The organism is Duganella rhizosphaerae (genome assembly GCF_040364205.1).
GTDB lineage: Bacteria > Pseudomonadota > Gammaproteobacteria > Burkholderiales > Burkholderiaceae_D > Rugamonas > Rugamonas rhizosphaerae.
Genome location: NZ_BPWK01000022.1, coordinates 1 through 57,671 on the forward strand (window position 1 = coordinate 1; position 57,671 = coordinate 57,671).

48 protein-coding genes (1 of these 48 running past the window's edge) are annotated in these 57,671 nt (G+C 65.4%); 15 read left to right on the forward strand and 33 right to left on the reverse strand.

The window, feature by feature from the left end:
* From RUGAMON1_RS30060 to rpsL, 4 genes are all read right to left on the reverse strand, one after another.
* Window positions 1-354 (reverse strand): GTP-binding protein (locus RUGAMON1_RS30060; RefSeq protein WP_445233959.1); only part of this gene is annotated, 354 nt, incomplete at its 3' end.
* Window positions 355-423: 69 nt separating this feature from the next.
* A complete protein-coding gene (gene fusA, locus RUGAMON1_RS30065; RefSeq protein WP_445233960.1) occupies window positions 424-2,529 on the reverse strand; it encodes an elongation factor G in 2,106 nt (701 codons plus the stop codon).
* Window positions 2,530-2,643: 114 nt separating this feature from the next.
* A complete protein-coding gene (gene rpsG, locus RUGAMON1_RS30070; protein WP_008444271.1) occupies window positions 2,644-3,114 on the reverse strand; it encodes a 30S ribosomal protein S7 in 471 nt (156 codons plus the stop codon).
* A 160-nt stretch (window positions 3,115-3,274) separates the two neighbouring features.
* Window positions 3,275-3,658, reverse strand: a complete 384-nt coding sequence (gene rpsL, locus RUGAMON1_RS30075; protein WP_008444270.1) for a 30S ribosomal protein S12 — start codon at window positions 3,656-3,658, stop codon at window positions 3,275-3,277.
* Between the two features lie 303 nt (window positions 3,659-3,961).
* Here rpsL and RUGAMON1_RS30080 point away from each other — a divergent pair, with 303 nt between their 5' ends.
* Window positions 3,962-5,950: a phosphoethanolamine transferase gene (locus RUGAMON1_RS30080; RefSeq protein WP_510167304.1), complete on the forward strand. Its 1,989-nt coding sequence runs from the start codon at window positions 3,962-3,964 to the stop codon at window positions 5,948-5,950.
* On the forward strand, window positions 5,950-6,714 hold the full coding sequence (locus RUGAMON1_RS30085; protein ID WP_445233962.1) for a carbon-nitrogen hydrolase family protein: 765 nt from the start codon (window positions 5,950-5,952) through the stop codon (window positions 6,712-6,714). The genes RUGAMON1_RS30080 and RUGAMON1_RS30085 overlap by 1 nt, the downstream gene beginning before the upstream one ends.
* A 15-nt stretch (window positions 6,715-6,729) precedes the next feature.
* Here the strand turns inward: RUGAMON1_RS30085 and RUGAMON1_RS30090 are convergent, their stop codons facing one another.
* From RUGAMON1_RS30090 to RUGAMON1_RS30120, 7 genes are all read right to left on the reverse strand, one after another.
* On the reverse strand, window positions 6,730-7,494 hold the full coding sequence (locus RUGAMON1_RS30090; RefSeq protein WP_445233963.1) for an LTA synthase family protein: 765 nt from the start codon (window positions 7,492-7,494) through the stop codon (window positions 6,730-6,732).
* 134 nt (window positions 7,495-7,628) lie between these two features.
* Window positions 7,629-8,183, reverse strand: coding sequence for a hypothetical protein (locus RUGAMON1_RS30095; RefSeq protein ID WP_445233964.1), 555 nt, complete (start codon window positions 8,181-8,183; stop codon window positions 7,629-7,631).
* A 142-nt stretch (window positions 8,184-8,325) separates the two neighbouring features.
* Entirely contained in the window at window positions 8,326-9,774 is a 1,449-nt protein-coding gene (locus tag RUGAMON1_RS30100) for a TIGR01777 family oxidoreductase (protein ID WP_445233965.1), read from the reverse strand.
* Window positions 9,771-10,391, reverse strand: a complete 621-nt coding sequence (locus RUGAMON1_RS30105) for a DUF4166 domain-containing protein (RefSeq protein ID WP_445233966.1) — start codon at window positions 10,389-10,391, stop codon at window positions 9,771-9,773. The genes RUGAMON1_RS30100 and RUGAMON1_RS30105 overlap by 4 nt, the downstream gene beginning before the upstream one ends.
* Window positions 10,388-10,840, reverse strand: coding sequence for a cell division protein (locus RUGAMON1_RS30110; protein ID WP_445233967.1), 453 nt, complete (start codon window positions 10,838-10,840; stop codon window positions 10,388-10,390). Before RUGAMON1_RS30110 ends, RUGAMON1_RS30105 begins: the two co-directional genes overlap by 4 nt.
* A gap of 55 nt (window positions 10,841-10,895) precedes the next feature.
* A complete protein-coding gene (locus RUGAMON1_RS30115; protein WP_445233968.1) occupies window positions 10,896-11,423 on the reverse strand; it encodes a GbsR/MarR family transcriptional regulator in 528 nt (175 codons plus the stop codon).
* Window positions 11,424-11,478: 55 nt separating this feature from the next.
* The gene (locus RUGAMON1_RS30120) at window positions 11,479-13,032 is read right to left on the reverse strand and encodes a MutS-related protein (protein WP_445233969.1); all 1,554 of its coding nucleotides are present in this window, start codon (window positions 13,030-13,032) and stop codon (window positions 11,479-11,481) included.
* Window positions 13,033-13,224: 192 nt separating this feature from the next.
* Between RUGAMON1_RS30120 and RUGAMON1_RS30125 the strand changes: the two genes are divergently transcribed.
* From RUGAMON1_RS30125 to RUGAMON1_RS30165, 9 genes are all read left to right on the forward strand, one after another.
* Entirely contained in the window at window positions 13,225-14,493 is a 1,269-nt protein-coding gene (locus tag RUGAMON1_RS30125) for an efflux RND transporter periplasmic adaptor subunit (RefSeq protein WP_445233970.1), read from the forward strand.
* 20 nt (window positions 14,494-14,513) lie between these two features.
* The gene (locus tag RUGAMON1_RS30130; protein ID WP_445233971.1) at window positions 14,514-15,248 is read left to right on the forward strand and encodes an ABC transporter ATP-binding protein; all 735 of its coding nucleotides are present in this window, start codon (window positions 14,514-14,516) and stop codon (window positions 15,246-15,248) included.
* Window positions 15,249-15,258: 10 nt separating this feature from the next.
* Window positions 15,259-16,575 carry an ABC transporter permease gene (locus RUGAMON1_RS30135; protein ID WP_445233972.1) on the forward strand — a complete coding sequence of 439 codons (1,317 nt, stop codon included), beginning with the start codon at window positions 15,259-15,261 and terminating at the stop codon, window positions 16,573-16,575.
* Window positions 16,576-16,587: 12 nt separating this feature from the next.
* The gene (locus RUGAMON1_RS30140; RefSeq protein WP_445233973.1) at window positions 16,588-17,823 is read left to right on the forward strand and encodes an FtsX-like permease family protein; all 1,236 of its coding nucleotides are present in this window, start codon (window positions 16,588-16,590) and stop codon (window positions 17,821-17,823) included.
* A 57-nt stretch (window positions 17,824-17,880) separates the two neighbouring features.
* Entirely contained in the window at window positions 17,881-19,221 is a 1,341-nt protein-coding gene (locus RUGAMON1_RS30145) for a sigma-54-dependent transcriptional regulator (RefSeq protein WP_445233974.1), read from the forward strand.
* Entirely contained in the window at window positions 19,221-20,579 is a 1,359-nt protein-coding gene (locus tag RUGAMON1_RS30150) for a sensor histidine kinase (protein WP_445233975.1), read from the forward strand. Before RUGAMON1_RS30145 ends, RUGAMON1_RS30150 begins: the two co-directional genes overlap by 1 nt.
* A gap of 247 nt (window positions 20,580-20,826) precedes the next feature.
* Window positions 20,827-21,297: an FxDxF family PEP-CTERM protein gene (locus RUGAMON1_RS30155; protein WP_445233976.1), complete on the forward strand. Its 471-nt coding sequence runs from the start codon at window positions 20,827-20,829 to the stop codon at window positions 21,295-21,297.
* A 76-nt stretch (window positions 21,298-21,373) separates the two neighbouring features.
* Window positions 21,374-22,147, forward strand: a complete 774-nt coding sequence (locus RUGAMON1_RS30160) for a spermine/spermidine synthase domain-containing protein (RefSeq protein ID WP_445233977.1) — start codon at window positions 21,374-21,376, stop codon at window positions 22,145-22,147.
* 218 nt (window positions 22,148-22,365) lie between these two features.
* The gene (locus RUGAMON1_RS30165; RefSeq protein WP_445233978.1) at window positions 22,366-24,804 is read left to right on the forward strand and encodes a TonB-dependent receptor plug domain-containing protein; all 2,439 of its coding nucleotides are present in this window, start codon (window positions 22,366-22,368) and stop codon (window positions 24,802-24,804) included.
* On the opposite strand, the gene pdxR is transcribed toward RUGAMON1_RS30165, so the two are convergent.
* Window positions 24,801-26,288: a MocR-like pyridoxine biosynthesis transcription factor PdxR gene (gene pdxR, locus RUGAMON1_RS30170; RefSeq protein WP_445233979.1), complete on the reverse strand. Its 1,488-nt coding sequence runs from the start codon at window positions 26,286-26,288 to the stop codon at window positions 24,801-24,803. The two genes, RUGAMON1_RS30165 and pdxR, sit on opposite strands and share 4 nt — an antisense overlap.
* Before the next feature lie 90 nt (window positions 26,289-26,378).
* Between pdxR and RUGAMON1_RS30175 the strand changes: the two genes are divergently transcribed.
* Complete coding sequence (locus RUGAMON1_RS30175; RefSeq protein ID WP_445233980.1) at window positions 26,379-27,035, forward strand: pyridoxamine 5'-phosphate oxidase family protein; 657 nt, start codon at window positions 26,379-26,381, stop codon at window positions 27,033-27,035.
* Between the two features lie 10 nt (window positions 27,036-27,045).
* Here RUGAMON1_RS30175 and RUGAMON1_RS30180 read toward each other — a convergent pair whose 3' ends face one another.
* Window positions 27,046-27,378 carry a hypothetical protein gene (locus RUGAMON1_RS30180; RefSeq protein WP_445233981.1) on the reverse strand — a complete coding sequence of 111 codons (333 nt, stop codon included), beginning with the start codon at window positions 27,376-27,378 and terminating at the stop codon, window positions 27,046-27,048.
* A 116-nt stretch (window positions 27,379-27,494) separates the two neighbouring features.
* Here RUGAMON1_RS30180 and RUGAMON1_RS30185 point away from each other — a divergent pair, with 116 nt between their 5' ends.
* Window positions 27,495-28,517, forward strand: coding sequence for an alpha/beta hydrolase (locus RUGAMON1_RS30185; protein ID WP_445233982.1), 1,023 nt, complete (start codon window positions 27,495-27,497; stop codon window positions 28,515-28,517).
* 213 nt (window positions 28,518-28,730) lie between these two features.
* Window positions 28,731-31,460, forward strand: coding sequence for a TonB-dependent receptor (locus RUGAMON1_RS30190; protein ID WP_445233983.1), 2,730 nt, complete (start codon window positions 28,731-28,733; stop codon window positions 31,458-31,460).
* A gap of 72 nt (window positions 31,461-31,532) precedes the next feature.
* Here RUGAMON1_RS30190 and RUGAMON1_RS30195 read toward each other — a convergent pair whose 3' ends face one another.
* The 10 genes from RUGAMON1_RS30195 to RUGAMON1_RS30240 are packed head-to-tail and all read right to left on the reverse strand — an operon-like array spanning window position 31,533 to window position 44,858.
* Window positions 31,533-33,188: a hypothetical protein gene (locus RUGAMON1_RS30195; RefSeq protein WP_445233984.1), complete on the reverse strand. Its 1,656-nt coding sequence runs from the start codon at window positions 33,186-33,188 to the stop codon at window positions 31,533-31,535.
* 5 nt (window positions 33,189-33,193) lie between these two features.
* Window positions 33,194-35,227, reverse strand: coding sequence for a DUF4175 family protein (locus RUGAMON1_RS30200; protein ID WP_445233985.1), 2,034 nt, complete (start codon window positions 35,225-35,227; stop codon window positions 33,194-33,196).
* Window positions 35,211-36,254 (reverse strand): BatA domain-containing protein, encoded by a 1,044-nt coding sequence (locus RUGAMON1_RS30205; protein WP_445233986.1) that lies wholly within the window; start codon window positions 36,252-36,254, stop codon window positions 35,211-35,213. Before RUGAMON1_RS30205 ends, RUGAMON1_RS30200 begins: the two co-directional genes overlap by 17 nt.
* A 13-nt stretch (window positions 36,255-36,267) precedes the next feature.
* Entirely contained in the window at window positions 36,268-37,182 is a 915-nt protein-coding gene (locus RUGAMON1_RS30210; protein ID WP_445233987.1) for a DUF58 domain-containing protein, read from the reverse strand.
* Window positions 37,183-37,188: 6 nt separating this feature from the next.
* Window positions 37,189-38,187 (reverse strand): AAA family ATPase, encoded by a 999-nt coding sequence (locus RUGAMON1_RS30215; protein ID WP_445233988.1) that lies wholly within the window; start codon window positions 38,185-38,187, stop codon window positions 37,189-37,191.
* A gap of 2 nt (window positions 38,188-38,189) precedes the next feature.
* Entirely contained in the window at window positions 38,190-38,810 is a 621-nt protein-coding gene (locus tag RUGAMON1_RS30220) for a DUF4159 domain-containing protein (RefSeq protein ID WP_445233989.1), read from the reverse strand.
* Window positions 38,811-38,832: 22 nt separating this feature from the next.
* Complete coding sequence (locus RUGAMON1_RS30225) at window positions 38,833-40,170, reverse strand: TldD/PmbA family protein (RefSeq protein WP_445233990.1); 1,338 nt, start codon at window positions 40,168-40,170, stop codon at window positions 38,833-38,835.
* Between the two features lie 3 nt (window positions 40,171-40,173).
* Window positions 40,174-41,811: a TldD/PmbA family protein gene (locus RUGAMON1_RS30230; protein WP_445233991.1), complete on the reverse strand. Its 1,638-nt coding sequence runs from the start codon at window positions 41,809-41,811 to the stop codon at window positions 40,174-40,176.
* Window positions 41,812-41,865: 54 nt separating this feature from the next.
* Window positions 41,866-43,203, reverse strand: a complete 1,338-nt coding sequence (locus RUGAMON1_RS30235; RefSeq protein ID WP_445233992.1) for a TldD/PmbA family protein — start codon at window positions 43,201-43,203, stop codon at window positions 41,866-41,868.
* A 17-nt stretch (window positions 43,204-43,220) separates the two neighbouring features.
* The gene (locus RUGAMON1_RS30240; RefSeq protein WP_445233993.1) at window positions 43,221-44,858 is read right to left on the reverse strand and encodes a TldD/PmbA family protein; all 1,638 of its coding nucleotides are present in this window, start codon (window positions 44,856-44,858) and stop codon (window positions 43,221-43,223) included.
* A 451-nt stretch (window positions 44,859-45,309) separates the two neighbouring features.
* On the opposite strand from RUGAMON1_RS30240, the gene RUGAMON1_RS30245 reads away from it, so the two are divergent.
* Window positions 45,310-46,122: a class I SAM-dependent methyltransferase gene (locus RUGAMON1_RS30245; protein WP_445233994.1), complete on the forward strand. Its 813-nt coding sequence runs from the start codon at window positions 45,310-45,312 to the stop codon at window positions 46,120-46,122.
* 70 nt (window positions 46,123-46,192) lie between these two features.
* Here RUGAMON1_RS30245 and RUGAMON1_RS30250 read toward each other — a convergent pair whose 3' ends face one another.
* The 10 genes from RUGAMON1_RS30250 to RUGAMON1_RS30295 form a co-directional block, all read right to left on the reverse strand.
* Window positions 46,193-47,677 (reverse strand): methyl-accepting chemotaxis protein, encoded by a 1,485-nt coding sequence (locus tag RUGAMON1_RS30250; protein WP_445233995.1) that lies wholly within the window; start codon window positions 47,675-47,677, stop codon window positions 46,193-46,195.
* A gap of 206 nt (window positions 47,678-47,883) precedes the next feature.
* Window positions 47,884-49,587, reverse strand: a complete 1,704-nt coding sequence (locus RUGAMON1_RS30255; RefSeq protein WP_445233996.1) for a methyl-accepting chemotaxis protein — start codon at window positions 49,585-49,587, stop codon at window positions 47,884-47,886.
* A gap of 22 nt (window positions 49,588-49,609) precedes the next feature.
* The gene (locus RUGAMON1_RS30260) at window positions 49,610-50,134 is read right to left on the reverse strand and encodes a chemotaxis protein CheW (RefSeq protein ID WP_445233997.1); all 525 of its coding nucleotides are present in this window, start codon (window positions 50,132-50,134) and stop codon (window positions 49,610-49,612) included.
* A gap of 11 nt (window positions 50,135-50,145) precedes the next feature.
* Complete coding sequence (locus RUGAMON1_RS30265) at window positions 50,146-51,840, reverse strand: HAMP domain-containing methyl-accepting chemotaxis protein (protein ID WP_445233998.1); 1,695 nt, start codon at window positions 51,838-51,840, stop codon at window positions 50,146-50,148.
* A 43-nt stretch (window positions 51,841-51,883) separates the two neighbouring features.
* The gene (locus tag RUGAMON1_RS30270; protein WP_445233999.1) at window positions 51,884-53,152 is read right to left on the reverse strand and encodes an EAL domain-containing response regulator; all 1,269 of its coding nucleotides are present in this window, start codon (window positions 53,150-53,152) and stop codon (window positions 51,884-51,886) included.
* A gap of 11 nt (window positions 53,153-53,163) precedes the next feature.
* Window positions 53,164-54,237: a protein-glutamate methylesterase/protein-glutamine glutaminase gene (locus RUGAMON1_RS30275; RefSeq protein ID WP_445234000.1), complete on the reverse strand. Its 1,074-nt coding sequence runs from the start codon at window positions 54,235-54,237 to the stop codon at window positions 53,164-53,166.
* Window positions 54,234-54,752 (reverse strand): chemotaxis protein CheD, encoded by a 519-nt coding sequence (locus RUGAMON1_RS30280; protein ID WP_445234001.1) that lies wholly within the window; start codon window positions 54,750-54,752, stop codon window positions 54,234-54,236. Before RUGAMON1_RS30280 ends, RUGAMON1_RS30275 begins: the two co-directional genes overlap by 4 nt.
* Before the next feature lie 14 nt (window positions 54,753-54,766).
* On the reverse strand, window positions 54,767-55,573 hold the full coding sequence (locus tag RUGAMON1_RS30285; protein WP_445234002.1) for a CheR family methyltransferase: 807 nt from the start codon (window positions 55,571-55,573) through the stop codon (window positions 54,767-54,769).
* A 13-nt stretch (window positions 55,574-55,586) separates the two neighbouring features.
* Window positions 55,587-56,159 (reverse strand): chemotaxis protein CheW, encoded by a 573-nt coding sequence (locus RUGAMON1_RS30290; protein ID WP_445234003.1) that lies wholly within the window; start codon window positions 56,157-56,159, stop codon window positions 55,587-55,589.
* Between the two features lie 28 nt (window positions 56,160-56,187).
* Window positions 56,188-57,671, reverse strand: partial view of a chemotaxis protein CheA gene (locus tag RUGAMON1_RS30295; protein ID WP_445234004.1) — the 3' portion only. It continues 700 nt past the right edge of the window; 1,484 of the gene's 2,184 nt are visible here — the last part of the coding sequence; the start codon falls outside the window, past its right edge; it ends in the stop codon at window positions 56,188-56,190.

Sequence of the window (57,671 nt, forward strand, 5' to 3'; positions counted from 1 at the left end):
CTCGCGGGTCTGTGGCATTGGGCCGTCGGCTGCGGAGCAAACCAGGATCGCGCCGTCCATCTGCGCAGCACCGGTAATCATGTTTTTGATGTAGTCGGCGTGGCCTGGGCAGTCAACGTGAGCGTAGTGACGGGTAGCGGTTTCGTACTCGACGTGCGCGGTGTTGATGGTAATGCCGCGTGCTTTTTCTTCTGGTGCTGCATCGATCTGGTCGTAGGCTTTAGCTTCGCCGCCGAATTTCTTCGACAGAACGGTAGCGATTGCTGCGGTCAGGGTGGTCTTGCCGTGGTCGACGTGGCCGATGGTGCCGACGTTGACGTGCGGCTTGGTCCGTTCGAATTTCTCTTTTGCCATTTTATTCTTCCTTAGAACAATGTTTTAAATATGCGCCCGGAGGATCTCCCCGGGCGCAAAAATTACAAATTACTTAGCTTTAGCGGTAACGATCGCGTCGATAACGTGCTTAGGCGCTTCCGAGTAGTGCTTGAATTCCATCGTGTAGGTAGCACGACCTTGCGTTGCGGAACGCAGGGTGGTCGAGTAACCGAACATTTCCGACAGAGGCACTTCAGCTTTGATGATCTTGCCACCGCCGCCTGGGATCTCGTCCATGCCCTGCACCATACCGCGGCGGGACGACAGATCGCCCATCACGGTACCGGCGTAGTCTTCCGGCGTTTCCACTTCCACAGCCATCATCGGCTCCAGAATAACTGGCGACGCTTTGCGGCAGCCTTCTTTGAACGCCATCGAAGCGGCCATCTGGAACGCGTTTTCGTTCGAGTCCACATCGTGGTACGAACCGAAGAACAGCGTGACCTTGACGTCGACCACTGGGTAGCCAGCCAGAACACCGGTGTTCAGGGTGCCGCGCACGCCTTTTTCCACCGCAGGGATGTATTCGCGAGGAACGGTACCGCCCTTGATCGCGTCAACGAATTCGAAGCCCTTGCCTGGTTCTTGCGGTTCGATCTTCAGAACCACGTGACCGTATTGACCACGACCACCGGACTGCTTGACGAACTTGCCTTCGGACTCTTCGCACACCTTGCGGATCGTTTCGCGGTAGGCAACCTGTGGCTTACCGACGGTCGCTTCCACGCCGAATTCGCGCTTCATACGGTCGACGATAATTTCCAGGTGCAGCTCGCCCATACCACCGATGATGGTCTGGCCCGACTCTTCGTCGGTCTTGACGCGGAACGAAGGATCTTCCTGAGCCAGACGGTTCAGTGCCAGACCCATTTTTTCCTGGTCAGCCTTGGTCTTTGGTTCCACAGCCTGTTGAATCACCGGCTCAGGGAAGACCATGCGCTCCAGAATGATGATCGCGGTCGGATCGCACAGGGTTTCGCCGGTGGTCACGTCTTTCAGACCAACTGCGGCGGCGATGTCGCCGGCGCGCACTTCTTTGATCTCTTCGCGCTGGTTAGCGTGCATCTGCAGAATACGACCCAGACGCTCTTTACGGCCTTTGACCGAGTTGTACACGGTGTCGCCCGAATTGATGGCGCCCGAGTACACGCGGAAGAAGGCCAGCTGGCCGACGAACGGGTCGGTCATGATCTTGAAAGCCAGCGCCGAGAACTTCTCGTCGTCCGATGCTTTACGGGTGGTCGGCTGTTCGTCCTCGTCGGTACCGCCGACGTCGTCGATGTCCAGTGGCGACGGCAGGTATTCGATGACCGCGTCCAGCATGGCCTGTACGCCCTTGTTCTTGAAGGCGGTACCGCACATCATCGGAACGATTTCGGAAGCGATGGTGCGTTCGCGCAGCGCTTTCTTGATCTCGGCTTCCGACAGGTCGCCTTCTTCCAGGTACTTGTTCATCAGGTCTTCGGACGCTTCAGCAGCGACTTCAACCATCTTCTCGCGCCACTCGGCTGCCGACTCGGCCAGCTCTGCAGGGATCTCGACGTAGTCGAACTTCATGCCCTGGGACGCTTCGTCCCACAGGATGGCTTTCATCTTGACCAGATCGATCACGCCCTTGAAGTTTTCTTCAGCGCCGATAGGGATCTGGATCAGGACCGGGTTCGCCTTCAGGCGAGCGCGCATCTGCTCGTAGACCTTGAAGAAGTTGGCGCCGGTACGGTCCATCTTGTTGACGAAGGCCAGACGTGGCACTTTGTACTTGTTAGCCTGACGCCATACGGTTTCCGACTGTGGCTGTACACCGCCGACTGCGCAGTAAACCATGCAAGCACCATCGAGCACGCGCATCGAACGTTCAACTTCAATGGTGAAGTCAACGTGGCCTGGCGTGTCGATGATGTTGATGTGGTGCTCAGGGAAGTTGTTAGCCATACCTTTCCAGAAGCAGGTCGTCGCTGCCGAGGTAATGGTAATGCCGCGCTCTTGTTCCTGTTCCATCCAGTCCATGGTGGCGGCGCCATCGTGAACTTCACCGATCTTGTGGTTCACGCCCGTGTAGAACAGGACGCGTTCGGTGGTGGTGGTCTTACCTGCATCGATGTGAGCGGAGATACCGATATTGCGGTAGCGCTCGATGGGGGTCTTGCGGGCCATAATTATTCCTAAATCTTTGAATGGACAAAACCGAGCGCCATTTTTGCTGACAAAAATGAGCCCGGCCTCGAACAACAGATAACAGCCAGATCACGCAGGATCCGGCCGATTTGATTAGAAGCGGAAGTGCGAGAACGCCTTGTTCGCTTCAGCCATGCGGTGAACTTCGTCACGCTTCTTCATAGCACCGCCGCGGCCTTCAGCCGCTTCCATCAGCTCACCGCCGAGGCGTTGTGGCATGGATTTTTCGCTGCGCTTGTTCGCAGCTTCACGCAGCCAGCGCATGGACAGAGCCATACGACGCACTGGGCGCACTTCAACCGGCACCTGGTAGTTGGCACCACCGACGCGACGGGATTTAACTTCAACCAGTGGCTTGGCGTTGTTGATCGCGGTAGCGAACACTTCCAGCGGGTCTTTGCCCGACTTGGCGGCGATGTGCTCGAAGGCACCGTAGATGATGTTTTCTGCGACCGATTTTTTACCGGACAGCATCAGAACGTTCACGAACTTGGCGACATCCGTGTTGCCGAATTTTGGATCCGGCAGAATCTCGCGCTTGGGTACTTCACGACGACGTGGCATATCAATTCCTTTCAATCTTCAGTTGAGGTGCGCAGATATGGGATTCGCACTCTCGCGGAGGCCATCATAGCCATCCACTTACTCGACCAATTGCGGTCGATTACATTCACTTAGTTAGTTGCCACTGAGCGAAAACTTTTAAAGCTATTGCAAACTGCGATTACTTCTTGGCTTGCTTGGCACGCTTGGTACCGTATTTCGAGCGAGCTTGCTTACGGTCTTTAACGCCCTGGGTATCCAGTGCACCGCGAACCATGTGGTAACGCACACCCGGCAAATCCTTTACACGACCGCCGCGCAGCAGAACAACGCTGTGCTCTTGCAGGTTGTGGCCTTCACCGCCGATGTACGAAATGACTTCGAAACCGTTGGTCAGACGAACTTTGGCCACTTTACGCAGCGCCGAGTTAGGCTTTTTAGGAGTGGTGGTGTACACACGGGTGCAAACACCGCGCTTTTGCGGGCTGTTTTCCAGCGCCGGCGATTTGCTTTTCACGGTCAGAGCGACGCGTGGATTGCGAATCAGTTGATTGATGGTTGGCATCGTTATAAACCCAACAAAATTACAACATTAATAACCCGGACGACTGTCCGGCGACTAAAACCTCGTCTCGATCTACAGGAACAACGGAGGCGCGAATAGCCACTCGCAAGGAGCGGCCTGAAACAGCGTATACGATGTGCAGAATAAATTGAGAACTCGCGAGTATAGACGTGGTTGGAATACCAGTCAATCTATTTCGCGGCGGAATGCGGGCGCGACGGGCGCGCAAACACTAGCTGAAAGGTCAAGAAACACTTGATAATAGCAGACAATTCCCAACCTTCCCTGTCTATGCGATCTTTGTTGCGCCCCGCTCCCCTGTTCGTGCTGTCCAGCTACCTGCTGCTGTCGCTGGTGCCCTGCGTGCCCATCCTGCTGGGACGGCAAGTGCCGGAGCTGACGCACATCCTGCTGGTCGAGCTGCTGGCCTGGGTCGCGGTATGGAGCGTGTTGCAGCGCCCCGCCTGGTTCCACTGGCTGCTGATCCCGGCCTTCCTGGCGCTGCCGACCGAACTCTACCTGTTCATTTACTACGGCCAGGGCATCTCCACCCACCATCTGGGCATCATCGCCGAGACCAGCCCCAGGGAGGCGCTGGAATTCCTCGGCCGCAAAGTGTGGCTGATGGGCGCGGTGATGCTGGCGGCGATCGCCTGGTGGATCGCGGTGCAGCTGGCCGCGCGCCGCAGTCCGCAGCTGGCCTGGCGCGGCAAGTCGCGCTGGAGCGCGCTGCTTATATTAGTGGCGCTGTCCGCGCTGTGGGTCTACGGCTGGGAATTCGGCATCCGCGCCAAGCCGGCGCAGAAGGCATCGGCCTTGGCCTCGGCCTCCGCCGCGGCATCTGCCGGCGCGCTCAAGCCGGCCAGCGCCAAACCTGCCGGCTCGGCACTGGGCTCGGCCATCGGCTCGGCGCTCAGTTCCGCGCTCAGCCATGTCGGCATCACCGCCTCGGTCGCCGCCAGCGACGCCGCCTCCGAGGAGGAAGAGGAAGAAGACGCCGAAGAGGACAGCTCGCCCGCGCACGCCGCCGTCGCCGGCGCCGGCCGCAGCGGCTGGCAGCTGGCGCAGCTGCCGTGGTGGATGCGCTCGCCGCTGGGCTTCGACGACTTCGCCTCGTCGTGGCCGTTCGGCCTGACCGCGCGCGGCGTCGACTTCGTCAAGGAGCGCGAATACCTGGCCGACCTGGGCCGGCGCAGCAGCAGCTTCACCTTCAAGGCACACCAGCCGGAAAAGAACGATACGCCGGAAATCGTCATCATGGTGATCGGCGAATCGTCGCGCTACGACCGCTGGGGCATCAATGGCTACCAGCGCGACACCACCCCGCTGCTCAAGCAGGAGGCCAACCTGGTCACGCTGCCGGACGTCATCACGGCGGTGTCGGCGACGCGGCTGTCGGTGCCGGTAATCATCTCGCGCAAGCCGTCGATGCAAAGCCTGAAGGACGGCTTCTCGGAAAAATCCTTCCTGACCGCCTACAAGGAGGCCGGCTTCAAGACCTGGTGGCTATCCAACCAGATCTCGTTCGGCCAGTTCGACACGCCGGTCTCCGTGTTCGCCAAGGAGGCCAACGTGATCCAGTTCATGAACCTGGGCGGCTTCACCAACAATTCCAATTTCGACCAGATCCTGCTGGAGCCCTTGCAGCACGCGATCGCCGATCCGGCGCCGAAGAAGCTGATCGTGCTGCACACGCTGGGCAACCACTGGAACTACAGCCAGCGCTATCCGAAGGAATTCGACAAATGGCAGCCGTCGCTGTTCGGCGTCGACAAGCCGGTCTACACCGACACCAAGATCAAGCCGCAACTCAACAACAGCTACGACAATTCCATCCTGTACACCGACTGGTTCCTGTCGCAGGTGATCCATCAGTTGAAGGACACGCAGCAGCTGAGCTCGATGGTCTACGTGGCCGACCACGGCCAGACGCTGTACGACAACAGCTGCAACCTCGCCTTCCACGGCCACAACACACAGTTTGAATTCCACGTGCCGGCGCTGGTGTGGTACTCGGACGAATACAAGGAACGCTATCCGGAGAAGGTGAAGCAGCTGGTACGCCACCGCAAGGCGCGGCTGGCGACGGAAAACATCTTCCACACGCTGCTGGACCTGGGCGACATCGAGTACGACGATGAGCGACTGGAGTGGAGCTTCATCAACAAGCAGTTCAAGCAGCACAAGCGCTACGTCGACAGCTACGGCTGGAGCAACTACGACAACGCCAGCTTCAAGGGCGACTGCCGCGAAGTGATCGACAAGGGCAAGCCGCTGAAGCAGGAGAAGTAATGAACATCTGCATCGCCGCCGCGCAGTCGCCGTCCATCGCCGGCGACATCGACGCCAACGTCCGCATTCACCTGCGCTTCATCGAGGCCGCGCATGCGGAGGGCGTGGAGCTGCTGCTGTTTCCCGAGCTGTCGCTGTGCGGTTATGAATTGCCGCTGCTGCGCGACTGCCTGCTGACGCCGGACGACGCCCGCCTGGCGCCGCTGCGCAAGGCCGCCATGGCGACCGGCATGCGCATCATTGCCGGCGCCCCACTAGCCGACGGCGGCGACGCCCTGCCCTGCATCGCCGCGTTCAGCTTCCTGCCCGACGGCACGACCACCGTCTACCGCAAGCAATACCTGCATCCGGGCGAAGAGCTGTACGCACGGCCGGGGCCGATGGGCGCGCACTGCCAGCGGCTGAATGGGCAGCGCTACGCGCAGGCGATCTGCGCCGACGCCACGCATTACCAGCACGCGGCGGATGCGGCGGCGGATGGCGCATCGATCTATCTGGCGGGGGTACTGATTTCCGCAGCCGGTTACGCTAACGACGCCGCCAAGCTGCAGCGCTACGCCAGCGACTTCGGCATGGGCGTGCTGATGGCGAATCACGCCGCGCCATCGGGCGGGTATGCGGCGGCGGGCCGCAGCGCGTGGTGGAGTCCGGGCGGCGTACTATCGGCAGAGGTGGCCGGGCCCGGCAGCGCCCTGCTGGTCGTCCATACGGACAATGGCGCGCGGATCATAGCGATGCATCACCCGATGCCGCATATAGAGTGACGACATCAGCCATATTCACATCCTCGAGAAATCCGGCTTGCTGGTCATGTCCACATAGACTTTCTTGCCCGTTTCCCTGAATATCCTTCCGGGATAGTAATAGAACAGCAAAATTCCCTTGGTCGCCGCACCAAGCGTGAACATATCGAAAGGAAGAGTGGCTATCCCCAGCAGAATGTGCGTGAAAGGCAACCCTGTCAATTCCACCGCCGGGCGAATAACCACCATCACCGCCAATGCCAACGCGACCGAAATGACATAGCTCCAGCCGTTCGGCGACGTCGTAAAGCGGTGCATTTTCACCAACCGCTTGTCGCTCTCCTGCATGTAGTAGACGGCGTCGCCGTCTTCACGGTAGAGGCGGTCCTGTACTTTGCGGTAGAAGGTCACCGTGCGAAAACACCAGACGATCAGCACAGCGATATACACCAGGAAAACCAGAACGCGGACCGGCATCGGCGGCAGCCCAAAGAACAGGAAGCACAGCCACGACACCACGCCCAACGAGGCAGTGCTGCCGAGATACAGCACGCAAACGCCGAAGTACCTCGCGTCCCAGCCCCAGTTAAACACTCTCGGAATCACCATCATTAACGCCGATAGCGTGCACACCACAATGCACAGCAAGGACAGAGGATTAGCCAGGACGGGCGTGTCCATGGAGGCGCCGTTGACCAACACCAGCGACATCACGCCGAACACCAGCGGCAGGAACGCTCCGTTCGCCGCCATGCGGTTCGGCCGGAACATTTCAGGATTCGCCCTGTCGAGATCTCTCACGATGCAGCCATCGGCGTCAGCGCTGACCTGTCAGTCATGAACGTCAGCGTCCCTGTTTAGATGCGTACAAATGCACTCCCAGCTGCCACCAGCGCAATCAACAGGAAGACAGTCCGCCGATGGGAGCTCGTCAGTCATGGCCCCTGCTCCAAAGCTATTTGCAGCGAGGCGCTCTGAGCGTCGGTGCGGGACAGCGTGATCACTGGATTACCGTTTCGGTTCAAGGCTTTGTCGAGGGAATATCTCCATTCCGAATAGTCACTTCCGCCTTTCTTCGGACGGCCCAGCTTCTTCTCGACCAATGCCTTCATCGCCGGGAAACTGTTGGCGGAGAAGTCCACGACGATCGACATCATGTAGTTTGGAAGCGGCTCGCCGAGTCCCTCGCGGGAGTCCATGCGGATGGCTGCGAGGCCGGACTCCGGCGAGCACGTATAGTCCCAAAGTATCATCGTCTTCCTGGCTTTGTCGCGCACCCTCGTGCAATATGGCGCGATGATGGTGGCGAGGTCCGCGCTTTTCAGATGAAACGTCTGGTAGTCGGCCAATGCGCCGATCACGATACTGAGCGGCCCCGCAGTCACGGCCACCGCAGGCGATTCCCGCCCTGCATACGCCACCTGCGCCACACCGGCTGTTAATACCAAAAGCGTAGCGGAACGCAGTGATTTGAAAAAACTGAAATTCATTTCAGGACATCTAACATGAAGGCGGCGGTTGTTTATTTGTCATGACCAAGCTCCGCATTACACCTTAGAAGTTCGTTTCAAGCAAGAGTGATTCAATTGAATCGGGGGGCTACCGCTGTGGCATCAGACCGGTCCGCCTCCGCTATGCAAGGCTGCGCAGCGCGCCCTCAAGATGCGGATAGCGGAATGCATAACCGTCCGCCACCAGCCGCGCGGGAGCAACGCGCTGCCCCTCGAGCAGCAAGTCCGCTTGTTCGCCCAGCACCAGCCGCATCGGCCAGCCCGGCGTGGGGAAGCCGAACGGACGCCGCAGCACGGACGCCGCCACCCGGCTGAACTGCGCCTGCGTCAGGCTTTCCGGCGCGGTGAAGTTGTACACGCCGGCCCCGCCCGAGCGGCACAGATGCGCGATGCCACCGATCACGTCGTCCACATGAATCCACGACAGCCATTGCGCGCCCCCGCCCAGAGGTCCGCCCAACCCCAGCTTGATGGGCAACAGCATCATCGGCAGCGCGCCCTGCGTGCCCAGCACCAGTCCGAAGCGCGTGCATGCCACGCGCACGCCGTGGGCCGCCGCGCCTTGCGCCGCCTGCTCCCATTCACGGCACAGGTCGGACATGAACATGGGCTGCGGGCCGTCAGCTTCGGTCAGCAGCGTGCTGTCGCCGCGGCGCTGTATGCCGTAGTAGCCGATCGCCGAGGCCGACACCAGCATCGCCGGCTTGTGCTCGGCCTTGGCGATCCAGGCCACCAATTTGTTGGTCAGCTCGACGCGACTGGCGCGCAGCGCCGCCCGCCGTGCCGCGGTCCAGCGCCAGCCCAGGATGCGCGCACCAGCGAGGTTGATCACCATATCGAAGCGGCGCGACGGTGGCAGTTGCGCCATGCTGTCCACGCAATCGACGCGGCCGTCGAACAGCCAGGCGGCCTGGCGCGCTTGCCGGGTCAGCACCGTCACGCGCTGCCCGTCGCGCAGCAGCGCGCGCACCAGGCGCTGGCCGATAAAGCCGGTGGCGCCGGTCACCAGGAAGCTGCGTCCCGGCGGGCCGAAGCCGACCTCGCTAGCGGCGCCGTCACGCAGCGCCAGCTTGCCGATCGCCCTGGAGGCAAACGCGTCCCGCACGCCGGACAGGCCGACGCCGACGCCGCACAGCGCCAGGAACACGCTCAGCGCACCCTGCGGCTGCCAGGCCAGCGCGGTCGGCATGGCCAGCCACTGCGGCGTGTTCAGCGCCAGCAGTGCAATGAAGGCGCCGCCGTTCATCGCCAGCACTGTGTGGGTCACGCGCTCGGTCGCCGGCAGCAGGCGGGTGCGGTCTTCGACCACGAAGTCCCACAAGGTCAGTACGATCTCAATCGAGAACACCACCAGCAGCACCCACGCCCACGCGCCGTGAAACGCCCAGCCGGCCAGGCCGATGAACAGGGCGCTGTAGATCATCGCCCGCACCGCGTGAATCGCCAGCTCGCGGCGCGCGGTGGCGCGGCCGGGCAAGGCCTCGGTCAGCTCGTGGTGGTACAACGTATCGAAGGCGCCGAGGCAGCCCTGGAAGGCCATCAGTTGCAATGCCAGCAGATGGGTATTCATGCCGCCACCTCGCGGAACACACCCGCTTGCGTGAAGGTGGTGCCGAACAGCGCGTGCCGGATCTCGATGCGGATGTCGAACTGGTTGGCGCTGTTATTGCGATGACACAGAAAGGTCTTGCCTGGAGTGAGCAGGCCCGGCAGCGGAATGCGCACGCCCAGCACCTGCCAGAAATAGCCGTCGCTCTCAAAGTGCAGATTGCCGTCGCGGACCTCCAGCACCAGTTTCATGCCCAGCCCCATGCCGACATATTCGAGCACTTCGCCCTTGCTGCTTTCGGCCATGAACGAGGTGAACATGACCGGCTTGCGGCCGTTAAGCCGGTAGATGCGCTGCTTGAAGATCGATGCGCAATCGGGCTTCGAATAGACCTGGATATCGACCGGGAAATCGGCGTCGTTGTAAGGCATCAGCGCGCCCTGGATCATCGGCATGCTCAGGTAACCCAGCAGCCGTCCGATCCGCGAGCACGTCAGCTCCGACAAGCTGCCGCTGTAGTTGAGCGGCTTGCCCGGCAGCGGATTCTTGTCGAAGCGGGCCTGGATATCGGGATGCAGCCGGCGCCATTCCGGCCCCAGGATTTTCTTGAACAGCTCACCTTCGGAGGGGATCATCATGACGTTGCCTTTCTATGTGTGAATGCCAGGTCGAGCTTGCACAGCCACAGCAGCGGCGGCAGCATGACCGCCAGCGCCAGCGTATCGATCCACAGGTTGATCCAGCAATGCGCGCGTGCCGAAATCAGCATGTCTTGCGGCGCCCACACCAGCAGGCCGAGGATCAGCATGGCCCAGGCGAAGGCGTTGCGCTGCTTGTCGCCGATGACCGCCAGGCCGGCCATCCAGATCGCCGCCGCCTGCACCGTCGGACCGAACAGCGAGAGCCACCACACCTGCAGCGCCTTGCCGGCGGCCGGCGCCTCCACGCCGAAGAAGAAATCTTCGATGCCGCGACGATAGCCATCCGTGACGGCCGCCCCTGCGCACAGCGGCAGCAGCACGCCGACCACCAGATGCGCCGCCACCGTCATGTAGATCCAGCGCACCAGCCAGGTTCTCGTCATCATGATTTTGTCCGTAATTTCTGTAATAACAGAAATATAAAGTGAAATTTTTTACGTATCAGTCACCGCCCAACAGACGCGCCACCTTGCCGCCCATCTTCAGGAAGCGCTGCATGGTGGCGGGCGGCAGGTGTTTGTAGTCGCCGTAGGTGGTGGTCAGCATTTCGAGGAAGTCCAGCACCTGGTCCATCTTGACCTTGGTGGCCGCCTCCAGCTCGGGATCGTTCTCCGCTTCCAGCGCGCATTCGCGCAGCACCGTCAGCGTGGGGTCGATCTCGCGCTTCTTGCGCTCCTCGACGATGACGCGGAAGATTTCCCATACATCTTGCAGGGCGACAAAATGGTCGCGGCGGTCGCCCGCGATGTGGGTGATGCGCACCAGCCCCCAGCCTTGCAGCTCCTTCAGGCTGTTGCTGACGTTGGAGCGCGCCACAGTCAGCGTGTCGGCGATTTCCTCGGCCGGCAGCGGGCGGTTGACCAGGAACAGCAGCGCATGGATCTGCGCCACCGTGCGGTTGACGCCCCAGCGCGTGCCCATCTCCCCCCAGTGCAGGATGTACTTCTGGATGGTCGGTGCGAGCGTCATGGCAATTCCCTTATTTCTGTCATTACAGAAATCATAGAACTGCAACCGGCAAATGTCAAAGACTATTCCGTATGCCTTCGCAGTCGGCCGGATGCGCCATGTAGTCGCTGAGCCAGTCGAACACGCGGTTGGCCTTGGCCGAGATGGCGGCGTCGAAGCCGCGCGCGGCAAGCAGGGCGATACCGTTGGTCTCGCGCAGCACGCCGGGCGCCACCTGCAAGCCGTCGCCCACGCGGCTGACGCACCACGGCGTCAAACGCTCCTCCAGCAACGGCGCCAGCACCAGGTTGTGCGAGGAGACGATCACCGTGCCGCGCTGCGACAGCGTGTGCAGCACCGCCGCCGCAGCCGAGATCGATTCCAGATGATTGGTGCCGCGGAAGATCTCGTCGATGATGAACACGGCCGGTGCGCGCTCGGCCAGCGCCAGCAGCTCGCGCGCGCGTCGCAGCTCGGCGATGTACAGGCTCTCGCCGCCTTCCAGCGCATCCTCGCTCTGCATGCTGGAATACACCGGCAGCAGCGGCGTGACCGCCCGTTCCGCATAGCAGAAGCCGAACGCGCGGGCGACGATCAGGTTCAGCCCCACCGTGCGCAGCAAGGTGCTCTTGCCGATGCCGTTCTGCCCGGAGATAAAGGCGCCCCGCTCCGCCAGCGCGAACGACAGCGGCTCGGCCCGCGCCAGCAGCGGATGCACCACCCGCTCCAGCGTGACGGCGCCGCCCTGCTCCGCCCAGCAGTAACGCTGCGTCTGCGCCAGGTGCCGCGCCAGCGCCAGGTCGGCTTCCAGCGCCGCCACGCGCTGGAAGCTGCTGCGCAGGAATTCAAGATGGCCGCGCACCGCATCGCGGCTGTCGAAATAGTGACGCACATTCATCTGCCACAACCAGTCGCGGTACTCGCGCACGCCGGGCAGGTTGCCGGCCGGCGACTGGGCGAGTTTGCGATTGAGCTTGCCCGCCCGCGCCGCGTCCTCGCGCAAGGCGGCCGTCAGCGGATCGTCCAGCGCGGCCAGCAGGCTGTGGCCGCGCAGCATTTGCTGCAGCGTGGCCAGGATGCGGCGCCATTCCTCGACCGCTTCGTGATAGCGCATCTGCACCGCCAGCAACACCATCCACAGCGCCACCACCACGCCCCACAGCGCCACCACGCCGGTGACCAGCGCCAGCACCACCGACAGCAACAAACCCAACGGCAGCCACGGCAGCAGCCCTCTCCAGCGCGGCGCCGGCGGCAAGGCGGCGCCGAACAAACTTTCGCTGACTTCGCGATCGGCGGCGCGCAAGCCGGTGCAGGCGGCGTGCAAGCGCTGGCGCAGTCCGGCGTCCTGCGCCAGTGTCCGCACGCGGACGGCGGACGCGGCCACTGCGCCGCCGTCCGCGTGCAGGCGCCGGTGCAGCTCCTGCTGGCCGAAGATGCTGGTCTCGCGCGCCAGCTGCGCGCTGTACTGCGGCAGCAGCATGTCGTCCCAGGTTTGCGCGTCCAGCGCGCTGGCGTCGGCGTGGGCGGTGCGCTGGTACAGCGCGACGTCGCTGGCGACGAAGGGGTAGTCGGCGATCGGGGGTTCGGCGGGCAGCAGCAGGCGGGTCAAACGGTCGAACAAGCTCATACGGTACTCAGGTGGAGGCGACAGCGCCACAGATGGTCACGCTTGCCACTTTATCAAGCCCGGCCGGACAGGGCGGACGACCGGACAGCACCCGGACAACGGACGGCGGCAGCCAACATCAATCAAATCAAGCACTTAAGTACTGGCACGGTTTCTGCATAACGTTGTGCATCTCTACACACTTACACGATCATGATACGCGACACCTCCAATCAAGACGCCGTCATCGCCGCCCCCAAGGGACAAGCCGCCAAGCGCCGCCTCGTTTTCGCCGTCGGAGCCATCGCCCTGGTGGCGGTGGCCTACGCCGTGCTGCACTCCTGGCGCGGCAGCGACCACTCGGTCAACATCTCGCGCCTGCGCGTCGCCGAGGTGGGCCGCGGCACGCTGATCCGCGACGCCGCCGTCAACGGCCGCATCGTCGCCGCCATCAGCCCGACGCTGTATTCGGCCTCGCCGGCCACGGTGACCTTGAAGGCGGCCGCCGGCGACACCGTCAAGAAGGGCGACGTGCTGGCGGTGCTGGAATCGCCCGACCTGACCGACGCCCTCAAGCGCGAGCAATCGAGCTTCCTGCAACTGGAGGCCGAGGTCGAGCGCCAGAAGATCCTGGCCCGCAAGCAGAAACTGCTGGCCCGCCGCGACGCCGACACCGCCGAGATCGACCGCCTGTCCGCGCTGCGCACCCTGGAGCGCTACAACGCCGTCTCCAACGAAGGCATCATCGCCAAGATCGAATACCAGAAGGCCAAGGACGCGCTGAACTCGGCCGAGATCCGTGCCAAGCACGCCGGCCAGGCGGCCGAGCTGGAAAGCGACAACGTCGCGCTGGAGCTGAAGACCAAGATCAACGAGCTGGACCGCCAACGGCTGTCGCTGGCCAACGCCCAGCGCCGCGTCGACGAGCTGACCGTGCGCGCGCCGGTGGACGGCTTCATCGGCACCCTGTCGGTGGCCAACCGCAGCGTGGTGCCGGCCAACGCGCCGCTGATGACGCTGGTCGACCTGTCGCGCCTGGAAGTGGAGCTGGAAGTGCCGGAGACCTATGTGTCCGACATCGGCCTGGGCATGAACGCCGAGGTCAACTTCGGCACCGGCACCGCCAACGCCAAGCTGTCGGCGCTGTCGCCGGAGGTGGTCAAGAACCAGGTGCTGGCGCGGGTGCGCTTCACCGCCGCCCAGCCGGCCGGCCTGCGCCAGAACCAGCGCGTCACCGCGCGCCTGCTGATCGACGAAAAACCCAACACGCTGATGCTGCAGCGCGGTCCGTTCGTGGAATCCGAAGGCGGCCGCTACGCTTATGTAGTCCGGGACGGCATCGCCATCCGCACCCCGATCAAGATGGGCGCCACCAGCGTCACCGCGGTGGAGATCCTCGGCGGTTTGAAACAGGGCGACAAGGTCGTCATCTCCGGTACCGAAACCTTCGAGAACGCCGAACGCGTCTCGATCAATCAATAACTTTTTTGAAGAGGCCCTCCATGCTGCGCATGCAAAACCTGAGCAAAGTCTATCGTACCCACATGATCGAAACCCACGCGCTGCGCGGCTTCGAGATCAACGTCAAGCAAGGCGAGTTCGTCACCGTGACCGGCCCTTCCGGCTCCGGCAAGACCAGCTTCCTCAACATCGCCGGCCTGCTGGAGGAATTCACCGACGGCGAATACATCCTCGACGGCATCAACGTCAAGGGCATGGACGACAACGCCCGCTCGCGCCTGCGCAACGAAAAGCTGGGCTTCATCTTCCAGGGCTTCAACCTGATCCCCGACCTGTCGCTGTTCGACAACGTCGACGTGCCGCTGCGCTACCGCGGCTTCAACGCCGCCGAGCGCAAGGAGCGCATCGAGGACGCGCTGTCCAAGGTCGGCCTGGCCTCGCGCATGAAGCACTACCCGGCCGAACTGTCCGGCGGCCAGCAGCAGCGCGTGGCGATCGCGCGCGCGCTGGCCGGCTCGCCCAAGCTGCTGCTGGCCGATGAACCGACCGGCAACCTGGACACCCAGATGGCGCGCGGCGTGATGGAACTGCTGGAGGAAATCAACGCCCAGGGCACCACCATCCTGATGGTGACCCACGATCCGGAACTGGCGGTGCGTTCGCAGCGCAACGTCCACATCATCGACGGCCAGGTGTCGGACCTGGTGCGCAAGGCGCCGACGCTGTTCGACGCGAATTCCCATGGCCACGCCGACGGCAAATCCCATGTCGCATAAGGAGCGCAATATGTTCCAATACTACTTCGTGCTGGGCCTGCGCAGCCTGCGCCGCAACCCGGCCCTGACCGCGCTGATGGTGCTGACGCTGGCCATCGGCGTGGCCGCCAGCGTGGCCACCTTGACCATCCTGCACGTGATGTCGGGCGACCCGATCCCGTCCAAGAGCGAGCGCCTGTTCGTGCCGCTGATCGACAACGGCCCGCTCGAAGGCTACAAGCCGGGCGACGAGCCCAACGACCGCCAGCTCAGCTACCGCGACGCCGTCAACCTGATGAACAGCAAGGCCGGCGAACGCCGCACCGCGATCTACGGCCTGGCCGTGCCGGTCGAACCGCAGCGCAAGGACGTCGGCGTGTTCACCGCGCGCGGCCTGGCGCCGTACGGCGACTTCTTCAACATGTTCGATGCGCCCTTCCTGCACGGCCAGGGCTGGAGCCCGGCCGACGACAAGGCCGGCGCCGACGTCATCGTCTTGAGCCGCAAACTGGCGGAAAAACTGTACGGCAGCACCGACCCGGTGGGCCAGCGCATGACGGTGGCCGGCCTGCAGTACCAGATCGTCGGCGTACTCGACACCTGGAACGTGGTGCCGCGCTTCCACCGCATCATCGGCAGCCAGGACGGCGCCTTCAGCGAGGAGGACGAGCTGTTCATCCCGTTCACCAGCGCCATCCGCCATGAGATGCAGCGCAACGGCAGCACCAGCTGCACCAACGACGTCGGCCCCGGCTTCCAGACCTTCCTCGACTCCGAGTGCACCTGGGTCCAGGCGTGGATCGAAACCCGCAGCGGCGCCGACCGCGCCGAGCTGCAAAGCTTCCTCGACAGCTACGCCACCGAGCAGCGCAAGCTGGGCCGCCTCAAGCGCAACGCCCCGAACAAGCTGTACGACGTGCGCGAATGGCTGGACTACATGAAGGTGGTCGGCAACGACAACAAGCTGTCGGCCTGGCTGGCGTTCGGCTTCCTGGTGCTGTGCCTGGTCAACACCATCGGCCTGCTGCTGGCCAAGTTCTCGGTGCGCGCCGCCGAAGTCGGCATCCGCCGCGCGCTGGGCGCCTCGCGCCGCGAGATCTTCCACCAGTTCCTGATCGAGACCACCGTGGTCGGCCTGGTCGGCGGCGCGCTCGGCCTGCTGCTGGCCTTCGGCGCGCTGGCGCTGATCGCCATGCAGTCGAAGGCGCTGACGGTGGTGGCGCACATGGACTGGATCATGCTGCTGACCACCTTCGCGCTGGCGGTGCTGGCGGCGGTGCTGGCCGGCCTGCTGCCGACCTGGCGCGCCTGCCAGGTGACGCCGGCGCTGCAACTCAAATCTCAATAAGGGACCCGCATCATGGAAATCCGCCCCATCCTTTCCGCGCTGTTGCGCAACAAGACCGGCCCGGTGCTGGTCGCCGTCCAGGTCGCGCTGAGCCTGGCGATCCTGGCCAACGCGCTGCACATCGTGCAGGTGCGCCAGGCCGTGTCGGCCCGCACCAGCGGCCTCGCCAACGAGCAGGACGTGTTCGCGCTGCAGATCCGCCACCTGAAGAACGGCGGCCACCAGGACCAGCTGGCGGTGCAGCACCGCGAGACGGCGCTGCTGCGCGCCGTGCCGGGCGTGCTGTCGGTGGCCAACGTGTCGCAGATGCCGCTGTCGCGCTCGGGCAACTACACCGGCATGGCCATCGACCGCAAGCAGGTCAAGTCGACCGCGCAATCGACCACTTATTACGCCCCCGACTCGCTGATCCAGACCTGGGGCCTGCGCCTGGTCGAGGGGCGCGACTTCCTGCCCGGCGAAATCCCGGAGGTCGACCAGAACACCAGCGACGAAATGCCCAAGGTGGCGATCGTCACCCGCAAGCTGGCCGAGAAGATGTGGCCGGGCCAGGCCAGCGTCATCGGCAAGACCATGTACTTCGGCACCGGCGAAAAGGCCAAGGACGTGCGCGTGGTCGGCGTGGTCGAGCAGCTGCAGACGCCAAGCGCCCAGATCGACGAGACCGGCGAGTTTTCCACGCTGGTGCCGGTGCGCCTGACCGGCGACGACGCCGACGGCTACACGCTGCGCGCCGAGCCGGGCCAGCTGGACCGCGTGATCAAGGAGGCCGAGGCGGCCGTGCGCGCGGCCTCGCCGATCCCGGTGGTGGTCAAGACCCGCACCATGAACGAGATGCGCACCAACCGCTACCGCGCCGACAACGCGCTGGCGTGGATGCTGGTGACGGTCAGCGTGCTGCTGCTGCTGATCACCGCCAGCGGCATCGTCGGCATGGCCAGCCTGTGGGTCACGCAGCGCCGCAAGCAGATCGGCGTGCGGCGCGCGCTGGGCGCGCGCCGGGTCGACATCCTGCGCTACTTCGTCACCGAGAACTTCATGATCACCAGCGTCGGCGTGGCGGCCGGCGTGCTGCTGGCGCTGGGCCTGAACCAGCTGCTGGTGAGCCAGCTGGAGATGGCGCGCCTGCCGGCCGGCTACCTGATCGCCGGCGCCGCCGTGTTCTGGGCGCTGGGCGTGGCCGCCGTGTACGGTCCGGCCTGGCGCGCGGCCTCGATTTCGCCGGCCACCGCCACCCGCAGCGCCTGAGTGGTCGAAGCGATGTTTGCCGTACCTGGCATGCCGCGACAATGTTATGCTTGCGGCATGCCTACCGTATTGATCATAGATGACAACGCCGCCGTCGCCATCGCGCTTGAAGTGCTGTTCTCGCTGCACGACATCGACGCGCTGCGCGCCGCCTCCCCCGAAGCCGGACTGGAACTGCTGGAACGCCACAGCGTCGACCTGGTGCTGCAGGACATGAACTTTTCCGCCGACACCACCTCGGGCGAGGAAGGCACGGCGCTGTTCCGCGCCATCCGCGAACGCCATCCCGAACTGCCGGTGATCCTGCTGACCGCCTGGACCCACCTGGACGCGGCGGTCGACCTGGTCAAGGCCGGCGCCGCCGACTACCTGGCCAAGCCGTGGGACGACAACCGCCTGATCGCCACGGTGCACAATCTGATCGAGCTGGGCCAGGCCAAGCGGGCCTTGCAGCAGCGCCTGCAGACCGAGCTGCGCCAGCGGCGCGAGCTCGAGCGCGGCTACGACCTGCGCGGCATGGTGTGGCAAGACCCGGCCACCGAGCGCGTGGTGCACCTGGCCTGCCAGGTGGCGCGCGCCGACGTCCCGGTCCTGATCAGCGGTCCGAACGGCACCGGCAAGGAACGCATCGCCGAGATCATCCAGGCCAACTCGGCCGTGCGCGACGGCCCCTTCGTGGTGCTGAATTGCGGCGCGCTGCCGGCCGAGCTGATCGAGGCCGAACTGTTCGGCGCCGACGCCGGCGCCTACACCGGCGCCTCCAAGGCGCGCGAGGGCAAGTTCGAGGCGGCCGACGGCGGCACCCTGTTCCTCGACGAGATCGGCAACCTGCCGCTGGCCGGGCAAATGAAACTGCTGCGGGTGCTAGAGACCGGCCGCTTCGAGCGGCTCGGTTCCAACCGCGAGCGCCAGGTCAAGGTGCGCGTGGTCAGCGCCACCAACGCCGACCTGCAGGCCATGATACGGGCCGGCAGCTTCCGCGAAGACTTGTTCTACCGCCTCAACGTGATCGAGCTGCGGCTGCCGCCGCTGGCCGGCCGTCCGGCCGACATCCTGCCGCTGGCCCAACACTTCCTCGGGGTCGGCAAGCAGCTGCACCCGTCGGCGCAGCAGGCGCTGCTGGCCCACCCGTGGCCGGGCAATGTGCGCGAGCTGAAAAACGTCATGGCGCGCGCCGGCCTGCTGGCCGCCGGCGACGTCATCAAGGCGGCCGACCTCGGCCTGCCGGCCGCCGCCAGCGCCAGCGCCGACGACGGCGCGCGCGAGCCGGACCGCGACACCATCGGCCTGGCGCTGAGCCGCGCCGGCGGCGTGGTGGCGCAGGCCGCCGCCGAGCTGGGCCTGTCGCGCCAGGCGCTGTACCGCCGCATGGAGCGGCTGGGCATCGCCCGCCCCTGATGGACGACGCCGGCCGCCGCCAGGGCACCCGTCTTTCGCTATTGACGCGCTGGACCGCGATGGTCGGCACGCTGCTGACGGTCGGCATCCTGATCGCGCTGACCCTGACCCATTTCTTCCCCGACCATCCGGGCCTGGTGCTGGCGGTGTGCCTGCTGTGCGTGCTGCCGATCTCCATCATCACCATCCGCGCCCAGCTCGAATACATGCTGTCGCTGTTCCGCGCGCTGACCGGCACCGTGACCAGCTACAAGGACGGCGATTTCTCGTTCAGCCTGCACTGGCCGCAGAACGACGAACTGAGCGACCTGGTGGCGGCCCACAACGCGCTGGGCGACGTGCTGCGCCAGCAGCGGCTGGACCTGGTGCAGCGCGAGCTGCTGCTCGACACCATGGTGCAGAACACGCCGGTGGCGATGCTGCTGGTCAGCGAGGCCGGCCCCATCGTCTACGCCAACGTGGCGGCGCGCCAGCTGCTCAACCAGGGCCGCAAGCTGGAGGGCCACCGGCTCGACGACATCCTGGCGCACGCCTCGCCGGCGCTGCTGGAGGCGCTGGCGCGCGGCGGCGACGGCCTGTTCACCACCAAGGAGGGCGGGACCGAGGTCGACGAGGAAGAGGTCTACCACCTGGCGCGCCGCAGCTTCAACCTCAACGGCCGCAAGCACGAGCTGCTGCTGCTGCGCCAGCTGACCATGGAGTTGCGCCGGCAGGAAGTGCAGACCTGGAAAAAAGTCATCCGCGTCATCAGCCACGAGCTGAACAATTCGCTCGCGCCGCTGACCTCGCTGGCCCATTCCGGCGCCGAGCTGGTGCGGCGCGGCCAGACCGAGCGCCTGCCGCAAATCCTCGCCACCATCGAGGAGCGCACCCGCCACCTGGAAAGCTTCATCCTCGGCTACGCGCGCTTCGCCAAGCTGCCGACGCCGCGGCTGGAGCTGCAGGCATGGCCGGCCTTCCTGGCGCAGCTGGCGGCCCAGGTCGATTTTACGGTCAGCGGCGCACCGCCCGACGAAGCCTGCGCCTTCGATCCCTCGCAGCTGGAGCAGGCGCTGCTGAACCTGCTCAAGAACGCCCATGAATCGGGCTCGCCGGCCAGCGAGGTCAGCCTGGAGGTGCGGCGCCTGCACGGCGCGGTGCGGATCGACGTCCAGGACCGCGGCCCCGGCATGAGCGACACCGTGCTGACCAACGCGCTGGTGCCGTTCTACTCCACCAAGCGCAGCGGCACCGGCCTGGGCCTGGCGCTGGCGCGCGAAATCGCCGAAGCCCACGGCGGCCGCATCACCCTGGCCAACCGCGACGGCGGCGGCCTGACCGTGACGCTGATCCTGCCGGTGTCGGCAGCCAGCAACTAAAACGCCATTGGTGAATTGAAATTAAGTTGATAATTTGCACAACGGAAATTGAGCAGTAGTAATTTTTTATTGTCCAGCCCGTGTAGTAGTCGTGCTCTATCAGTCTTTCCCGCGCAATAAAAAAATAGCCAATTGACATCGAAAATCCCCGGGCGTACTTTGCATGAGTGGCACGGGGGTTTCATGAGTTTGTCTGATTTTTCGCGGGGATAAAATGAAATTAAAATCAATATTAGCAACCGGACTAATGGCTTTGGCGGCAGGTGGCGCATGGGCGAACAACTATACGTCGCCCGTCATCATCATGGACGGCGGCCCGACCGACTGGACCGCCGATTTCGGCACATCGCACACCGATGGACTGCTGTTCACCGACACCTACACCTTCGTGTACTCCGGCTTGCCGGGCACGGCGCAGGGTTATTTCCTGAATCTGAAAAACTTCCTGGTGTCGCCAGCCACCTCCATCCATTTCAACTCGGCTACTCTCGACGGCACGCCGCTGCCGGTGGCCAACGGCCTTTTGTCAGGCAGTTTCTTCTTCAATGTCCCGGTCAGCGGCCCGGTCACGCTGGTTATCAAGGGCAAGGATAACGGCACCGCCAGCTATTCCGGCACGCTGGACATCACCTCGGCCGTGCCGGAGCCCGCCACCTACGGCATGCTGCTCGGCGGCCTGGCCATGCTGGGCCTGGCGACGCGACGCCGCACATCCTGAGCTGCCCCCCCCAAAGACGCTGCGGCGTCTTTTTTTTACGCCGCACGCCGGCCCGGCGGACTGGTAAACTGCCGCCATGTCCAAGATTCCCGCCTCTCCCGCCCGCTACGACGCGCCCGGCCACCCGCCGGCCACCATCACCGAATTCGAGGGCGTGCGCAGCCTGCACCTGGGCACCTCCTGGGTGCAGGGCGCGATGCGCCTGGCCAAGCCGGACCAGATCGAACTCGAATACGTGCAAATGATGATGATGTGGCTGCTCTTCAACGACCAGCCGCGCCACATCGTGCAGCTGGGCCTGGGCAGCGCCGCGCTGACCAAGTTCTGCTACCGCCGCCTGCCCGGCGCGCGCGTGACGGCGGTCGAGCTCAATCCGAACGTGATCGCCATCTGCAACGCGCAGTTCGGCCTGCCGTCCAACGACGAGCGCCTCAACGTGGTGGAAATGAACGCCATGGATTTCGTGCTCGACCCGGCCAACCACGCCAGCGTCGACATCCTGCAGGTGGACTTGTACGACGAAGAGGCGCGCGGCCCGGTGCTGGACTCGCCCGAGTTCTACCAGGCCTGCTGCGACTGCCTGCGCGACGGCGGCATGATGACCACCAATGTGTTCGGCGATTTCGCCAACTACGACAAGAACCTGCACGCGATGGAACAGGTGTTCGACGCCGTGGTCTGGCTGCCGGAGGTGCACGACGCCAACATCGTGGTGATCGCCTTCAAGCAGTCGCCGGTGCTGGATTTCAGCGTGCTGTACGAGCGCGCCGGCGCCATCAAGAAGAGCCTGAACCTGCCGGCCAAGTCCTGGGTCAACGGTTTGAAGGGCTGGATGTTGGATCAGCAATAAACAGTTTACTGATGCGTACGCACCACAGTTTTGCACCATTTTGCGGCAGCCCGTCGGCCAGATTACGCCAAGTCATCGTATAACGCACGCAATATTATCAAATGTGCATATTTCGCAACAAAATGGTGCAAGCCGCGTTGCCGCCCGGTGAGCGGCCACGATAGTATTTTTCTCGACCGTGCTATCCGCGCGCGCGTCCACAACAACGAGAGAGATACATGACAAGAGCACCGCACTTCAAACGCACGCTGGTCGCCAGCGCGATCCTGCTGCTGGCCGCCGGCCAGGGCAGCGCCCAAACCGCCGCCGCCGCCGCAGACACAGCGCCGGCCCAGGAACAAACCGTGGTCGTGCTGGGCTCGCGCTCGGTCGCCAAGACCGCGCTGGACACCTCGGCCCCGGTCGGACTGATCAGCCTGAAAGACATGCAGACCGCCGGCCCGCTGGAACTGGGCAAGCTGCTGCAGACCTTGGACCCATCGTTCAACTTCTCCAGCACCTTCATCAGCGACGGCACCGACTCGATCCGTCCGGCCACGCTGCGTTCGCTGGGACCTGACCAGGTGCTGGTACTGGTCAACGGCAAGCGCCGCCACCAGCAGGCGCTGGTGAACGTGCAGCAGACCATCGGTCGCGGCTCGGCCGGCACCGACATCAACGCCATTCCGCTGGGCGCCATCCACCACATCGAGGTGCTGCGCGACGGCGCCGCCGCCCAGTACGGCTCCGACGCGATCGCCGGCGTGATCAACATCGTGCTGAAGTCGCAAGTCAACGAGACCCAGGTCAGCGGCAGCTACGGCACCACCTCCGAAGGCGACGGCGACGTCTACTCGGGCACCGCCAACACCGGCTTCGCGCTGGGCCAGGACGGCGGCTTCATCAACCTGACCGCCGAAGCGCGCAAGCGCGGCGAGACCAACCGCGCCGGCCCGGATTCGCTGCGCGTCAATCCGCCGCGCGTGACCCAGCACATCGGCGACAGCAACACCAAGGACGGCTACCTGTGGTGGAACGCCGCGCTGCCGATCGACAAAGCCAGCGAGTTCTACGCCTTCGGCGGCGTCTCCAAGCGCAAGAGCGATTCCTTCGGCTTCTTCCGCTCGGCCGGCGACGACCGCACCATCCCGGCGATCTCGCCGAACGGCTACCTGCCGGCGATCCGCACCGACATCAAGGACGCCTCGTTCGCCTTCGGCTACCGCCGCGACCTGGCCAACGACTGGAAGGCCGACGTCAGCATCAACTACGGCGCCAGCGAGCTGGGCTTCCATGAATCGGACAGCGTCAACGTCAGCTACTGGTACGAGAAAAAAGCCGACGGCACCATCTACGCCGAATCGCCGCGCGACGCCAACACCGGCACCTTGAAGTTCAACCAGCTGACCTTCAACGCCGACGTCAAGGGCCCGGTCAAGGTCGGCAACGGCAGCATCTTCCTGGCCACCGGCTTCGAATACCGCGCCGACAACTACCAGATCGTCGCCGGCGACCCGGTCTCCTACCAGTACGGCCGCAGCAACAACCCGGCCATCGTCATCAAGACCCCGAGCGGCGCCACCGCGGCCTCCGGCATCCAGGGCTTCCCTGGCTACACGCCGGCCACCGCCGTCGATTCGGGCCGCCACAACATCGCCCTGTTCCTCGACGCCGAACACAAGCCGCTCGACAACCTGACCCTGGCCGGCGCGGTCCGCTACGAGAAATACTCGGACTTCGGCAGCACCGTCACCGGCAAGCTGAGCGCCCGTTTCGACCCGACCAAGGAAATCGGCTTCCGCGGCAGCCTGTCGACCGGCTTCCGCGCGCCGAGCGTGCAGCAGGAGTTCTACAGCTCCGTGTCGACCAACCTGAACAACGGCGTGCTGACCGAAACCCTGACCGCGCGCCAGGGCAGCGCCGTCACCCAGGCCTTCGGCATCGCGCCGCTGAAAGAGGAAACCTCGACCAGCGGCAGCGTCGGCATGGTGCTGCGTCCGGCGAAGAATATGTCGCTGACCGCCGACCTGTATGAGATCAAGATCAAGGACCGCATCGTGTTCTCGAGCGAGATCGCACCGGAAGCCGGCGGCGGCCCGATCGCCAACATCCTCAAGCCGCTGGGCGTGGGCCAGGCGCAGTTCTTCACCAACGCGGTCGACACCCGCACCCGCGGCCTGGACATCGTGGCCGAGCATACGTCGAAGTTCGCGGCGTCGACCTTGGTGCTGTCGGGCCAGCTGGGCTTCAACAAGACCGAAGTCACCAAGCGTCATTCGACGTCGTCGGTGCTGACCGGCGAGCAGCTGTTCGACAAGTCGCAAGTGACCCTGATCGAACACGGCCAGCCGCGCAAGCACCACGTGGTGGCGGCCGACTACAGCGCCGGCCAGTGGAACGTCAACACCCGCGCCAACTACTACGGCGAAGTGGAAGCGGAAAACTTCAGCCCGCTGCAGAAGTGGGATGCCAAGTGGCTGGTCGACGCCTCGGTACGCTATGCCTACACCAAGCGCACCTTCTTCAGCGTCGGCGTGAACAATATGTTCAACCAGCTGCCGTCGGAGTGGACCAACGGCGGCTCGTTCCCGAAACTGGGCTTCACCCGCTGCTGGGAAACCTGCCCGATCGGCGTCAACGGCCGCTCGATGTACATCCGCGCCGACACCGCGTTTTAATGTCGTCTTGAACGGTTGGCGGCAAACGCCGCCAGGTGCAATATCGCCGCCAACTGTTTGATCAATCCCTCCATCTGCTCGGCCGGCACTTGTGCGTAGCCGAGCATCAGTCCCCGCCAGCCCGACGTACCCTGCGTGTCCTTGCCGCTCAGCGCCTCGGCGACGATGCCGTGCTCCAGCGCCTGCGCGCTGATCGCGTGGTCGTCCAGGTCCGCTTGCGTGAAGCGCAGCGCCAGGTGCATGCCGGCCGAGCCGCCGTGCACCGTCGCCACCGATCCCAGATGTCGTTCCAGCGCCGCCACCAGCGCGTCGCGCCGCTGCCGGTACAGCCGCCGCATGCGCCGCAGGTGCAGCGCGAACTGGCCGCTGCGCAGGAACTCCGCCAGCGCCAGCTGCTCGGCCACGCGCCCGCGCGCGGACGATTGCGCGCGCATCTGCGCGAAGGCCCCGGCCAGCCATGGCGGCACCACCACGAAGCCGATCCGCAGCGACGGGAACATGGTCTTGCTGAAGGTGCCCAGGTAGACCACCGGCGCGTCCGGCGCCAGGCCCTGCATGGCCGACAGCGGCGCGCCGTCGTGGCGGAATTCGCTGTCGTAGTCGTCCTCGATGATCAGCGCGCCGGCGTCGCGCGCGGCGGCGATCAGCGCCAGCCGGCGGCGCAGGCTGAGCACGCTGCCCACCGGGTACTGGTGCGACGGCGTGGTGTACACCAGGCGCGGCGGCCGCAACAGCCAGTCGTCGCCGCTGGGCGCGATGCCGTCGTCGTCGATATCGATGCCGGCCACGTTCAGGCTGGCCGCGCGCGCCGCCGCCAGCGCGCCGCCGTAGCCGGGGTTCTCGATCCAGATGGTGTCGCCGACGTCGGCCAGCGCGCGCACGCACAGATCCAGGCTGCTCTGGGTGCCGTCGGTGATGAACACCTGCGCCGCCTCGCACACCACGCCGCGCGCGGCGCGCAGATGGTCGGCGATGGCTTCGCGCAGCTGCGGCTCGCCGGCCGGATCGCCGTAGTTGAGCTGCTCCACAGTCAGCGCGCGCCAGGCCCGCTCCAGCATGCGGCGCCACAAGGTCAGCGGAAAATGGTCGAGCGCCGGCACGCCAGGCACGAAGGCGCCCATCATCTCGGCCGGTCCCGGCTGCGGGCGCAAGGCGCGCGCGCGCTGCGACAGGCCGGCCTGCGGCACGGCCGCCGTTTGCAGCGCCGCCGGCTTGCGGTCCGGCGCCACGGCCGCCACCACGGTGCCGCGCCGGTCGGTGGTGACGAAGCCTTCGCTGGCCAGCTGCTCGTAGGCGTACAGCACGGTGTTGCGGGCCAGGCCCAGCTCCTCGGCCAGCGCGCGCGAGGCGGCCAGCCGCGTGCCCGCCGCCAGCGTGCCGTTGCGGATGGCGGCGCGCAGGCATTCGTGCAGCAAACGCTGGCGCGGCCAGCCGCGATGGCGGTTCTGCGCGGCGTAGCCGTCGATCAGCAAGGCAAAGTCCATACGTGGCTCCATAGAAATGAATGTTTCTGGACCTGTTGCAGGAGCCAGTCAGCCATTATATTGCGGCTTCAACCTTTTTGGATGGAGATCATGACCGAACCAGCAAACCACGCCGCACCGAGCGAACGCACCCGCGTCCGCCGCATTCCGACCAACGCGCATTACGACACCGCCACGCTGCACGCCATCATCGACGACGCCTACCTGTGCCACATCGCCTTCGCCGACGACAAGGGATCGCACTGCATTCCCACCGCCTGCTGGCGCGAAGGGGATCACCTGTACATCCACGGCTCCAACGGCAGCCGCATGCTCAAGCGTTTGACGGAAAGCGAGACCTGCGTGACCATCACGCACCTCGACGGCCTGGTGCTGGCGCGTTCGGCGTTCAATCATTCGATGAACTACCGCTCGGCGATGATCTACGGACGGTTCGAAGTGGTGGAAGGCGAGGACGAGCGGCGCCGCACGATGGAAGCGTTCATGGAGAAGCTGGTGCCGGGCCGCCAGGCCGATATCCGTCCCGGGTCGGACAAGGAATACGCGGCCACCACCATCATGCGCATCGCGCTGGCCGAGGCGGCCTGCAAGGTACGTTCCGGCGGCGTGGAAGACGATGCGGACGACATGGGCTGGCCGGTGTGGGCGGGCGTGCTGCCGTTCGCGCGCGTGCCAATGAAACCGATCGCCGATCCCGCATGCAGCCATGCCGCGCCGGCCTATGTGGTCGGCTGGCAGAAGTGGTAGCGCAGCGCCATTAATCCGCGCAGGCCCGCGCCGATCCGCAATACGGCACCCGTCCTATCGTCGCCAGAAATGTGATGTTGACGCCGCTTCCTATCTGCACCAGGATGTCGGTGCCCTTGTCGCCGAACACGCTGCGCCCATAGACGACATAGCCGAATTGCCGGCGCAGCCGCAGGCAGATCTGATCGGGCGACATCCGCCGGGCAACGCATTGGGCTACCGCGACACGCATCTTCCTCAGCGTCGCGTCGGGGATCGGTGCGGCGTGGCAGATGCCGCACAGCATCGCCGCCAGCAGCAGCTGACATCCGCGCAGCCGCAAGCCTTGCGTGGGACGTCGCATGGCATCCTCCCGGAAGCGCTCTCAATGCCGCCATTTTAGTTGAAGCGCCTCCGCGCTGCTTGACTCTGACGTGACGTGATACTTCAATCTTGGTGCTTTACCAGGAAAGGAAGATCATGCGTACCTTCAAACAAATTGCCAAGGCCGCCGTCGCCGGCGCGCTCACCTTGTCCATCGTCGCGCCGGCCGGCAGCGCCGGCGCTGGTCCCGTGCCGCTGCGCGAGCAGGACGACGCCGTCACCGTGGCCGGCGTGGAAATCGCCTGCCGCCTCACCTTCCCTGCCGGGAAGCCGCAGGGCGCGGTGCTGCTGCTGCCGGGCTCGCTCTTCAGCGACGTCGACGGCAACTACCCCTCCATGAACCTCAGGCCGCACCTGTATGCGGACCTGGCCGCGCAGCTGGGCGAGCGTGGCTACGCCGTGCTGCGGATGGCGAAGATCGGCCCCGGCACCGGCTCGCGCACGCTCGACCCGCAGGCGGCGGCCCGCCACGCGGCCTTCGCCACCCGGGCCGAAGTCGCCTCGGCCGGCCTGGCGCTGCTGCGCAAGGCCGCGCCGGCCCGTCCGCTGATCGTGGCCGGGCACAGCGAAGGCGCGCTGGTGGCGTCGCTGCTGGCCAGCGGCGCCGACGCGCCGGACATAGCCGGCGTGGTGGCGCTGTCGGGCCCGGCCACGCCGCTGCTCTCGCTGATGCGCGAGCAGCTGGCGGCGATGATGACGCCGGGCGCCGACCTGGCGATGTACGACCGCACCATCGCCGCCCTGCGCGCCGGCGAGCCGCTGCCGGCCGGCGCCCAGGCCGATCCGCAAACGGCGATGCTGGCGAATATGCCGGCCTTCAGCCTGGCCTATCTGCGCAGCACGGACCGGGTCGATCCCGTGGCCGAGCTGGCGCGCGTGCGCCAGCCGGTGCTGATCGTCCAGGGCGGACGCGACGCGTCGGTGCCGCCGGCGCATGCGGACCGCCTCGCCGATGGGCGCATCCATTTGCCGACCGAGCTGGCCCGCTTCCCCGACCTGACCCACTTCTACAAGCTCGCCCCGCCCGGCATCACGCCGATGCAATCGATGGCGCTCGACACCGTCAGCGATCCGGCCGTCGCGGAGCGCATCGTGTTGTGGGCGCGGCGCTTCAAATAGATGTAGTTTACTTACAAAACTCCACCTAACACCATGGTTCAAATACAACATGGAAGCGCTTCCCTAGGGGTATTCCGCCTATTTTTGCGCATTATTGATGTCGATGCATCAATATTCGTTTGACTTGGTTTCTAGTTTTAATACAAGATTGTTTTCAAGCGGCCTCAGAACGCCGTTCAGAAACGACCTTTACAAACACCAGGAGACCTCCAAATGAAGTTGAATACGCACCCGTCCGGCGTCCGCGCCGCCCTTCCCCTGACCCCGGTGGCCGCCGCCTGCGCGGTCCTGATCTCGGCACTGGCCGCGCCGCTGCACGCGGCCGAAGCCAGCGCCGCGCCGCAAGCGGCCGACGCGCCGATGTCGACCGTGGTGGTGTCGGGCATCCGCCGCGGGATCGAGGACGCGATTTCGGTCAAACGGGATGCGACCTCCATCGTTGAATCCATCTCCGCCGAAGACATCGGCAAACTGCCCGACGTCAGCATCGCCGAATCGATCGCCCGCCTGCCCGGCCTGGCGGCGCAGCGCGTGGCCGGCCGCGCGCAGGTGATCAGCATCCGCGGCCTGTCGCCGGACTTCGCCACCACCCTGCTCAACGGCCGCGAACAAGTCAGCACCGGCGACAACCGCAGCGTGGAGTTCGACCAGTACCCATCCGAGCTGCTGAGCGGCGTGACCGTCTACAAGACGCCCGACGCCGGCCTGGTCGGCCAGGGCCTGTCGGGCACCATCGACATGCAGACCGTGCGGCCGCTGGCCTTCCCGGGCCGCACGCTGTCGGTCAACGTGCGCGGCGAACAAAACTCGATGGGCAAGATCGCCAACACCAAGGACACCGGCCACCGCATCAGCGCCAGCTACATCGACCAGTTCGCCAACCGCACGGTCGGCGTCGCGCTCGGCATCGCCAACATGGAATCGCCTATTCTCGACAACGAGACCGGCACCTACGAGCCGTTCGACCAGAGCAAGGTCTCCGGCGTGCCGGCCGGCACCTACGTCACCGCCGGCGTCAAGTCGCTGGCCAAGAGTGGCACCCTCAAGCGCACCGGCCTGATCGGCGTGCTGGAATACCGTCCGAACAAGATGTGGACCAGCACCCTGGACATCTTCGCCTCCGAGTTCAAGCAGGTCGACACCAACAACCAGTTCGAGGTCAACCTGGGCGGCTACAACGGCAGCAACAACCCGGTCGGCTTCAACTACAACAGCACCAACATCGTCAACGGCACGCTGCTGGGCGGCACCGCCACCGGCGCCTACCCGCTGGTGCGCGGCCAGTACAACAACCGCAAGGATGAAATCCGCACCGCCGGCTGGGCCAACAAGTTCAACTTCGGCGGCTGGTCGCTGCTGGCCGACGCCAACTACTCGGAAGCCAAGCGCGACGAGACCTACCTGGAAAACAACCTGCAGCTGCAAAGCGCCGGCGGCGGCGCCTTCAACGACCCGCTGATGACGGTGGGCTGGACGCCGGGCCAATTCGCCACCATCGCCGGCAAACTCAACTACAGCGATCCCACCAAGCTCTATACCGGCAACTCGATCTACGGCTACGGCAGCACCTACTCGCCGCACCTGAAGGACACGCTGAAGAGCTTCAAGCTGGCCGCCACCTTGCCGGCGCCGGAAATGCTGGACAAATACCTGTCCGGCTTCGACATCGGCATGAACTACAGCGACCGCACCAAGACCAAGCGCCAGCCGTCCGGCCAGCTGTTCGCCAAGGGCAATCCGACCATCTCCAGCGACCTGCTTTACGCGCCGGTCGACCTGGGCTTCGCCGGCTCCGGCATCGTCCCTTCGTGGAACGTGCCGGGCGTGATCGCCAAATACTTCGACCCGATCAACTACAGCCTGGCCAACAACGCCGGCACCATCAGCCGCGCCTGGGACGTGACCGAAAAAATCAGCACCGGCTACGCCCGCGCCAACATCGACAGCGACTGGGGCGGCGTGGCGGTGCGCGGCAACTTCGGCGCGCAGCTGGTGCACACCGACCAGTCCTCGCAGTCGCTGTACGCCGACAACGGCGGCGCGGCCCATCCCACCTCGGACGGCAAGGCCTACAACGACGTCCTGCCGAGCATGAACCTGGCCTTCGGCCTGCCGAACGAGCAGACGCTGCGCCTGTCGGTGGCCAAGCAGATCGCCCGCGCCCGCGTCGACCAGCTCAACGCCGGCTTCAACTTCACCGTCGATGCGGGCACCCGCCTGCCGAGCGGCAGCGGCGGCAATGCGCGCCTCGATCCATGGCGCGCCAAGGCCTTCGACATCTCGTGGGAAAAGTACTTCGCCAAGAAGGGCTATGTCGCGCTGGCGGGCTTCTACAAAAAGCTCGACACCTATATCTACACCTTCTCGGAAACCCGCGACTTCTCGCAGTTCACGCCTGGCACCAACGCCATCAGCAACATGGGCCAGTACACCACGTCCTACAATGGCGGCGGCGGCATGCTGAAAGGTGCCGAAGTGTCCGTGTCGGTACCGCTGGAATTGCTGGCGCCCGCGCTGAACGGCTTCGGCGTGCTGGCCAGCACCTCGTACACCGAAAGCGGCATCGACATCAAGCAGGTCAACTCGACCATCGGCAAGATCCAGCTGCCTGGCCTGTCGCGCACCGTCACCAACCTGACGATGTACTACGAAAAGAACGGCTTCTCGACCCGTGTGAGCACGCGCCGCCGTTCGGACTACGTGGGTGAGATCGGCAACTTCGCCGGCGATCGCCAGCTGCGTTACGTGGTGGGCGACAGCCCGGTCGATTTCCAGATCGGCTACACCTTCAACGACGGCGCCTACAAGGGCCTGGGTGTGCTGCTGCAGGTGAACAACCTGACCAACGAGGCGTATGAAACCTACGCCAACAGCAAGGATCGTCAGCTGGAGTATGCGAAGTATGGCCGTACGGTTCTGTTTGGACTGAACTACAAGTTCTGATGTCAGTTCCAAGGATGCCGGCCAAAGTATCAGGCCGGTTTTGATCCTGCAATCCCCGTTGCAGGATCTTTTTTACCGGCGTTGCGCCGACTCGCGATACCACAAGCCCAGCATGCACAGGGCGAACAGCAGCGCAAAAGGCACAGCCGGCAGTGGACGTTCCACTGCCGCGCCGCTGCCCTTGCCGCCGGCGCCAGCGCCAGCGGCCCGCGCCGCATACACCGCCGTCGCCTCGCGCCGCAAGGCCCGCTGCCAGGCCGGCCAATCCTTCACGTCATACACATACTCGAACGCCGGCGCTTCCATGCCCGCCGCGTTGAACTTCGCCCAGCCGGCACGCTGCGGCCACCAGGCGCCGCACCGCGCATCGGCCTTGTCGGCGCGCGCCTGCAATGGGAGAGCAGGTCCGCCGTCGGCCGGCTGCACGCTCGCCACCACGCCGCCTTCCACGCACACTTCGCTGCGCAGGCCGGGGATCGGCATCGGGTCCGGCAGCCGCCAGCTGGTTTTCTGCGCGCCTGCCAATGCGATCTTGTCCATCGCGCCCTGCCACCACAAGGCCAGGGCTTGCGGTGCGCTGATCGCATAGCGGTGCCAGTCCGAGACGCCTATCCACACCACGCGCCCTTGCTGCACATCGCGCTGCCACAACCACGGCAGCTTCTTGCCGTCGCGCGCCACGACGGACCACGGCGCGGCCGCGTTGTCGCCGGGGTTCAAGCCGGCCGGCGGCATCGCCAGCGCGGCGCCGGCGACGGTGAACTGGCGCGTGTCCTCCTTCTCCGTGGTCGGCGATTGTGGATGCAGGCGCAGGCCGAACTCGCGCTGCCACATGGCGGCGTCGGCGGCGTTCGCGCCCAGCACCACCAGCGGCACGCCTTGCCGCGTCTGCGCCAGCAGCGCGCTGCGCGCCGACGGATTCATATGCTCGACGTAGGCGGCATCGACAAACATCGCGTTAGGGGCCGTCAACGGAGCGCGGGCGGTTTCGCTGCGCGCCACCGCCTTGCCCAGCGCGACGTTCCAGTCGAGTATCGCGTTGCCGTCGGCCAGCAGCTGATTCAGTGCGCGGGCGTCGAACGACGGCGCGTCGAAGCGGCCCTGTATCTGCAAGGGCAAGGCATCCTTGACGTGCAACGGCACCGGGCCTTGCGCGATGATTTTTCCTGCGGCGTCCAGCAGGCGCGCCTGCAACACCATCGCCTCCGCCACCGGCGGCAGCCATTGCACGCTCAGCTGCGAAGTGGCGGCAGCGGAAAGATTCGAATCCGCCAGCACCTGCTTGTTCTCGGCCAGCAGCTGCAGGCGCCAGCCTGGCTGCGCCTGCGCGCGCCGCACCGTCAAGGTGAAGATGCGGCCCAGCGACATCGAACGGGGGAAGTCCAGCCACAGCATGTCGGCGGCGGCAGGCTGCCACTGCACGCGGCGCGCAGGCAGGTCGCCCCACTCCGCGGCGCGCAGGCCGTCGCCGCTCAAGGCGATGGCCTGCGCGCGCGGTATCGCCAGCAATGAAGCCTCGCTGATGTCGCCGTTTGCGCCGGTCGCTACCGCCGCAATGTTCTCGCCCGCTTGCGGCAAACGCATGTCGGCCAGCGAGACCGCCAGCGATGCCGATGCCACGGCGATCAGTGATGCGTTGATCCAATTGCGCTTGCGGCCATACAGCACGGCGCTGACTGCGCCGACGGCCAGCACCGCCGCAGGCGCCGCGATTGTGGTGAGTTCCATGTTGATCATTTCGGCTGCTCCTTGCCACTCCAGGCCTGACGGAACGGCGTATCCGTCGAAGGCCGCGCCTGCAGCAGCACCGGCGCATCCGCCAGTGTGCCGCGCAGCCATGCCCGCAGCTCGCCGCGACAGACGACGCAGCCATCCTGCACATCCTGCACCGCACGCTGGGCGCTCAGTTTCTGTTCCTGGTCGGTGATGCGGGCGGCGATGGTGTCGCGCGCGGCCTTGCTCCACAGGGCAGGCAATGCGCCGTCCTGCGACAGGGCTTGCACCAGTTCGCGTACTTCGGCCGGCACGGTGTCGCCGGCGGAACCCTGCGCGCGCTTGTAGCTCAACACGCCGACGATGTCGCCACTCATGCGTTTTTCTTCCTTCAGCGCGGGCGGCACGAAGGCGGTGCGGTGCAGGTAGATGCGCTCCGCGGCCTGCAATTCCTTGATCGCGTCCAGCGCCTTGTATTCAAGCGGCAGCGCGGGCTTGGGCGAGATGGCGCGCAGCGATTTTTCCGCATCCCACATCGCCGATAGTGCGCGCTTCAGTATCGCCTTGGTCTTGGGATCGAAGATGGTGGCGTTGTCTTCCTGGTCGTGCGCGTGGCCGAACTCCTTCAATACCGACATGTCGTTGCCAAAGCCCGGTTTGCTGCTGGGGCGTTCCTCGCCCTCATGTTCATGCTCGTCGCCGAACAGGCTGGATTCCTCGCCGAGGAACTGGCCGTAGCGCAGCCGCAGCTTGGCCTGGTCGGAGGCGATGGTTTCGCTGCGCTCGCGCAGCGTGGCCGCCGGCATGTTGGGGTGAGCCTGCATGTCGGCCACCAGCTGCTCGGTGTCGATGATGATCTGGCGCTGGCTGCGCAGGTTCTCAGGTTTGGCGATCGATGGCAGCGCAGTCGAGTCCAGGCTCTCCGCTTCCGGTGCGGGCAGGCGCAGCGTGTAGGTCGGCGACTGGGTGGTGTGTGGATTGTCCGGCGAATTGTCGGTGGCGCGCACGAAGAAGTACAACTCGTCGCCGGGCTCCATGCCCAGCTCCGCCAGCGTCCACTGCTTTTTCCAGTTGCGGACTTTGGGGTCGGACGATTGCGGCAGCGGCACTTCGCGGTCGCTGAAGCGGATGTTCTCGCCGCTGCCGCGCGCCAGCGTCATGTGCAGGCTGGCGCGCACGATCGCGTAGTCGTCGCGGGCGGTGACGGAGATCTGTACGGTCTTCGCGTCCTTGGCGAGGATATGTATCAATTCGCTCGGCTCGATGATGGTCACTTGCGGCGCCTGGTCCGGCGTCACGCGGATGTTGTAGCGCGTGCCGTTCTTGCCGCGCGCGCGCCAGAACAGCGATTCTTCGACGCGCTTCATCGCGCAAGCTTCGGTGACGGGCAGGCTGACTCCATCGCCCAGCTCCACCGCCGGCTGCGGGCCGCTCGGCTTGCGCACGCACCAGCGCACTTCGGAAAATTGCGGCACCTGGATGTCGCGGGCGGCGGTCTCGAACGGCTGGACGCCGGTGTAGGCCGGCGGCGTGACGCGCAGGTAGATCTCGCCGTCGACGATGGGCTTGGCCGCCTGGCTAGCGGCGGTGGTTGCGACGGCGGCGCTCTGCTTGCCATGGTAGCCCCATGCGGCGCCTGCGGCGGCAAGGCCGAGCAGGATGGGCATGACGCTGATGCGTACGCGGCTGCGGGTGATGCTGCGGTAGTCGCCCTCGCCCAGCACGGAGGCCAGGCGGGTTTGCAGGCGTTGCTGCTGGAGTTTGGCGATGGGCGTGATGGCGTCGGCGGCCAGCAGCGTGCTGCTGTCTTCCAGCGCGGGGATGGCGGCATTCAGCCACGAGGTCCATTCCCGATTGACCCGCAGTCGCCAGCGGTAGATGTCAGCCAGCATCCAGACGGCCCATGGCAGCATCGCGGCGGCGGCCAGGTGCGCGGCAGGGAGCATGACGACGGCGGCAACCAGTGGCGCCAACGCGGCCAGCCACTGGGGCGCGCGGCGGCGCATGACGGCGGCCCACAGGTGGCGGCGCAGAATATCAGTTTCGCCGTGCATGGGTCAGTATCCGTTCAAGTAAAAACAGCGCCAGCAGGGCAAGGGCGAGCCAGGCGGCCGGCTTGGCGTCGGTGATGGCGGGGAGCGCGCTGCGCGCGGCGGACAGCGCTTGCGATGGCATCGGGTAGGCCGGTGCGGGGGCCGGGGCGAGCTGCTGCCAGGCTTCGTAGAGAGCGCGCGCGGTGTCGGCGTCGCGTGGCGGCATGACGTCGGAGGTCCAGAGACGGCCGCGCGGCGAGTCGGCGTATTTCAGTGTGACGCCGTTGATGGTCAGCGCTGAAGCGTTTGCCAGTTCGGGGAAGCCGGTTGGCGCGGCGATCCACCAGTGCGGGGCGCTCCAGTTGGCGGGCGGCGCGGCGGCGGACTCCCAGACGATCAACTCGGTTTTTGCGTCTGGTTCGGCAGCGAGCGTGTAGCGGTTGGCGCCATCGCCGGCGCGGTTGAAGGCGGCAAATAGCGAGCGCCAGACGGCGCCCTGCTCCTGCGCGCCCGTCAGCACGATGTGGCGCTCGGTCGGCGTCGGCGTGGCAGGGGCGGACGGCGGCTTGGTGCGCAGCTCCACCTGATGGCTGAATTGCGGCACACGGGCCGGCATCGCCACCTGGTCGGCGCGGGCGACGACCAGCAGACGCGCGCCGGGACGCCAGTCGCGCTCGTGCTGGCGCAGCCACTGCAAGCCGTTCGACGGCAGCTCGATGCGCTGCGCCGTCCCCATGCCTGCGGCGGCGATCTGCTGCTCCGCCCACGCTTTGTCTGCGCCGGCATCCAGCAGCACGGTATCGCCACGCCACGGAAAAATGGACGCGGCCAGCCAGGCGATCAGCGCCACCAGCATCAGGCAGCGCACCAGCAACAGCAGGCGGTCGCGCCACTGCCATACGCGCAGCTGCTCCGGCGCGGCCGACGGCAGGAAGCGCGCCGTCGCCAGCGGTTCGGCCTTCAGCCGCTGGCGTTTCTGGCGATGCCACCATACCGGCAGCAACAGCACCGGCAGCGCAAACCACCACAAGGGATAAGAACTCAGCATCGACAACCCATCTTCATTTTGCGCGCGCTCCGGCCAGCTGCAACCAGCTGCGCAGCACGCCGCCCAGAGGCTGCTCGATACGCGCCTCGTAGTGGACGATATTGTTTTGACGGCAGCTGGTCGCCACCGCATCGAAGTGCGCCCGGCTCTGCTGCCTGTAGCTTTCGCGGTCGGCGTTGCTCATGCGGTGCAAGCCATCGCTCTGTTCCGGATCGCGGTAGGCCGCGCCGGCCTTGAAGCTGGCATCCACCTCGGCCTGCGTGCGCAAGGTCAGCAGGCGCACGTCGTGCCGCAGGCTGCGCAGGCGCAGCAGCGCCTCGCTCAACGGCGACGGCCAGTCGAGGAAATCGCTGGCGGCAAAAATGAGACTTGGCGAGCGGGCGAAATGCAGGTTGGCCTTCAACACCTCGGCGCTGGGCAGGCTGCCTTCCGGCTTGGCCTTGGCCAGCTGCGCCAGCACGCGCTGCAACTGGCGCGGCCCGCGTGAGGCTTGCGTGAACTCGACCTTGCCGCCTCCGCACACCACCAGCCCGAACGCATCGCCCTGCCGTTGCGCGATGGCCGCCACGCAGGCCAGCACAGTGCGCGCGAACCACAGCTTGTCGACGCCGTTGATCTCGCGGCTGGGCTCCGCCATCGAGGCGCTGGCGTCCAGCCACAGCCAGGTGGCGACGTGGCTGTCGCGCTCCGCCTCGCGGACGAAGTAGCGGTCCGCGCGCGCCAGCAGCTTCCAGTCGACGCGGCGCCACTCGTCGCCCGGCGCGTAGGCACGGTACTCGGAGAACTCGACGCCGGCGCCGCGCTCGCGGCCCGCGTGCAGGCCATGGCCCAGACCCGCCAGCACGTGGCGGATCACCAGCTCCAGGTCCTTGGTCTGCGCCATCATCGCCGTCATGGTGGCAGCGGACGGTTTAAAGGTCGATTGCATCGCGGCTTAGTCTGGGCGGATATGCTCGCGCAGCGCCAGCAGGATGTCGGCGATCGCCACGCCATCCGCTTCCGCCTCGAAGTTGCGGATCACGCGGTGCGCCAGCACCGGCAGCAGCATCTCGCCGATGTCCTCGCGGGTGACGGCCAGGCGGTTGTGCATCAGCGCGCGCGCCTTGGAGGCCAGCACCAGCGCCTGCCCCGCGCGCGGACCAGCGCCCCAGCCGACGTGCTTCTTCACCGCCGGCACCGTCGTCAGCGCCGGACGGGTGGCGCGCACCAGCCGCGTCGCATACGCCAGCAGGTGATCGCCGATCTCGATGTCGCGCACCAGCTGCTGCAAGCGCAGCAGGGTCGCCACGTCCATCACCGGGTCGGCGTCTTTCAGGCCGGCGTGGGTGGTGGCGGAGACCATCGCGATCTCCTCTTCCTCGGTCGGATAGACCACGTCGATGCGCAGCAGGAAGCGGTCCAGCTGTGCTTCCGGCAGCGGATAGGTGCCTGCCTGCTCGATCGGGTTCTGCGTCGCCAGCACGAAGAAAGGCTTGGGCAGCTGGTGCGTCTGGCCGGCGAAGGTGACGCTGCGTTCCTGCATTGCCTCCAGCAGCGCCGATTGCGTCTTCGGCGGCGCGCGGTTGATCTCGTCGGCCAGCAGCACCTGCGTAAACACCGGCCCGCGCTGGAAGCGAAACTCGCGCTTGCGGGTCGCATGGTCTTCTTCCAGGATCTCGGTGCCGACGATATCGGACGGCATCAGGTCGGGCGTGAACTGCACGCGATGGAAATCCATGTCGGTCGCCTGCGACAGCGACTTCACCAGCAGCGTCTTGCCCAGTCCCGGCACGCCTTCCACCAGCGCGTGGCCGCCGGCCAGCAGGCAGATGATCAGCGAATCGATCACGTTTTCCTGGCCGATGATCACGCGGGACATACTCGCCTTCAGCGCCGCCACCTTGGCGCTCAGCGCGCCGATTTCATTTTCGCTCCAGGCGATTGCACTATCCAAGATCAAGCTCCCAAGGCATATTGAATGATATTGACCGCAAAGCGGGTATTGTCGACCACCAGCCAGCGCTTGTTGCGGAAGTCGTAGTCCCACTCGCAGCCGTAGTCCTTGTTGCTGTATAAAAGCCGCACGCGGCCGCCCACTTCCACCGCCTTCAGGTAGTCGTGCACCAGATCGTCGCCCCAGCCGTTGAGCTCCACGCTGGTGTTCGGCGGACCGTCGAAATGGAAGAAGCTCGAATACACCGGATGCGAATTCGGGATCTTGTGCAGCGCCTTGGGCCCGAAGATGCGGCCGATTTCGGCCTCGAACGATTTGGCGAACAGACCGTCGATATCGTGGTTGCAGTCGTCCACGAACAGGAAGCCGCCGCCCTTGATGTAGCGCTCCAGGTTCTTGCGCTCGGTCGGCGTGAACTGCACCAGCTTGTGGCCGGCGAAATAGCAGAACGGCGCCTCCAGCATCTTCGGATCGGACAGCGCGACGATGCGTTCGACGGGATCAACCCGCAAGGTCGTGTATTCGACCAGCGAGTTGAGCACGTTGCTCGGCATGCGGATATCGACATCCCAGTCGCCCGACTCGTAGGTCAGGCGGGTGAAGTAAAAATCGTAGTTGGCCACGCGGTTCCCTTAACCTTTGTCTTTATACCGCGTCCGACAAGGAGGTGAAGTTGAAGTCGCGCACCTTCATCGGCGGGATCAGCATCTGGTAACGCACCTCGTCGCCGCCGATCACCACCGGCTTGCCCAGTTCATCGATATTGTTCAGCATCGACACCGGGCTTTCGTTGAAGCGGAAATTCTTGATCGGATGCTTGATCTTGCCGTTCTCGATGTAGAAGGTGCCGTCGCGCGTCAGCCCGGTCAACAGCAGCGACTGCGGATCGACCATGCGGATGTACCAGGTGCGGGTGACCAGCACGCCCTTCTTGGTCGACGCGATCAGCTCCTCGGTCGACTTGCCGCCGCCCGCCATGATCATGTTGCCGTGACGGCCGGCGGCGCGCTGGCCCTGCTTCTCGGCCCAGTAGCGGGTGTAGTCCAGCGAGGCCACCTTGCCGCCCTTGATGACGTCCGTACGCTCGCGCGCCAGCATCGACGAGTCGTCCCACGCCAGCACCGGCACGTCCTTGTCCCACGGATCGGCCCAGACGTTGACCTGCTCGTCGAACAGCTTCTCGCCCAGGCGGTTGCCGCCGCCCTTTTTCGACAGGAAGCTGCGGCCCTCGTCGGCGCGACGCGCGTCGAAGGCGCCGAACATGCGGCCGATGATTTCCGACGTCGCCGCCGGCTCCAGGATCACCGTGTAGCGGCCCGGTTCCAGCGCCTTGGCCTCCACCGATTTCAGCGCTTTCTCGATCGCGATCTCGGATGCTTCGCGGGCGTCGAACTTCTTCGCATCGGTGGCCGAGCGCGTGGCCCAGCCGGAACCGCGGCCGTCCTCGGTGCGGGTGGTGATGGTGAAGCCCAGGTTGCTCAAGGTCTGGTAGCCGAACACGCCGTTCGAGTTGGCCACCGTTTCGAAACCGGTGGTGTCGCTGAAGAAGCCCGCCGCGACCAGGCCCTGCTTGCGGCAGGCGTTGATGCTGACGGCCGCCACTTCGGCGCGGTACTCCGGATCGATGGCGGCGGTGGCTTCGTTGTAGGTGGCGGATGACTTGTAGTCCTGCTTCTTGATCGCCGGCTGGAACTCGGGATTCTCCGGCGCCAGGCGCGCCACGTCTTCGGCGCGGCGCACCGCGCGCTCCAGCGCCTTGTCGTCGAACTCATTGATCGAGGCCGTGCCCTGGCGCTTGCCGAAAGCGACGCTGACGGTCAGCTGCGTATTCTCGGTCAGGCCGGCGGTCGACACGGCGTTGCGCGCGTAGCGGATATTGCCGTTGCGGCTACCGCTGATCTGCACGCGGCACTCGTCGGCCTTGGACAGCGACATCACCTTGTCGCTAATGCGTTTTGCTTCTTCCTGATTCAGCATCTTCATTGATTATCCTATCTTGCGAGCGGTGTTGATGACGTTGATGCCGTTGAAGCGCGTGGTCGGCGACCCGTGCGATACGGCGCTGACCTGCGAAGGCTGGCCCTTGCCGTCGAAGAAGGAGCCGCCCATGCGCCAGTCGCGTTCATCGCACAGCGCCGAGCAGGCGTTCCAGAACTCCTGGGTGTTGGACTGGTAGGCCACGTCTTCCAGCTGGTTGGTGATCTTGCCGTTCTTGATCTCGAAGTACAGCTGGCCGCCGAACTGGAAGTTGTAGCGCTGCTGGTCGATCGAGTACGAGCCGCGGCCCAGGATGTAGATGCCCTTCTTGACGTCCTTGACCATGTCGTCCGGTGTCAACGGCTTCTTGCCCGCCTCCAGCGACACGTTGGGCATGCGCTGGAACTGCACGCTGCTCCAGCTGTCCGCATACGAGCAGCCGTGCGATTCCTTCTCGCCGATGATGGCCGCCTGGTCGCGCGTGGCCTGGTAGTTGACCAGGATGCCGTTGCGGATCAGGTCCCAGCGCTTGGAGGCCACGCCTTCATCGTCGTAGCCCACGCAGCCCAGCGAGCCTGGCGTGGTCTTGTCGGCGACGATGTTGACCAGGTCCGAACCGTACTTGAAGTTTTTGCTCTTCCACTTGTCCAGCGTGGCGAAGCTGGTGCCGGCGTAGTTGGCCTCGTAGCCCAGCACGCGATCGAGTTCGGTGGCGTGGCCGACCGATTCGTGGATGGTCAGGAACAGGTGTTCCGGCGACAGCACCAGGTCGTACTTGCCCGGTTCGACGGTTTTCGCGGTCAGCTTTTCGCGGGCCTGGCGGCCGGCGGCGCGCGCGTCCTCGATCAAGTCGTAGGCGCCCTTGTACAACGTGGTGACGTTGCCGGCGGCCTTGATCTTGTTGGACTCTTTGGCGTCGAAGAATTCATAGCCCATGCTGGCCGGCGAGGACAAACCGTCGCGCGTGCGGAAGCGGTTGGTGGCCTTGTCGACGGCGGTGGCGGTCAGCGGCGACCACAGACGGTGGATGTCCTGGTCGATGTAGGAGCCGTCGGTGGAGGCGAAGTACTTCTGCTGGTTCACCTGGAACAGGTTGGACGACATGAAGCTGGCGCCCGCGTCCAGGCCGGCCTTGTTGGCGGCGATCAGCATCTCGGCCTTTTCCTTGATCGCCACGGTGCGCCAGTCCTTCTTGAACGGCGTGGCCCATGCCACTTCGCCGACGCCCTTGACGGGGGCCAGCACCACAGGCTCGGTTTGCAGCTTGGCGTTGGCGCGCGCGATGGCGACCGCCTGGCGCGCGGCCGCTGCCACCGAGTCCAGCGTCATGACGTTGGTCGAGCAGAAGCCGTAGGCGCCGTTGGCGATCACGCGCACGCCGATGCCGGAGGATTCGGTGTTGACGATGTTTTCCACGTTCAGGTCGCGCGTGGTGAGGAACTGGTTCAGGTAGCGGCCGATACGCACGTCGCAGTAGCTGGCGCCGGCCTTGGTGGCGGCGTTCAGCGCGGCGTCGGCCAGCGATTTCTTGAACTGCACGGCCACGGGGTTGAGCAGCTCTTCGGCCGCGATGGCGTTGCCGAAGACAGGAATCAGCAGGCTGCCACCGGCGGCCGCACTAACTTTTAGAAATGAACGTCGTTCCACATTAACTCCCTGAAAAATGTAACAGGGCCGGAACTTAGTCCGGCCCCTGATGCTTTAAACCGCGTCCGACAACGAGGTGAAGTTGAAGTCGCGTACCCGCATCGCCGGTATCAGCAGCTGGAACTGCGACTCGTCACCCGCCAGGATCTCCGGCCGCCCCAGCTCCTCGATGTTGTTCAACATCGTCACCGGGCTTTCGTTGAAGCGGAAGTTCTTGATCGGATGCTTGATCTTGCCGTTCTCGATGTAGAAGGTGCCGTCGCGCGTCAAGCCGGTCAGCAGCACCGACTGCGGATCGACCATGCGGATGTACCAGGTGCGGGTCACCAGCACGCCCTTCTTGGTGTTGGCGATCAGCTCCTCGGTCGACTTGTTGGTGCCGGCCATGATGATGTTGCCCGGCGATCCGACGGCGCGCTTGCCCTGCTTCTTGGCCCAGTAGGTCGAGTAATCGAGGTTGGCGATCTTGCCGCCCTTGATGATGTCCTGGCGTTCGCGCGCCAACATGTTCTGGCCGTCCCACGGCAGCACCGCCACGTCCTTGTCCCATGGATCGGCCCAGACGTTGACCTGTTCGTCGAACAGCTTCTCGCCCATGCGGTTGCCGCCGCCCTTTTTCGACAGGAAGCTGCGGCCCTCGTCGGCCTGGCGCGCGTCGAAGCCGTTGAACATGAAGCCCAGCAGGTCCGAGGTCGCCGCCGGCTCCAGGATCACCGTGTAGCGGCCCGGCTCCAGCGCCTTGGCGTCCACCGAACGCAGCGCTTTTTCAATCGCCACGTTGGACGCTTCGCGCGCGTCGAACTTGCTGACGTCGCCCACGCTGCGCTTGACCCAGCCCGAACCGCGGCCGTCTTCGGTGCGCACGGTCACGGTGAAGTCCAGCCCCGTGTCCTGCTGGTAGCCGAACACGCCGTTCGAGTTGGCGATGACGTTGAACTTGGTGCTGTCGCTGAAGAAGCCGGCCGCCACCAGCTTGTTCTTCTTGCTGTTCTCGATGCTGTAGGCCGCCACCTGCGCGCGGAATTCAGGATCGATGTCGGCGGTCTTCTGGAAGAAGGTCTCGCTGGCCTTGTATTGCTGCTTGGTCGGCGTCGGCATGAACTCCGGATTTTCCGGCGCCAGGCGGGCCAGGTCTTCCGCACGGCGCACCACTTTTTCCAGCGACTTGTCGTCAAACTCGTTGATGGTGGCCGTGCCCTGCTTCTTGCCGAAAGCGACCGACACCGCCAGCTGCGTGTCCTCGATCAAGCCGGCGGTCGACACGGCGTTGCGCGCGTAGCGGATGTTGCCCTTGCGGCTGCCGGTGATGCTCACTTCGCACTGGTCGCCCTTGGAAAAGGACAGCACTTTGTCGCTGATGCGTTTTGCTTCGTCTTGACTCAAATTCTTCATCTCGTGGTCTCCAGGGCTTAGCCGATTTTGCGTGCGGTGTTGATGACGTTGATGCCGTTGAAGCGCGCCGTGCTGGCGCCATGCGACACCACCGACACCTGCGAAGGCTGGCCTTTACCGTCAAAGAAGGAACCGCCCATGCGCCAATCGCGCTCGTCGCACAGACCGGCGCAGGCGTTCCAGAACTCCTGGGTGTTCGATTGATACGCCACGTCTTCCAGCATCTCGCCGATCTTGCCGTTCTTGATTTCGTAGAACAGCTGGCCGCCGAACTGGAAGTTGTAGCGCTGCTGGTCGATCGAGAAGGAACCGTCGCCGACGATGTAGATGCCCTTCTTGACGTCCTTGACCATTTCGTCCGGCGTCATCTTCTTTTTACCGGCTTGCAGCGAGACGTTGGGCATGCGCTGGAACTGCACGCTGCTCCAGTTGTCCGCGTACGAGCAGCCGTGCGATTCCTTCTCGCCGATGATGTGGGCCTGGTCGCGCGTGGCCTGGTAGTTGACCAGGATGCCGTCCTTGATGATGTCCCAGCGCTTGCACTTGACGCCTTCGTCGTCGTAGCCGACGTTGGCCAGCGAGCCCGGGGTGGTCTTGTCGGCGACGATGTTGACCATCTCCGAGCCGTACTTGAACTTCTTGGACTGCCATTTGTCGAGCGTGGCGAAGCTGGTGCCGGCGTAGTTGGCCTCGTAGCCCAGCACGCGATCGAGCTCGGTCGGGTGGCCGACCGATTCGTGGATGGTCAGCCACAGGTGTTCCGGCGACAGCACCAGGTCGTACTTGCCCGGCTCGACCGACTTGGCGGTCAACTTCTGCTTGGCCTGCTTGCCGGCCGCGCGCGCATCTTCGATCAGGTCGTAGGACTTGGTGTACAGCGTGGTCACGCCGCCGGCCGCCTTGATCTTGTGCTCCGGACGCGCGTCCAGGTATTCGTAGCCCATGCCGACCGGCGACGACAGGCCCTGGCGCGAACGGAACTTGTTGGTCTTCTGGTCGACGGCGGTGGCGAACACCGGCATCCACAGGCGGTGCACGTCCTGGTCGATGTAGGAGCCGTCGGTGGAGGCGAAGTACTTCTGCTGGTTGACCTGGAACAGCAGCGACTGCATGAAGCTGGCGCCGCCCTCCATGCCGGCCTTGTTGGCGGCGATCAGCAGCTCGGCCTTGTCCTTGATGGCGACGGTGCGCCAGTCCTTGACGATGGGCGTGGCCCACGACACTTCGCCGACGCCCTTGACCGGGGCCAGGATCACCGGCTCGGTCTGCAGCTTGGCGTTGGCCTTGGCGATGGCGACCGCCTGGCGCGCGGCGGCGGCGACGCCGTCCGGGCTCATGTCGTTGGTGGCGGCGAAGCCGTAGGCGCCGCCGGCGATCACGCGCACGCCGACCCCGGCCGATTCCGTGTTGACCACGTTCTCGACGTTCAGGTCGCGGGTGGTGATGAACTGGTTCAGGTAGCGGCCCACGCGCACGTCGCAGTAGGAGGCGCCGGCCTGGGTCGCCGCGGTCATCGCGGTATCGGCCAGCATTTTCTTGAATTGCAGGGCGACTGGCTTGAGCAGTTCTTCCGCCGCGATTGCGCGACCGAAGGCGGGCAGCAGCATCGTGCCCAGGGCCAGACTACTAACATTGAGGAATGCACGTCGTTCCATCGTATCTCCAAAAACGTAACAGCAAGGATTAGATTGCGGGCCGGTCGCCCGGGGTTCTGCTTTTTATTTGCTTTTCTAGCTGGAACTACTTCGTTACCGCTCGTTGCTTTGCACTACACCTGAATATCCGCCGCCGTTTCCGCCGGTTTAGCAATATTAGCGCCGGATTAAGGAAGGGGATAGGCAAAATTTGTGCCACGGGGATTCATGTTGCAAGTTGGTGTGGCGGCAGGAGTTTGAGAGCTACGCCAGCGGTGCAGTGTCCGCCGATCTGTCCGCCCGACTGTCCGCCAGTGTCCGAAAGTGTCCGCCAGGTGTCCGCCGGGGTGGCCGTCACGGTCGGGCGGAGCGCCGTCCCAATTCGCTTGACCTTCCGACAAGCCTGCACCATGATCGCGCAGGGCGAGCGGCCGCGCATCGTCCGAACAAACGAACCCTCAGGAGACTTTGCATGAAACGAACCGTACTTGCCGCCCTGGCCACCACCATGCTGATCGCCGGCGGCGCCGGCGCCGCCGAAGATGCGGCGCTGAAGGCCGCCATCGCCGCGCCGTCGCGCACGCCGGCCAACGTCGAGCGCGACGTCTACCGCCATCCGTATGAAACGCTGGCCTTCTTCGGCATCAAGCCGAGCATGACGGTGGTCGAGCTGGCGCCGGGCGGCGGCTGGTACACCGAGATCCTGGCGCCCTACCTGCGCGAGCACGGCAAGCTGATCGCCGCCGGCGACGACCTGGCTTCGCCCGACGCCAACGAGCGCAAGGGCGCCGAGCGCTTCATGGCGCGCCTGAACGCCAAGCCGGAGGTGTACAACAAGGTGGCGCTGGGCGTGTTCTCGCCGCCGCGCAAGTACGAGTTCGCGCCGGCCGGCAGCGTCGACATGGTGCTGACTTTCCGCAACGTCCACAACTGGATGGAGACCGGCCCGGACAACCTGAAGACCTTGTTCGGCAGCGTCTACGCCAGCCTGAAGAAAGGCGGCGTGTTCGGCGTGGTCGAGCACCGCCTGCCGGCCTCGAAGGTGCAGGACAAGGACGCCAGCAGCGGCTATATGCACGAGAAATATGTGATCGGCCTGGCCGAGGCGGCCGGCTTCAAGCTGGCGGACAAGTCGGAAGTGAACGCCAATCCCAAGGACAACGCCGAGCACAAGGGCGGCGTCTGGGCGCTGCCGCCGACCTACACCAACAAGGACCAGGACCGCGCGATGTACAAGGCCATCGGCGAGAGCGACCGCATGACGCTGAAGTTCGTCAAGCCCTGACCCCGAACCGGCGCGCCGCCGCCGGGGTCAGACCCCGTACGGGGTCTGACCCCTGTTCGGCCCTGCGGGGTTAGAAGCGCGTGAACTTGTTCTCGTCGGGCGCGCCGTCGGCCACCAGGTCGAGCTTGCGCGCCTGACGCGCGGGCTTGGCGCCGCCGGTCTTCAGCACCACCGGCCGGCGCGCCAATCCGCCGCGCGGCGCCTCGTCGGCCGCGTACTGCTTGAACACCGTCATCAGCCGGGTCAGCTGCTCGGCCTGCGCGCTCATCTCTTCCGACGTGGCCGCCAGTTCCTCCGAGCTGGCGGCGTTGATCTGGGTGGTCTGGCTGAGCTGACCGACCGCGCTGTTAATCTGCCGCACGCCGGAGCTCTGCTCTTCCGACGCCGCCGAAATCTCCTGCACCAGGTCCGACGTCTTGCGGATATTCGGCACCAGCGCATCGAACATCTGGCCGGCCTGCTCGGCCAGCTCCACGCTGTCGGACGCCACCTTGCTGATTTCCTGCGCCGCCACCTGGCTGCGTTCGGCCAGCTTGCGCACCTCGGCCGCCACCACCGCGAAGCCCTTGCCGTGTTCGTGCGCGCGCGCCGCCTCGATCGCCGCGTTCAGCGCCAGCAGATTGGTTTGATAGGCGATATCGTCGATGATGCCGATCTTGCTGGCGATCTGCTTCATCGCCGCCGCCGTGGCCTTGACCACTTCGGCGCCGCGCGCGGCGTCCACCGCCGCCTGGGTGGCGATGCCGTCGGTGAGCTTGGCGTTCTCGGTATTCTGCGCGATCGACGCCGTCATCTGCTCGATCGAGGCGCTGGTTTCCTCCACCCCCGCCGCCTGTTCGCTGGCCGCCTGCGACAGCGATTGCGCGGTCGAGCTCACTTCCTCGGAGGCGCCGGCCAGGCTGCCCACCACCGACTGCACTTCGCGCACGATGCCCGACAGGCTGCGCGCCAGCCACACCGCCATCACGCCGCCCAGCACCGCGATCAGGATATCCATGCCCAGTATCAGCCGCTTGGCCGAGTCGGTCACCTCGGTCATGGCGGCCGACTCGCCCTTGGTCTCGCCATCGTTGACTTTGAGCAGCTTGCGGAAAGCGACGGAGATGGCTTCGTCGGCGCCCTTGATGGCCTTGTCCATCTCCTGCGGCGCCATGCCTTTCTCGCGCATCGCTTCCAGCTGGATCATGCTCTCGCCGTAGCTGCGGGTGGCGGTCGAAATTTCGGCCAGCAAGGCCTGCTCCTCGGGCGTCACGCTGCCCACGGCCTTGTAGTCGGTCATCTCCTTGTCGATGGCCGCCAGGTCGGCGCGGAACTTGCTGTTGTAGTCGCCGCCGCGCAGGATGTAGTTCTTGAAATGATGGACCGCCTGGCCGTGCGCGGTAACGCCTTCCAGCACGGCGTTCTTGCGCACCAGAGTGACGGTCTCGAAGTCATTCCAGTGGTCATGCAGCGAGCCCAGTTTGGCGAAGGCGATCACCCCCATCAACACCACCAGCAGCACGATGCCGCCAAAACCGGCGTGCAGCCGGGTCTCCATCTTCATCTGCTTGAACATAAGCTATTTCTCCAATCGGCGGGGGGCACGAATCATTGTGAACCAATCCACCGCTGCAAATCTCACCAATACTCACATGTGGCATACACCCCACGTCAGCGCCAGCCCACCGCAGCCAGTTTGAAGAAGGACCTGGTCTGCTGCAGCTGCTCGGAACTGGAGCGGGATATCTGTTCGATTTCCTGCGCCGCCTGCAGGCTGCCTTTTCAGAATTTAACGAAATGCGATTCGTCGGGTTCGCTCATCTCGGTCATGGTGCGGCTGCTGCCCATGCCGGCTGAGCTGGCGCCGGTCCGGCCGGGCGGCTTGCGCGCCTTGCCAGGCTGGCGCGCCATCACCACCGTGCGGATCGGCCGCGACGCGCCGGCCAGCTTGAAGAAGGACATGGTCTGCTGCAGCTGTTCGGCCTGGCCGCTCATCTCTTCGGCGGTGGCCGCCAGCTCCTCGGAACTGGAGGCGTTCTGCTGCGTGGTCTGGCTCAGCTGCGTGACGGCCGAGTTGATCTGGCCGACCCCGGCCGACTGTTCCTCCGACGCCGCCGTGATCTCCTGCACCAGGTCGGAGGTGCGGCGGATGTTGGGCACCATCGCATCGAGCAAGTTGCCGGCCTTCTCCGCCAGCTGCACGCTGCTCGACGCCACCTGTTCGATTTCCTGCGCCGCCACCTGGCTGCGCTCGGCCAGCTTGCGCACCTCGGCCGCCACCACCGCGAAGCCCTTGCCATGCTCGCCGGCGCGCGCCGCCTCGATCGCCGCGTTCAGCGCCAGCAGGTTGGTCTGGTAGGCGATGTCGTCGATGATGCTGATCTTCTTGGCAATCTGCTGCATCGCCGCCACCGTCGATTTGACCGCTGCGCCGCCCTCGGCCGCCTCCAGCGCCGCCTTGCTGGCGATGCCGTCGGTGACCTTGGCGTTTTCCGTGTTCTGCGAAATCGACGCCGTCATCTGCTCCACCGAGGCGCTGGTCTGCTCGGTACCGGCGGCCTGCTCGCTGGCCGCCTGCGACAGCGACTGCGCGGTGGCGCTCACTTCCTCGGAGGCGCTGGCCAACGCCTCGGCGCCGTTGTTCACCTCCTGCACCACCTGCGACAGCTTGTCTATCATGCCCTTCATCGCCGCCAGCAGGCTGGTGCTGTCCCCGGCTTTGAGCACGACCTCGGCGCTGAGGTCGCCGTCCGCCACCTTGCGCACGATCTCGGCCGCATAGCCCGGATCGCCGCCCAGCTGCCTGAGGATGCCGCTCAGGATCAGCAGGCCGATCGCCACCAGCAGCGCCAGCGCCACGCCGGACGCCACGTACATGCTGCGCGACGCGCTGGCCGACGCCGCGTCGGCCTCGGTCACGGCGTCGTCGCCGTACTTGACGTTCATCGCCACCAGTTTGTCCAGGCTCTCCTCGACCTCGCGGAAGGCCGGCCGGTTATCGATCAGCGTGCGGTGCAACGCAAGGAACAACTCCTTGCGCTTGGCGGTATCGGCGTCGCGGATTTGCTTGAGCAGCTCGCCGAACTGCGCGTCCCGCTGTTTCCAGACGTCCCACTGCTTGACAAAAACCTTCCACAGCGCCGCCTCCTCGCTGGTCTGCGGCAAGGGATCGTAGATCTTCCAGGCCTTGTCGATCTCGGCGAAGACCACCTCGCGGCGCTTGATCTGCTGGGAGATCTCCGTCGTGTCCTCCGGAGTGAGCGCGACCACGTCGGCGCCGCGATTGGCCGAACGGATCGCGGTCTTGCCTTCGTTGATGGTCATCAGCGCCTGCACCGACGGCAGGCGGTTCTTGCCGATCTCCGCCAACATGTCGCTTTCTTTTTTCAAGCCCTGGAAGGCGATCACCATGATCAGCAACAGCGCCAAAACGGCGACAGCGATCAACGTCAGGATCTTGGTCCTGACTGTTACGGAGGAAAACATGCGCAACTCCCGGTTGTATGCGTTATGAAGTTTGCGGCACAGCGCCGCCCGCGGCCAGCGCGGCCAGTTCGTTGGCCGATACCACGTGCTGCACGTTCAGCAGCAGCACGAAGCGCCCCTGCACCTTGCCTATCCCCTGCAGCATCTCGGCGCGCACCTGGGCGCCGAAACTGGGCGCCGGCTCGATGTCGGACGGCGGAATGTCGAGCACGGCGTTGACCGCGTCGACCAGGATGCCGATCACGAACGGCCCCTCGTCGCTGTCGACTTCGACCACGATGATGCAGGTGCGCTTGCTGATCGCCGACGGCGCCCGCTCCAGCCGGCGCGCCAGGTCCAGCACCGGCACGGCGGTGCCGCGCAGGTTGATCACGCCGCTGATACAGGCCGGCATCTGCGGCACCGGCGTCACGCCGGCATATTCAAGGATCTCGCGCACCGCCAGGATGCCGATGGCGAACATGTCCTGGCCCAGCATGAAGCTGAGGTACTGCGCAGGGCCGCCGGCGGCCAGTTGCTTGGTCTCGGATACAGTCAGGGTATTCATCGCTGCCTCGCTCAGAATTTAACAAAATGCGATTCGTCCGGTTCCCGCAGGTCGGCCATGCGGCGGTTGTCTGCCATGCCGCCGACCGGACGCACCGATGGTTTGCCCGGTTTGGCCGGCTTGCGCGGAGCCGCCACCGTGCGGATCGGCCGCGGCGCGCCGGCCAGCTTGAAGAAGGCCATGGTCTGCTGCAGCTGTTCGGCCTGGCCGCTCATCTCTTCGGCGGTGGCCGCCAGCTGCTCGGAGCTGGAGGCGTTCTGCTGGGTGGTCTGGCTCAGCTGCGTGACGGCCGAGTTGATCTGGCCGACCCCGGCCGACTGCTCCTCCGACGCCGCCGTGATCTCCTGCACCAGGTTGGAGGTGCGGCGGATGTTGGGCACCATCTCGTTGAGCAGGCGGCCGGCCTTCTCCGCCAGCTGCACGCTGCTCGACGCCACCTGTTCGATTTCCTGCGCCGCCACCTGGCTGCGCTCGGCCAGCTTGCGCACCTCGGCCGCCACCACCGCGAAGCCCTTGCCATGCTCGCCGGCGCGCGCCGCCTCGATCGCCGCGTTCAGCGCCAGCAGGTTGGTCTGGTAGGCGATGTCGTCGATGATGCCGATCTTCCTGGCGATCTGGCGCATCGCCGCCACCGTCGATTCGACCGCCTCGCCGCCCTCGGCCGCCTCCAGCGCCGCCTTGCTGGCGATGCCGTCGGTGACCTTGGCATTTTCCGTGTTCTGCGAAATCGACGCCGTCATCTGCTCCACCGAGGCGCTGGTTTCCTCGGTGCCGGCGGCCTGCTCGCTGGCCGCCTGCGACAGCGCCTGCGCGGTGGCGCTCACTTCCTCGGAGGCGCTGGCCAGCGACTCGGCGCCGCTGTTGACTTCCTCCACCACCTGCGACAGCTTGTCTATCATGCCCTTCATCGCCGCCAGCAGGCTGGTGCTGTCACCGGCCTTGAGCACCACCTCGGCGCTGAGGTCGCCGTCCGCCACCTGGCGCACGATCTCGGCCGCGTAGCCCGGATCGCCGCCCAGCTGCTTCATGATGCCGTTCAGGATCAGCAGGCCGATCGCCACCAGCAGCGCCAGCGCCACGCCGGCGGAGGTGTACATCATGCTCAGCGCATGCGCGGACGCCTCGTCGGCCTGCTTGACGGCGGCGTCGCCGTAGCCGACGTTGAGCGCCACCAGTTTGTTCAGGCTGTCCTCGGCATCGTGGAAGAAGGGACGGGCATCCTTGACGGCGCCATGCAGGGTGACGAACAGTTCCTTGCGCTTGGCGCTGTCGGCCCGCATCAACTGACCGGCCAGTTCGCTGATGATGGCGTCGCGCGCCTTCCAGGCGTCCCACTGCTTGACGAAGGTCTTCCACAACGCCGCCTCCTCGGGCTCCTGGGCCAGCGGTTCGTAGACCTTCCAGGCCTTATCGACTTCGCCCCAGATTTCCTGCTTGCGCTTGATTTCGCGGGCGATAACGTCCACTTCGTCCGGATAGGCGGCGATCGCATCCATGGAGCGGTTGGCCGAACGCAGCGCCGTCTGGCCCTCGCTGACCTGCAGCAGCGCCTGCACCGAGGGCAGCCGGTTCTTGCCGATCTCCATCAGCATCGCCCCCTCCTGCTTCAGGCCGGAAAAGGCGATCACCACCACCACCACCAGCGCCAGCACCGCCACCGCCAGCAGGATCAGGATCTTGGCCCTGACCGTTAAAGTTGACAACATAGAGCTACTCCCAGAGATGACACCGATCGGGTGTGCTGTTTGACTACGGTTGGTCCGCCAGCGCGCGCAGGCGGCGCCGGTCCTGCTTGATCCAGGTCACCAGTTCTTCGGCCGGCATCGGCTTGGCCAGCAGGTAGCCCTGCGCCATGTCGCAGCCCAGTTCACGCAGCAGCTTCCAATCCGCCAGCGTTTCCACGCCCTCGGCCACGGTGGCCACGCCCAGGCTCTGGCCCAGGTCCAGCGCGCTTTTCAGCACCACGTGGCGGTTCGGCCACTGCGAGGCGCCGTGGACGAAGGCACGGTCGATTTTCAGTTCGGTGAAGGGGCAGCGGGCGAACTGCTGCATCGATGAATAGCCGATGCCGAAATCGTCCATCGCCAGGCCGAAGCCCATCAGCCGCAAGCGCCCCATATTGGTCAGCGCCTGCGACAGCTGGCGCATCACGCTGGTCTCGGTCACCTCCCACACCAGCGCGGCCGGCGGCACGCCGGAGGCCATCACCAGCGCCGTCAGGCGGTCGATAAAGGCGCGGTCGGCCAGGTTGTCGGCCGACAGGTTGACCGACACCGTCAGCGACGGCAGGCCGTGCCGGGTCCATTCCAGCAGCCGGTCCAGCACCTGGCGCACCATGCTCAGCGTGAACTCCGCCATCAGCGGCGTGCCCTCCATGGCGTCGATGAAGTGCGCCGGCGCCAGCAGGCCGCGGCTCGGGTGCTGCCAGCGCGCCAGCGCCTCCAGACCCTTCAGGTGGCCGTTCTGGATCGTCACCTTGGGCTGGAAGTACGGCAGGAATTCCTGCCGCGCCAGCGCTTGCGCCAGCTCGTCCGCGCTGGGCAGGTCCGGCTGCGCGCAGGCCGGCCGGAGCACCGCCTTCTTGCCGGCGCGGTCGAGCAGCATCGCCAGCGCGTCCAGCTGCACCGGCTTGAGCAGCGTGCCCAGCAGGTCCATGCAGGCGTCATCGAAGTTCATGCTCTCGATGATCTCCAGCAGGCGCGGATCGCGCGCGCTGACCACGATCAGGTTTTGCGCCAGCTGCCGCTCGCGCAGCTGGCAGGTCAGCTCGATGCCGTCCATGCCCGGCATCTCCAGGTCGGTCAGCACCAGGAAGATCGCCTCGCCGCCCTGGCGCTCCAGCATCTGCAAGGCTTCGTTGCCGTCGGCCGCCTCCAGCACTTCGCCGAATTCGAGCTGGCGCAGCAGACCGGCCAGGTAGCCACGCTGCACCAGGCTGTCCTCCACCACCAGCACCCGCTGGCCGGTCCAGGCGCGGGCCGGCGCGGTCAGGCTGTCGGCGAAGGAGAGTGGGGGCATGATGGCGGCCATCAGTAGGACAACTGTTGCAGGATTTCGCGGTAGATCGCGTTCAGCGGCAGCGACTTCTCGACCCCGCCGCGCTTGACCGCTTCCTTGGGCATGCCGTACACCACGCAGCTGGCCTCGTCCTGCGCCACGGTGCGGGCGCCGGCCTTGTGCATCTCCAGCATGCCGGCGGCGCCGTCGTCGCCCATGCCGGTCATGATCACGCCCAGCGCGTTGGCGCCGGCCGCGCGCGCGGCGGAACGGAACAGCACGTCCACCGACGGCCGGTGGCGGTTGACCAGCGGGCCGTCCACCACCTCGACGAAATACTGGGCGCCGGTGCGGCGCAGCAGCATGTGCTTGCCGCCCGGCGCGATCAGCACCAGCCCCTGCAGCACGCGGTCGTTGTTGGCCGCCTCCTTGACGCGCACCTGGCACACGCTGTCGAGGCGGGCGGCGAAGGCGGCGGTGAATTTTTCCGGCATGTGCTGCACCACCACGATGCCCGGCGAGACCCGCGGCAGCGCCGTCAGCACCTCCTCCAGCGCCTGGGTGCCGCCGGTCGAAGTGCCGATCGCCACCACCCGCTCGGTGGTGGCGGTCATCGGCCGGTAGTCGGCCGGCGGCAGCACCGCGTCCGCGTTCAGCTTGGCCGTCACCGGCGGCGGCGCCGGGCGGTTGACCAGCTTGCCGACGCGGGCGCCGGCCGCCGCCCGCACCGCCGACACCAGCTCGTCGGCCGAATCGTGCAGGAACTGCTTGAGGTCCAGCCGCGGCTTGGTGATGATGGCCACCGCGCCGGCCGACAGCGCCTCGACCGAGGTCTGCGCGCCCTTCTCGGTCAAGGTCGAGCAGATCACCACCGGCGTCGGCCGCTCGCTCATGATCTTGCGCAGGAAGGTGATGCCGTCCATCTTGGGCATCTCGACGTCGAGCACGATCACGTCCGGCCACTGCACCTTCATGCGCTCCATCGCCAGCAGCGGATTGGCCACCGCGTGGCCGACCGTGATACCCTGCGCCGCGTTCAACAGGCTGCTCAGCACCTGCCGCACCACGGCCGAGTCATCGACGATCATGACGTTGATTGCGCTCATGCCTTCTCCTTGTCCGGCCCCGCCGCGCCGCCCACTACCGATTCCGGCGGCACCTGGCGGCTCAATACCTCGCCGCTGCGGATGGTGAAGATCAATTGACGGTGTCCCTCGCCGAACAGGCTTTCGGACACCACGCGTATGCCGTGCTGCTGCAGCAGCGTGCGGGCATAGTCGCCGTTCTGCATGCCGATGTCGCGCACCTTGACGCTGCGCGGAAACATGGCGGCGCCGCCGAAGATCTTGCCCTGGCACTGGACCAGCGGCACGCCGTGGCGCGCCATGCCGCGCAACAGCAGGTCCATGGCGTCGGCGCCGTAGATGCCCGGCTTGTCGTGGTTTTTCTTGCGGCCGGTGCCCGGCAACAGGAAGTGCGACATGGCGCCGATGCGCAGCGCCGGATGCCACAGCGTGACCGACACGCAGGACCCCAGCAGCGTGCGCACCCGATAGCGCTCATCGCCAACGAAGTAGTCGCCGGGCATCAGGAAGATATCGATGAGCTTTGAGTCGGGCATGGTCAACGTCACGATCATGGCTTGCGGTAGATCGATGGCGCCACCGCAACCAGGGTGTCGTTGATGTCGTTCAGCGTTTCCGAGTGGCCGATCAGGAAGTAGCCGCCCGGGCGCAGCTGCGCCAGCAAACGCGCCACCACCTGGCGCTTGGTGGCCAGGTTGAAGTAGATCATCACGTTGCGCAGGAAGATCACGTCGAAGCTGCCCAGCTTGGGCAGTGGCTCGTTCAGGTTCAGGTGGCGGAACTGCACCCGCTGGCGCAGCGGACGCTCGATCAGCAGGGTGCCGGTCTCGCTGCCCTGGCCCTTGAGGCAAAAGCGCTTCAGGTAGGCCGCCGGCATCTGGCTGGCGCGCTCCATCGGGTAGTGGCCGCAGCGCGCGCGCTCCAGCACGCGGGTGCTGATGTCGGTGCCCAGCACTTCCCACGGCGCCTCGTCGAGCACGTCGGCCAGCACCATGGCGATGCTGTAGGCTTCCTCGCCGCTGGAGCTGGCGGCGCTCCAGACGCGCGGCGTCTGGCGCTTGTCGCGCGCCTCCAGCGCCAGCTCGCGCAGCAGCGCGAAGTGCTTGGGCTCGCGGAAGAAATAGGTCTCGTTGGTGGTCAGCAGGTCGACCGCCACCTGCAGCTCGGCCGGCTGGGCGCGGCTCTCGAGCAGGCGCAGGTAGTCGCCGTAGGTCTCCAGCTGGTAGTGCGCCAGGCGCTTGGCCAGGCGCCCGCTGACCAGCGCCTGCTTGCCGTTGGCCATGCAGATCCCGGCCGCCTCGTAGATGAAGCGCTGGAATTGCGAAAACTCGCGCTCGGTGATGGTGACGGCAGGCATGGCGTCCGCCGCTTCAGCAGTGGTGCATGGCGACGGTGCCGCGCGCCATCTCGACGATTTCCTCGTTCGACAGCACATGCTCGATGTCGAGCAGGATCACGAACTTGCCGTTGTACTTGCCGATGCCGGCGATGAAGTCGGGACGGATGCGGGTGCCGAACGACGGCGGCGGCTCGATGTCGCCGGCGGCGATTTCCACCACCGCGTTGACGGCGTCGACCAGCATGCCCAGCACCTGCTTGTTGTCGCCGGCGCCGCCGTCGACCTCGACGATGACGATGCAGCTGCGCTTGCCGATCACGCTGGGGCCGCGGTCGAAGCGCGCCGACAGGTCCATCACCGGCACCACCGCGCCGCGCAGGTTGATCACGCCGCGCACGCAGGGCGGCATCATCGGCACCGCGGCCAGCGCGCCGTACTCGATGATCTCCTTGATGTGCAGGATGCCGACCGCGTACGGGTCCTCGCCCAGCATGAAGGTCAGGAACTGGCTGGGCAGGGCGGCGCCGCTTTGCAGCGCCATCATCGCACTGCTGCCGTAGGTGACCACCTTGTTGACTACTGCTTCGTTCGCTGCTGTATTCATTTCATCCTCTTCACAATTGGGCGCTCGACTAGGCCGCCAGCGCCACGGTGGCGCCCTTGCCGCTGACGGTGTGCATCAGCGCCGACACGTCCAGGATCAGCGCCACTTCGCCGCTGCCGAGGATGGTGGAGCCGCTGATGCATTTGACTTCGCTGAACATCGGGCTGAGCGGCTTGATGACGGTCTGGAATTCGCCCAGCAGGGTGTCGACCACCAGCCCGGCGCGGTGGTTGCCCAGCTTGAGCACGACGATGCTCTCGCGCCGCGTCGAGGCGCCGCCGATGCGGAACAGCTCGCGCAGCCGCACGAACGGCAGCACCTGGCCACGCAGGTTGCAATAGTCCTGGCCCGGCTCGGTGGCGTACTCGATGCACTCCTCGATCATGTCGAGCGGGATCACGAACACCGAGCCGCCCACCTGCACCAGGAAGCCGTCGATGATGGCCAGGGTCAGCGGCAGGCGCACGGTGACGGTGGTGCCGGCGCCCTCCCGGCTGGAGACGTCGACGCTGCCGCGCAGCGCCGTGATGTTGCGCTTGACCACGTCCATGCCGACCCCGCGCCCGGACAGGTTGGTGATTTTTTCCGCGGTCGAGAAGCCGGCCTCGAAGATCAGGTTGTAGATCTCGCTGTCGGTTAGCTTGCGGTCGGCGTCGACCAGGCCGCGCTCGACCGCCTTGGCCAGGATCTTCTCCTTGCGCAGGCCGCCGCCGTCGTCGGACACCTCGATGACGATGCTGCCCGATTCATGGAAGGCGTTGAGCTTGATCATGCCCTTGGCCGGCTTGCCGTTGGCCACCCGCACGTCGCCCGGCTCGATGCCGTGGTCCATGGCGTTGCGCACCAGGTGCATCAGCGGATCGCCGATCTTCTCGACCACGGTCTTGTCCAGCTCGGAATCCTCGCCGTCGACGATCAGGCCAATGTCCTTGCCCAGCTCGCGCGCGACGTCGTGCACCACGCGCTGGAAGCGGTTGAAGGTGGCGCCGATCTTGACCATGCGCAGTTCCAGCGCGGCGTCGCGCACCTCCTCCACCAGGCCCGACAAGGTCGAGGTGCATTCCTGCAGCTCGGTGTTCTGGATGTGCTGGCCGATCATGTTGGCGCGCGCGCCGGCGATGATCAGTTCGCCCACCAGGTCGATCAGGCGGTCGAGCTTGTCGGAATCGACGCGGATCGAACGGCTTTCCTGCGCCTTCTGTTCGCTGACCTGCTTTTGCTTGGCCAGCGCGGCCTCCACCACCACCGGCGGCACGCTGCCGGCGCCGACCAGGATGCTGCCGAGCTGCTGCGGCGTGACCTCGTCCTGCGGATTGTCCGGATGGGACTGCTGGTGCAGCGCGCCCTCCAGCTCGTGCGAGGTGACGCTGCCGCAACGCACCAGGATCTCGCCCAGGCGCGCGGCCTGCTCCGGCAGGGCGCGGATCAGGTCGACGTAGTGCGACACCTTGCTGTGCGGCGGAATGATGCGGATCTCGCAGTCGTCCTGCACGAACTCGAACACGCCGGCGA

What these genes read in the sequence shown, in the direction of transcription:
- fusA (WP_445233960.1), bottom strand. Translation starts at nt 2,529, where the DNA reads ATGGCCCGCAAGACCCCCATCGAGCGCTACCGCAATATCGGTATCTCC.
- rpsG (WP_008444271.1), bottom strand. Translation starts at nt 3,114, where the DNA reads ATGCCACGTCGTCGTGAAGTACCCAAGCGCGAGATTCTGCCGGATCCA.
- rpsL (WP_008444270.1), bottom strand. Translation starts at nt 3,658, where the DNA reads ATGCCAACCATCAATCAACTGATTCGCAATCCACGCGTCGCTCTGACC.
- RUGAMON1_RS30085 (WP_445233962.1), top strand. Translation starts at nt 5,950, where the DNA reads ATGAACATCTGCATCGCCGCCGCGCAGTCGCCGTCCATCGCCGGCGAC.
- RUGAMON1_RS30095 (WP_445233964.1), bottom strand. Translation starts at nt 8,183, where the DNA reads ATGAATTTCAGTTTTTTCAAATCACTGCGTTCCGCTACGCTTTTGGTA.
- RUGAMON1_RS30100 (WP_445233965.1), bottom strand. Translation starts at nt 9,774, where the DNA reads ATGAATACCCATCTGCTGGCATTGCAACTGATGGCCTTCCAGGGCTGC.
- RUGAMON1_RS30105 (WP_445233966.1), bottom strand. Translation starts at nt 10,391, where the DNA reads ATGATGATCCCCTCCGAAGGTGAGCTGTTCAAGAAAATCCTGGGGCCG.
- RUGAMON1_RS30110 (WP_445233967.1), bottom strand. Translation starts at nt 10,840, where the DNA reads ATGATGACGAGAACCTGGCTGGTGCGCTGGATCTACATGACGGTGGCG.
- RUGAMON1_RS30115 (WP_445233968.1), bottom strand. Translation starts at nt 11,423, where the DNA reads ATGACGCTCGCACCGACCATCCAGAAGTACATCCTGCACTGGGGGGAG.
- RUGAMON1_RS30120 (WP_445233969.1), bottom strand. Translation starts at nt 13,032, where the DNA reads ATGAGCTTGTTCGACCGTTTGACCCGCCTGCTGCTGCCCGCCGAACCC.
- RUGAMON1_RS30125 (WP_445233970.1), top strand. Translation starts at nt 13,225, where the DNA reads ATGATACGCGACACCTCCAATCAAGACGCCGTCATCGCCGCCCCCAAG.
- RUGAMON1_RS30130 (WP_445233971.1), top strand. Translation starts at nt 14,514, where the DNA reads ATGCTGCGCATGCAAAACCTGAGCAAAGTCTATCGTACCCACATGATC.
- RUGAMON1_RS30135 (WP_445233972.1), top strand. Translation starts at nt 15,259, where the DNA reads ATGTTCCAATACTACTTCGTGCTGGGCCTGCGCAGCCTGCGCCGCAAC.
- RUGAMON1_RS30140 (WP_445233973.1), top strand. Translation starts at nt 16,588, where the DNA reads ATGGAAATCCGCCCCATCCTTTCCGCGCTGTTGCGCAACAAGACCGGC.
- RUGAMON1_RS30145 (WP_445233974.1), top strand. Translation starts at nt 17,881, where the DNA reads ATGCCTACCGTATTGATCATAGATGACAACGCCGCCGTCGCCATCGCG.
- RUGAMON1_RS30150 (WP_445233975.1), top strand. Translation starts at nt 19,221, where the DNA reads ATGGACGACGCCGGCCGCCGCCAGGGCACCCGTCTTTCGCTATTGACG.
- RUGAMON1_RS30155 (WP_445233976.1), top strand. Translation starts at nt 20,827, where the DNA reads ATGGCTTTGGCGGCAGGTGGCGCATGGGCGAACAACTATACGTCGCCC.
- RUGAMON1_RS30160 (WP_445233977.1), top strand. Translation starts at nt 21,374, where the DNA reads ATGTCCAAGATTCCCGCCTCTCCCGCCCGCTACGACGCGCCCGGCCAC.
- RUGAMON1_RS30165 (WP_445233978.1), top strand. Translation starts at nt 22,366, where the DNA reads ATGACAAGAGCACCGCACTTCAAACGCACGCTGGTCGCCAGCGCGATC.
- pdxR (WP_445233979.1), bottom strand. Translation starts at nt 26,288, where the DNA reads ATGGACTTTGCCTTGCTGATCGACGGCTACGCCGCGCAGAACCGCCAT.
- RUGAMON1_RS30175 (WP_445233980.1), top strand. Translation starts at nt 26,379, where the DNA reads ATGACCGAACCAGCAAACCACGCCGCACCGAGCGAACGCACCCGCGTC.
- RUGAMON1_RS30180 (WP_445233981.1), bottom strand. Translation starts at nt 27,378, where the DNA reads ATGCGACGTCCCACGCAAGGCTTGCGGCTGCGCGGATGTCAGCTGCTG.
- RUGAMON1_RS30185 (WP_445233982.1), top strand. Translation starts at nt 27,495, where the DNA reads ATGCGTACCTTCAAACAAATTGCCAAGGCCGCCGTCGCCGGCGCGCTC.
- RUGAMON1_RS30190 (WP_445233983.1), top strand. Translation starts at nt 28,731, where the DNA reads ATGAAGTTGAATACGCACCCGTCCGGCGTCCGCGCCGCCCTTCCCCTG.
- RUGAMON1_RS30195 (WP_445233984.1), bottom strand. Translation starts at nt 33,188, where the DNA reads ATGGAACTCACCACAATCGCGGCGCCTGCGGCGGTGCTGGCCGTCGGC.
- RUGAMON1_RS30200 (WP_445233985.1), bottom strand. Translation starts at nt 35,227, where the DNA reads ATGCACGGCGAAACTGATATTCTGCGCCGCCACCTGTGGGCCGCCGTC.
- RUGAMON1_RS30205 (WP_445233986.1), bottom strand. Translation starts at nt 36,254, where the DNA reads ATGCTGAGTTCTTATCCCTTGTGGTGGTTTGCGCTGCCGGTGCTGTTG.
- RUGAMON1_RS30210 (WP_445233987.1), bottom strand. Translation starts at nt 37,182, where the DNA reads ATGCAATCGACCTTTAAACCGTCCGCTGCCACCATGACGGCGATGATG.
- RUGAMON1_RS30225 (WP_445233990.1), bottom strand. Translation starts at nt 40,170, where the DNA reads ATGAAGATGCTGAATCAGGAAGAAGCAAAACGCATTAGCGACAAGGTG.
- RUGAMON1_RS30235 (WP_445233992.1), bottom strand. Translation starts at nt 43,203, where the DNA reads ATGAAGAATTTGAGTCAAGACGAAGCAAAACGCATCAGCGACAAAGTG.
- RUGAMON1_RS30240 (WP_445233993.1), bottom strand. Translation starts at nt 44,858, where the DNA reads ATGGAACGACGTGCATTCCTCAATGTTAGTAGTCTGGCCCTGGGCACG.
- RUGAMON1_RS30245 (WP_445233994.1), top strand. Translation starts at nt 45,310, where the DNA reads ATGAAACGAACCGTACTTGCCGCCCTGGCCACCACCATGCTGATCGCC.
- RUGAMON1_RS30250 (WP_445233995.1), bottom strand. Translation starts at nt 47,677, where the DNA reads ATGTTCAAGCAGATGAAGATGGAGACCCGGCTGCACGCCGGTTTTGGC.
- RUGAMON1_RS30255 (WP_445233996.1), bottom strand. Translation starts at nt 49,587, where the DNA reads ATGTTTTCCTCCGTAACAGTCAGGACCAAGATCCTGACGTTGATCGCT.
- RUGAMON1_RS30260 (WP_445233997.1), bottom strand. Translation starts at nt 50,134, where the DNA reads ATGAATACCCTGACTGTATCCGAGACCAAGCAACTGGCCGCCGGCGGC.
- RUGAMON1_RS30265 (WP_445233998.1), bottom strand. Translation starts at nt 51,840, where the DNA reads ATGTTGTCAACTTTAACGGTCAGGGCCAAGATCCTGATCCTGCTGGCG.
- RUGAMON1_RS30270 (WP_445233999.1), bottom strand. Translation starts at nt 53,152, where the DNA reads ATGCCCCCACTCTCCTTCGCCGACAGCCTGACCGCGCCGGCCCGCGCC.
- RUGAMON1_RS30275 (WP_445234000.1), bottom strand. Translation starts at nt 54,237, where the DNA reads ATGAGCGCAATCAACGTCATGATCGTCGATGACTCGGCCGTGGTGCGG.
- RUGAMON1_RS30280 (WP_445234001.1), bottom strand. Translation starts at nt 54,752, where the DNA reads ATGCCCGACTCAAAGCTCATCGATATCTTCCTGATGCCCGGCGACTAC.
- RUGAMON1_RS30285 (WP_445234002.1), bottom strand. Translation starts at nt 55,573, where the DNA reads ATGCCTGCCGTCACCATCACCGAGCGCGAGTTTTCGCAATTCCAGCGC.
- RUGAMON1_RS30290 (WP_445234003.1), bottom strand. Translation starts at nt 56,159, where the DNA reads ATGAATACAGCAGCGAACGAAGCAGTAGTCAACAAGGTGGTCACCTAC.